The 57,671-nt window shown below is 46.0% G+C and carries 49 protein-coding genes (2 of these 49 cut by a window edge); 19 read left to right on the top strand and 30 right to left on the bottom strand.

Features of this window, described 5'->3' with window-relative positions; genetic code table 11:
- On the top strand, window positions 1-523 hold the end of the coding sequence (locus ACH59B_RS01765) for a S8 family serine peptidase (RefSeq protein WP_257126580.1). It extends 3,764 nt beyond the left edge of the window; 523 of the gene's 4,287 nt are visible here — the last part of the coding sequence; its start codon lies beyond the left edge, outside the window; the stop codon is at window positions 521-523.
- An 84-nt stretch (window positions 524-607) separates the two neighbouring features.
- On the opposite strand, the gene ACH59B_RS01760 is transcribed toward ACH59B_RS01765, so the two are convergent.
- On the bottom strand, window positions 608-2,104 hold the full coding sequence (locus tag ACH59B_RS01760; protein WP_019685883.1) for a cell wall metabolism sensor histidine kinase WalK: 1,497 nt from the start codon (window positions 2,102-2,104) through the stop codon (window positions 608-610).
- A complete protein-coding gene (locus ACH59B_RS01755; RefSeq protein WP_016820237.1) occupies window positions 2,101-2,787 on the bottom strand; it encodes a response regulator transcription factor in 687 nt (228 codons plus the stop codon). Before ACH59B_RS01755 ends, ACH59B_RS01760 begins: the two co-directional genes overlap by 4 nt.
- Window positions 2,788-3,076: 289 nt before the next feature.
- Here ACH59B_RS01755 and ACH59B_RS01750 point away from each other — a divergent pair, with 289 nt between their 5' ends.
- From ACH59B_RS01750 to ACH59B_RS01730, 5 genes are all read left to right on the top strand, one after another.
- Window positions 3,077-5,422 carry a glycosyltransferase family 39 protein gene (locus ACH59B_RS01750; RefSeq protein WP_404303200.1) on the top strand — a complete coding sequence of 782 codons (2,346 nt, stop codon included), beginning with the start codon at window positions 3,077-3,079 and terminating at the stop codon, window positions 5,420-5,422.
- A 17-nt stretch (window positions 5,423-5,439) separates the two neighbouring features.
- On the top strand, window positions 5,440-6,531 hold the full coding sequence (locus ACH59B_RS01745) for a glycosyltransferase family 2 protein (protein WP_016820235.1): 1,092 nt from the start codon (window positions 5,440-5,442) through the stop codon (window positions 6,529-6,531).
- A 3-nt stretch (window positions 6,532-6,534) separates the two neighbouring features.
- Window positions 6,535-6,936, top strand: coding sequence for a GtrA family protein (locus ACH59B_RS01740; RefSeq protein WP_019685881.1), 402 nt, complete (start codon window positions 6,535-6,537; stop codon window positions 6,934-6,936).
- Window positions 6,937-6,953: 17 nt separating this feature from the next.
- Window positions 6,954-7,835, top strand: coding sequence for a UTP--glucose-1-phosphate uridylyltransferase GalU (galU, locus tag ACH59B_RS01735; RefSeq protein ID WP_017425700.1), 882 nt, complete (start codon window positions 6,954-6,956; stop codon window positions 7,833-7,835).
- Window positions 7,836-7,976: 141 nt separating this feature from the next.
- Window positions 7,977-8,804: a class I SAM-dependent methyltransferase gene (locus tag ACH59B_RS01730; protein WP_016820232.1), complete on the top strand. Its 828-nt coding sequence runs from the start codon at window positions 7,977-7,979 to the stop codon at window positions 8,802-8,804.
- Between the two features lie 167 nt (window positions 8,805-8,971).
- On the opposite strand, the gene ACH59B_RS01725 is transcribed toward ACH59B_RS01730, so the two are convergent.
- From ACH59B_RS01725 to ACH59B_RS01675, 11 genes are all read right to left on the bottom strand, one after another.
- Complete coding sequence (locus ACH59B_RS01725) at window positions 8,972-9,718, bottom strand: glycerophosphodiester phosphodiesterase (RefSeq protein WP_045244966.1); 747 nt, start codon at window positions 9,716-9,718, stop codon at window positions 8,972-8,974.
- 90 nt (window positions 9,719-9,808) lie between these two features.
- Window positions 9,809-10,870, bottom strand: coding sequence for a hypothetical protein (locus ACH59B_RS01720; protein WP_045244965.1), 1,062 nt, complete (start codon window positions 10,868-10,870; stop codon window positions 9,809-9,811).
- A gap of 23 nt (window positions 10,871-10,893) precedes the next feature.
- A complete protein-coding gene (locus tag ACH59B_RS01715; protein ID WP_019685878.1) occupies window positions 10,894-12,789 on the bottom strand; it encodes an HSP90 family protein in 1,896 nt (631 codons plus the stop codon).
- A 424-nt stretch (window positions 12,790-13,213) separates the two neighbouring features.
- Window positions 13,214-14,728, bottom strand: a complete 1,515-nt coding sequence (locus tag ACH59B_RS01710; RefSeq protein ID WP_016820228.1) for an alpha-N-arabinofuranosidase — start codon at window positions 14,726-14,728, stop codon at window positions 13,214-13,216.
- Window positions 14,729-14,910: 182 nt separating this feature from the next.
- Entirely contained in the window at window positions 14,911-16,500 is a 1,590-nt protein-coding gene (locus ACH59B_RS01705; RefSeq protein ID WP_019685876.1) for a S8 family serine peptidase, read from the bottom strand.
- 146 nt (window positions 16,501-16,646) lie between these two features.
- Window positions 16,647-17,429, bottom strand: a complete 783-nt coding sequence (locus ACH59B_RS01700; RefSeq protein WP_019685875.1) for a hypothetical protein — start codon at window positions 17,427-17,429, stop codon at window positions 16,647-16,649.
- 97 nt (window positions 17,430-17,526) lie between these two features.
- Window positions 17,527-17,802, bottom strand: coding sequence for a peptide maturation system acyl carrier-related protein (locus ACH59B_RS01695; RefSeq protein WP_019685874.1), 276 nt, complete (start codon window positions 17,800-17,802; stop codon window positions 17,527-17,529).
- Window positions 17,803-17,815: 13 nt separating this feature from the next.
- Window positions 17,816-18,940 (bottom strand): TIGR04066 family peptide maturation system protein, encoded by a 1,125-nt coding sequence (locus ACH59B_RS01690; protein ID WP_019685873.1) that lies wholly within the window; start codon window positions 18,938-18,940, stop codon window positions 17,816-17,818.
- An 11-nt stretch (window positions 18,941-18,951) separates the two neighbouring features.
- A complete protein-coding gene (gene ccpM / locus ACH59B_RS01685) occupies window positions 18,952-20,406 on the bottom strand; it encodes a Cys-rich peptide radical SAM maturase CcpM (RefSeq protein ID WP_029514785.1) in 1,455 nt (484 codons plus the stop codon).
- Between the two features lie 73 nt (window positions 20,407-20,479).
- On the bottom strand, window positions 20,480-20,665 hold the full coding sequence (locus ACH59B_RS01680) for a CLI_3235 family bacteriocin precursor (protein WP_080561119.1): 186 nt from the start codon (window positions 20,663-20,665) through the stop codon (window positions 20,480-20,482).
- 106 nt (window positions 20,666-20,771) lie between these two features.
- Window positions 20,772-22,514 (bottom strand): ABC transporter ATP-binding protein, encoded by a 1,743-nt coding sequence (locus ACH59B_RS01675; protein ID WP_019685871.1) that lies wholly within the window; start codon window positions 22,512-22,514, stop codon window positions 20,772-20,774.
- Between the two features lie 216 nt (window positions 22,515-22,730).
- On the opposite strand from ACH59B_RS01675, the gene ACH59B_RS01670 reads away from it, so the two are divergent.
- Window positions 22,731-23,318 carry an RNA polymerase sigma factor gene (locus ACH59B_RS01670; RefSeq protein ID WP_045244963.1) on the top strand — a complete coding sequence of 196 codons (588 nt, stop codon included), beginning with the start codon at window positions 22,731-22,733 and terminating at the stop codon, window positions 23,316-23,318.
- A 94-nt stretch (window positions 23,319-23,412) separates the two neighbouring features.
- On the opposite strand, the gene ACH59B_RS01665 is transcribed toward ACH59B_RS01670, so the two are convergent.
- Genes ACH59B_RS01665 through ACH59B_RS01655 form a run of 3 tightly spaced genes read right to left on the bottom strand, consistent with a single transcriptional unit; the run spans window position 23,413 to window position 26,460 of the window.
- Entirely contained in the window at window positions 23,413-24,267 is an 855-nt protein-coding gene (locus ACH59B_RS01665) for a carbohydrate ABC transporter permease (protein WP_013368987.1), read from the bottom strand.
- Between the two features lie 18 nt (window positions 24,268-24,285).
- A complete protein-coding gene (locus ACH59B_RS01660; protein WP_025363776.1) occupies window positions 24,286-25,170 on the bottom strand; it encodes a carbohydrate ABC transporter permease in 885 nt (294 codons plus the stop codon).
- A 36-nt stretch (window positions 25,171-25,206) separates the two neighbouring features.
- Complete coding sequence (locus tag ACH59B_RS01655) at window positions 25,207-26,460, bottom strand: sugar ABC transporter substrate-binding protein (RefSeq protein WP_045244962.1); 1,254 nt, start codon at window positions 26,458-26,460, stop codon at window positions 25,207-25,209.
- A gap of 572 nt (window positions 26,461-27,032) precedes the next feature.
- On the opposite strand from ACH59B_RS01655, the gene bglX reads away from it, so the two are divergent.
- The 3 genes from bglX to ACH59B_RS01640 all read left to right on the top strand — a co-directional run bounded on the left by bglX (window position 27,033) and on the right by ACH59B_RS01640 (window position 33,831).
- Window positions 27,033-29,207, top strand: a complete 2,175-nt coding sequence (bglX, locus tag ACH59B_RS01650) for a beta-glucosidase BglX (RefSeq protein WP_016820225.1) — start codon at window positions 27,033-27,035, stop codon at window positions 29,205-29,207.
- Between the two features lie 13 nt (window positions 29,208-29,220).
- Window positions 29,221-32,661, top strand: a complete 3,441-nt coding sequence (locus ACH59B_RS01645) for a GH36-type glycosyl hydrolase domain-containing protein (protein WP_404303192.1) — start codon at window positions 29,221-29,223, stop codon at window positions 32,659-32,661.
- A gap of 165 nt (window positions 32,662-32,826) precedes the next feature.
- On the top strand, window positions 32,827-33,831 hold the full coding sequence (locus ACH59B_RS01640) for a LacI family DNA-binding transcriptional regulator (protein ID WP_019685866.1): 1,005 nt from the start codon (window positions 32,827-32,829) through the stop codon (window positions 33,829-33,831).
- A gap of 94 nt (window positions 33,832-33,925) precedes the next feature.
- Here the strand turns inward: ACH59B_RS01640 and ACH59B_RS01635 are convergent, their stop codons facing one another.
- From ACH59B_RS01635 to ACH59B_RS01610, 6 genes are all read right to left on the bottom strand, one after another.
- Entirely contained in the window at window positions 33,926-34,603 is a 678-nt protein-coding gene (locus ACH59B_RS01635; protein WP_039276632.1) for a hypothetical protein, read from the bottom strand.
- Between the two features lie 90 nt (window positions 34,604-34,693).
- Entirely contained in the window at window positions 34,694-35,911 is a 1,218-nt protein-coding gene (locus ACH59B_RS01630; protein WP_126666570.1) for a stalk domain-containing protein, read from the bottom strand.
- A 362-nt stretch (window positions 35,912-36,273) separates the two neighbouring features.
- A complete protein-coding gene (locus ACH59B_RS01625) occupies window positions 36,274-36,759 on the bottom strand; it encodes a cytochrome c biogenesis protein CcdC (RefSeq protein ID WP_017425683.1) in 486 nt (161 codons plus the stop codon).
- A 39-nt stretch (window positions 36,760-36,798) separates the two neighbouring features.
- Window positions 36,799-37,566, bottom strand: a complete 768-nt coding sequence (locus ACH59B_RS01620) for an ABC-2 transporter permease (protein WP_017425682.1) — start codon at window positions 37,564-37,566, stop codon at window positions 36,799-36,801.
- A complete protein-coding gene (locus ACH59B_RS01615; RefSeq protein WP_016820219.1) occupies window positions 37,563-38,276 on the bottom strand; it encodes an ABC transporter ATP-binding protein in 714 nt (237 codons plus the stop codon). Before ACH59B_RS01615 ends, ACH59B_RS01620 begins: the two co-directional genes overlap by 4 nt.
- Complete coding sequence (locus ACH59B_RS01610; protein ID WP_016820218.1) at window positions 38,273-38,686, bottom strand: GntR family transcriptional regulator; 414 nt, start codon at window positions 38,684-38,686, stop codon at window positions 38,273-38,275. The genes ACH59B_RS01615 and ACH59B_RS01610 overlap by 4 nt, the downstream gene beginning before the upstream one ends.
- A gap of 213 nt (window positions 38,687-38,899) precedes the next feature.
- Between ACH59B_RS01610 and ACH59B_RS01605 the strand changes: the two genes are divergently transcribed.
- On the top strand, window positions 38,900-39,472 hold the full coding sequence (locus tag ACH59B_RS01605) for a hypothetical protein (RefSeq protein WP_016820217.1): 573 nt from the start codon (window positions 38,900-38,902) through the stop codon (window positions 39,470-39,472).
- A gap of 259 nt (window positions 39,473-39,731) precedes the next feature.
- Window positions 39,732-40,277: a GNAT family N-acetyltransferase gene (locus ACH59B_RS01600; RefSeq protein WP_016820216.1), complete on the top strand. Its 546-nt coding sequence runs from the start codon at window positions 39,732-39,734 to the stop codon at window positions 40,275-40,277.
- Between the two features lie 50 nt (window positions 40,278-40,327).
- Here the strand turns inward: ACH59B_RS01600 and ACH59B_RS01595 are convergent, their stop codons facing one another.
- The gene (locus tag ACH59B_RS01595) at window positions 40,328-40,660 is read right to left on the bottom strand and encodes a hypothetical protein (protein WP_016820215.1); all 333 of its coding nucleotides are present in this window, start codon (window positions 40,658-40,660) and stop codon (window positions 40,328-40,330) included.
- 186 nt (window positions 40,661-40,846) lie between these two features.
- On the opposite strand from ACH59B_RS01595, the gene ACH59B_RS01590 reads away from it, so the two are divergent.
- Window positions 40,847-41,671, top strand: coding sequence for an alpha/beta fold hydrolase (locus ACH59B_RS01590; RefSeq protein ID WP_016820214.1), 825 nt, complete (start codon window positions 40,847-40,849; stop codon window positions 41,669-41,671).
- Between the two features lie 82 nt (window positions 41,672-41,753).
- Here ACH59B_RS01590 and ACH59B_RS01585 read toward each other — a convergent pair whose 3' ends face one another.
- The 3 genes from ACH59B_RS01585 to ACH59B_RS01575 all read right to left on the bottom strand — a co-directional run bounded on the left by ACH59B_RS01585 (window position 41,754) and on the right by ACH59B_RS01575 (window position 45,121).
- Window positions 41,754-41,969, bottom strand: coding sequence for a cold-shock protein (locus ACH59B_RS01585; protein ID WP_013308357.1), 216 nt, complete (start codon window positions 41,967-41,969; stop codon window positions 41,754-41,756).
- Window positions 41,970-42,100: 131 nt separating this feature from the next.
- Window positions 42,101-42,301, bottom strand: coding sequence for a cold-shock protein (locus ACH59B_RS01580; protein ID WP_007428290.1), 201 nt, complete (start codon window positions 42,299-42,301; stop codon window positions 42,101-42,103).
- Between the two features lie 384 nt (window positions 42,302-42,685).
- Window positions 42,686-45,121, bottom strand: a complete 2,436-nt coding sequence (locus ACH59B_RS01575; protein ID WP_113050874.1) for a LamG-like jellyroll fold domain-containing protein — start codon at window positions 45,119-45,121, stop codon at window positions 42,686-42,688.
- 430 nt (window positions 45,122-45,551) lie between these two features.
- On the opposite strand from ACH59B_RS01575, the gene ACH59B_RS01570 reads away from it, so the two are divergent.
- The 5 genes from ACH59B_RS01570 to ACH59B_RS01550 all read left to right on the top strand — a co-directional run bounded on the left by ACH59B_RS01570 (window position 45,552) and on the right by ACH59B_RS01550 (window position 50,948).
- Complete coding sequence (locus ACH59B_RS01570; RefSeq protein ID WP_017425676.1) at window positions 45,552-45,893, top strand: DUF805 domain-containing protein; 342 nt, start codon at window positions 45,552-45,554, stop codon at window positions 45,891-45,893.
- Between the two features lie 154 nt (window positions 45,894-46,047).
- Complete coding sequence (locus ACH59B_RS01565) at window positions 46,048-47,643, top strand: spore germination protein (RefSeq protein WP_404303184.1); 1,596 nt, start codon at window positions 46,048-46,050, stop codon at window positions 47,641-47,643.
- Window positions 47,644-47,677: 34 nt separating this feature from the next.
- Window positions 47,678-48,883, top strand: a complete 1,206-nt coding sequence (locus tag ACH59B_RS01560; RefSeq protein WP_025363764.1) for a Ger(x)C family spore germination protein — start codon at window positions 47,678-47,680, stop codon at window positions 48,881-48,883.
- A gap of 302 nt (window positions 48,884-49,185) precedes the next feature.
- The gene (locus ACH59B_RS01555) at window positions 49,186-50,307 is read left to right on the top strand and encodes an endospore germination permease (protein WP_025363763.1); all 1,122 of its coding nucleotides are present in this window, start codon (window positions 49,186-49,188) and stop codon (window positions 50,305-50,307) included.
- Window positions 50,308-50,549: 242 nt separating this feature from the next.
- Window positions 50,550-50,948, top strand: coding sequence for a hypothetical protein (locus tag ACH59B_RS01550; RefSeq protein ID WP_017425671.1), 399 nt, complete (start codon window positions 50,550-50,552; stop codon window positions 50,946-50,948).
- 75 nt (window positions 50,949-51,023) lie between these two features.
- Here the strand turns inward: ACH59B_RS01550 and pyk are convergent, their stop codons facing one another.
- Window positions 51,024-52,439: a pyruvate kinase gene (pyk, locus tag ACH59B_RS01545; RefSeq protein WP_017425670.1), complete on the bottom strand. Its 1,416-nt coding sequence runs from the start codon at window positions 52,437-52,439 to the stop codon at window positions 51,024-51,026.
- 178 nt (window positions 52,440-52,617) lie between these two features.
- Between pyk and ACH59B_RS01540 the strand changes: the two genes are divergently transcribed.
- Window positions 52,618-53,406, top strand: a complete 789-nt coding sequence (locus tag ACH59B_RS01540; protein ID WP_016820209.1) for an AraC family transcriptional regulator — start codon at window positions 52,618-52,620, stop codon at window positions 53,404-53,406.
- Window positions 53,407-53,577: 171 nt separating this feature from the next.
- Here the strand turns inward: ACH59B_RS01540 and ACH59B_RS01535 are convergent, their stop codons facing one another.
- The 3 genes from ACH59B_RS01535 to ACH59B_RS01525 form a co-directional block, all read right to left on the bottom strand.
- On the bottom strand, window positions 53,578-54,996 hold the full coding sequence (locus tag ACH59B_RS01535; RefSeq protein WP_016820208.1) for a sucrose-specific PTS transporter subunit IIBC: 1,419 nt from the start codon (window positions 54,994-54,996) through the stop codon (window positions 53,578-53,580).
- 67 nt (window positions 54,997-55,063) lie between these two features.
- A complete protein-coding gene (locus ACH59B_RS01530) occupies window positions 55,064-56,539 on the bottom strand; it encodes a glycoside hydrolase family 32 protein (RefSeq protein ID WP_404303179.1) in 1,476 nt (491 codons plus the stop codon).
- Window positions 56,540-56,720: 181 nt separating this feature from the next.
- Window positions 56,721-57,671, bottom strand: partial view of a LacI family DNA-binding transcriptional regulator gene (locus tag ACH59B_RS01525; protein ID WP_404303177.1) — the 3' portion only. The gene runs 72 nt beyond the window's last position; only the last 951 of its 1,023 coding nucleotides appear in the window; its start codon lies off the right edge, out of view; its stop codon occupies window positions 56,721-56,723.

Below are 57,671 nucleotides of genomic sequence, written 5' to 3'. Positions count from 1 at the left end.
AATTCGATCGCTAGCGAATAAGTTGCTAATTAACGGCACAACCGATACAACATTCTCACCGAAGCAAAACGTGACGCGTGCAGAATTTGCAGCCTTGATCACCCGGGCACTTGGCCTGACACCAGGTACTGCTGCACCATTCAGTGATATTCCGGCAGGTAGCTGGTATTCCGGGGATGTGGCAGCCGCATATGAGGCCGGATTGATTACAGGTCGCAATAACGACAAGTTTGATCCGCAAGCAAATATCAGTCGTCAAGAAATTGCTGTTGTGCTGGGCAAAGCAGTGGACTTGCTTCAAATCAAAACAGCAACCGATGGTCCTGCACGCACACCGTACCATGATACTTCATCCTTTGCAGGCTATGCCAAGGACAGTATTGAAAAAGTAAGTGCAGCAGGTATTATTAACGGAGCCACGATCAAAGGCTCTTCCTACTTCCAGCCGAATGCGCCTACAACACGTGAGGCATCTGCCAAGGTGCTGCATGTACTTTTAAAAAAAGCTGCGCTGATTAACTAACAATTAAAAAAGCCCCCCAAGCCGTTATTTAACCAAAGTCGCGGTTTGGGGGGCTATTCTTATGTTAGACCATAATCTGCGATACTATACTGTTCCTGCTAAAGGCAACGTTACTTTAAATATACTCCCCGTTCCCAGTGTGCTTTCAGCTGTAATGCTCCCACCGTGAGCTTCCACGATCGATTGTGTAATAGCCAGACCAAGGCCCGCTCCGCCTGAGCTGCGTGTACGCGATTCATCTCCACGATAAAATCGCTCAAATATCCGCTCCAGCTGTTCCTTCTCCATGCCGGGTCCATTATCACGAATTTGAATATCTGCCAGTTTCTTACCAGCCGATAGGTTGACATGGATCACGCCCTTCTCCATATCGGTATGTTGAACAGCATTGTGAAACAGGTTAAGCACGACTTGTTTGATCTTATCGCCTTCTGCCAATACCCGTACACCTGCTGTCATATCAAAAACTACCTTACGTGTGCCTGCCAGCATAAGGAGCTGCGGTTTCATTTCCAGCAGCAATGCATCTAGTGATATGTCTTCCAGCTTCAACTCCGGTGTTCGATCCAGCTTAGCCAACAATAGCAAATCAGAGACAAGCTTATTCATCCGCTTGGATTCACCATACATACTCTCTAGTGCTGATTGGAGCTGCTTTGGATTGGAGGCTGCTCCACGAAGCAGCACTTCCAAGAAACCGTGAATGGATGTGAGCGGGGTACGCAGTTCATGGGAGGCATCCGCAATAAATCGTCGCATTTGCATCTGCAATTCCCGCTCGGCAGCAAAAGAATGCTCCAACCGCTCCAGCATTCCATTAAATGAAACTGCCAAGCGATCTACCTCATACTGACCCTGCTCTGCGTCAAAGCGCTCGTCCAAATTGCCCGCATCAATACGTTTGACTGCCTCGACCATTCTGGAAAGAGGAACCAATGTGCGGCGAAGCACAGGAAGCATAAGTGCTAAACCAATCGCAAGTGCAATCAGGGACAATAAAATAAAGGTGCGGAGTTGATTGATCAACTGCGCCTGCATAGAATTCGTGGATACGCCCATTTGAAGTAACCCTGACGAACGGTCTGGTGGTCCGAGTGGGCGAAACACAACCAGCTGTTCTTTTCCCTGAGCATCCGTAATTAATTGATAGCCGTGACGCATGCGCTTGCTCTGCTGCATTGCTCGATACTGCTGAGTGGTGAGGCGCGGCGGTTTAAGTCCATTTTCATTGGACAAGCTCTGGAAGGTGCCGTCTATACCTATAGAAGCAAGCGACATATCCGGCCAAAACAGAAATGGTCCCGGTCGATTACTTCTCCGATTGGTCTCATCTTGAGGAACAGTGACCCCAGCCCCGCTCTTTTCCTGCGAATCCTTAATCAATAAGTCGGCAGGTATTGAATTCAGCTGTGTATCCATAGCTTCCGCCCGACTGCGATACAAAAAATCTTTCATTAAAAAGTATTGGAGAAAACCGATCAATACGAGCAATAAAGCCAAAATGAGTAAGGTTCTGGCCAAAAGCTGGGACCGGAGAGAACGAAGCGCATATTTTCTCCGACTTTTCCCTCCCGCCTTCATAACAAATCCACTCGGTACCCAACACCACGCAGCGTCCGAATGACCCGATGCTCCTTATCTTTGAGTTTTTCACGCAAGGAGCGAATATACACTTCCACAATATTATCCTCGCCCCCAAAATCATACCCCCAGACTCGGTCCAAAATACGACTTTTACTCAGCACAATTCCGTGGTTCAACACCAGAAACTTCAATAGTTCGTATTCGGTAGGCGATAACTCCAGCACCTGGTTCTGATAGCGAATCTCCTTCCGTCGGTCATCCACTTGAAAGGGTCCGTGAACCACTTCCCCCAACAGGTCTGGGAACTGATTTCGCAAACGCGCTTCGATGCGAGCCAGCAGTTCATTAAAACTGAAGGGCTTTACGATATAATCATCCGCGCCGAGCTTGAGCCCTTTTACCCGATCGTCCACATCATCCTTGGCTGTCAGCATAATAACTGCGATGTTATCCTCTGTCTCCTTAAGACTTTGGCATACCTCAAAACCGTTCATTTCAGGCATCATAACATCCAGCACCGCTACATGCGGACGAAACTCTCTAGCCAGATCGAGCGCTGCACTCCCGTTCTCGGCGGTTCTGACTTCATACCCTTCATTAATCAGTCCAAGCTCTAAAAATTGCAAAATATGAGGCTCATCGTCCGCCAGCATAATCTTAACTCCGTGTATTGGATTCATCATTAATCTTCCCTTTCATATTGGCGCATTTTTCTCACATTAAAAGTCGGTTCATTTCTTACCTGTATCTAATATACCTGAATCCTGCCGTAAAAAAAGCACCTCATCTCAGCTTTCAGCTAACGTTCAGGGAGCGCTCAGAACTCATTAAGGTACGTATGGCATGATAATAGCAAGCCGGTAGTTCACCGGGCCAAGATCGGAAGCGACTGGTCATTCCGCAGTCCTGAAGATAGCGGCTAGAACAACGGAATAAAAACAAAGAATTTTCACAGGGAGTGGAATGAACATGATTAAGAAATGGTTCAAGACCAGGGCGGACATCCCCCTGATCATCATTATGCTGATATCCGCATTTTTGAACGGATACAACATCTGGCAAGACAAATACGTAAACACCTACTACACGACGGCAGTAGCAAGCATGCTGCAGAGCTTTCATAATTTCTTTTTCGCCTCACTTGATTCTGCAGGATCGGTAACGGTAGACAAACCGCCAGTGGTGTTCTGGATTCAGACGTTGAGCGCCTATATATTCGGACTTCACGGATGGAGCGTAATCCTGCCACAGGCGCTGGCTCAGGTCGGATCGGTCTTGCTCATCTACTTACTCGTCAAACCGAGCTTTGGTACACTGGCCGCACGCCTGGCTGCCTTCGCCATGGCAACAACACCGATAGCCGTAGCGGTTAGCCGCACGAATAACATTGACGCTATGTTGGTCTTCACATTATTGCTCGCAACCTGGCTATTGTTCAGAGGCCTTAAAAATAGCAAAACTGGGTTGATCCTGGCTGCTTTTGCAGTCGTCGGCATCGCCTTTAACGAAAAAATGTTGCAAGCCTATATGATCGTTCCGGCGTTGGGCCTGTTCTATCTGCTGGCTTCCAAGTTTAACTGGAAACGTAAAGCAATTACGTTGGCAGGCTCGGCAGTAGTCCTCTTGATTGTATCGCTCTCTTGGGCAGTCATAGTGGACTCCACTCCAGCAGATGAACGTCCTTATATGGGGAGTAGCGGCACCAACTCTGTACTGAATTTGGCCTTCGGTTATAACGGCCTGTCCCGCCTGACAGGAGATCAGGGAACAGGTGGAAATCGTGGCGGTCAACGCTCAGAGCAGAACAACAACGCTGCAACCAATAGCAACAATACGAACACGGATCAGATCCAGACAACTCCATCATCCGACAGCACTACCACTACAGATGATTCTGGTGCCAACAACATGACAGCAGGCGGACCTGGTGCAGGTGGTCAAATGCCACCGGGCGGATTCGGTGGGAACGGACAAGGCGCTCCTGGTGGAGACGGACAGGGTGGTCCTGGTGGTGGCCCGGGTGGAAATTCCGGTGGCGGCATGTTCGGTACTGGTGAAAAGGGGCCATTGCGGTTGTTCCAATCTTCCCTATCAGGCCAAGCCAGCTGGCTACTTCCGTTCGTAATCATTGCTTCTATCGGCTTGCTTGCCGGTATTCGACGCCGTAATATCACACAGAAATATAAAGAGGTTATCTTCTGGCTCGCCTGGTTGATTCCCGTAGCTGCATTTTTCAGCGTAGCAGGTTTCTTCCATCATTATTACCTGATTATGCTTGCACCACCGATTGCAGCGCTCTTTGGAGCAGGGTTCGTAGAATTGTGGCAGCAGTATCGTGAGCGTTCCAACTGGCTCTCCTGGCTGTTACCCGTGGCAGTATTGGCAACATCGGTATTTAGCTGGTTCATTCTACAAAATTACAACGACACCATCGGTAGCGGCTGGTCCATCGCGGTATTGATCCTAGGGATCATCGGCACAGCACTCCTGGTGGTAGCACGAATGAAATCTGAGAAGTTCACAAGATATGCCATTATCGCAAGTGTACTTGCTATGTTTATCGGCCCTGTGTACTGGGCATTGACACCAATCGTCTACGGGGGGAACAGCATGATTCCACAAGCTGGACCGACTCAATTTGGCGGCGGCGGTGGCGGAATGACAGGCCGCAACGACGGCAACAGAGGTTCAGGTTTCAATGGACAACAAGCTGAAGGAATACAAGCGAATAACCAGAACAATAATGCAGACAATTCCAGCTCTGACGGAAATACTTCAAGCACACAAACAAGTACTGACACGGAACAGAGATCTTCTACCCGCTCCAGAGGAATGGGAGGCCCGAACGGCAGTCAAAGTTTAGATCAAAAAACGTTGAGCTACTTGCAAAAAAACAACACAGGTGAAACCTATCTTTTCGCAGCAAGTAATTATTCAACAGCCGCTCCTTACCTGATCGAAGCCGGACAAAAGGTAATTATTATGAACGGTTTTGTGTCTTCCGATCCGGTCTATACCGTCGATAAAATCAAGGCGCTGGTTGAAAGTGGGCAAGTGAAATACTTTATGATTTCTGGTGGCGGCGGTGGACCGGATGGCGGCAACTCCGAAGTCACTGCATGGATCAAGGAACACGGCAAAGTAATCCCTACAGATGAATGGAAAACAACAACAGGGGAAACAAGTACAGCAGCGAAAGCAACCGACAGCGGAAACGACACCACAAACAGCAATGCGAGCGCTCAGAATGGCCAAGGTGGACCTGGCGGAGACGAGCGTGGCGGAAGCGGTACTTTATACGAAATCACATTATAAATGAGGAGGAACTACGAATGAGTGAACCCATCCGTTATTCCATAGTTATTCCAATGTACAACGAGGAAGCCGTTATTACGGAAACCTATCGGAGGCTGAAACAAGTCATGGGCTCAATGGGAGAGCCCTACGAGCTAATCTTCGTCAATGATGGAAGTTCGGACCGCAGCGTCCAGCTTATTAAGGAATTCAGTCTCAGAGATGATACGATTGTATTGATTGATTTCTCTCGCAACTTTGGTCATCAGCTAGCTATTACCGCCGGGATGGATTATGCGGTGGGAGAGGCGGTCGTCGTCATTGACGCCGACCTCCAGGACCCGCCGGAACTGATCGTTGAGATGGCTAACAAGTGGAAGGAAGGCTATGAAGTCGTCTACGCCAAACGGCTCAAACGCAATGGCGAAACTCGCTTCAAGAAATGGTCTGCCAGCCTCTTCTACCGCGTTCTTAAAGCATCAACGGATATTAATATCCCGGTTGACACCGGGGACTTCCGCCTAATGGATCGCAAGGTCATAGATGAATTGAAACGACTGCCGGAAAATAACCGATTCGTACGCGGCCTGGTCAGTTGGATCGGTTTTAAACAAACCGCTGTTGAATATGAGCGCGATGAGCGGCTCGCAGGCGAAACCAAGTATCCGCTAAAACGCATGATCAAGCTCAGTCTCGACGGGATCACATCCTTTTCGATTAAGCCGCTCAAGCTGGCAGGGTATATCGGCGCACTTCTATCCATGTCCGGCTTCCTGTATCTGATGTATGTATTGTTTCTTAACCTTTTCACCGATTCCTATGTGATGAAAGGCTGGTCATCCATGATTAGCATCAGCCTGATCTTCGACGGGGTGATTCTGATTATCCTCGGTATTATGGGTGAATATATTGGACGGATTTATGACGAAACCAAAGCGCGTCCACTCTACATTGTCCGTGAGCGTCTGGGTGGACAATACGATAACGGTCCGACGCATGCTATGAAGGTTCCTGAACAACGCGACTCCCTGTACATGCAAGGAGCCCGTGACAGTCTGATTTCGGGTGCACGTACAGTACGCGGCAACAGCGCGGTATATACTGAACCCAAATCCGGCCATGGAGCCTAACCCATGAAAAGTCACATGGCCCAGCTGCTTCCTATGATCCGATTTGGCATCGTAGGTCTGGTGAATACGGGTGTAGATTATATCATTTTCATGCTGCTGGCTTGGACTGGAGTGCCGGTCGTGGTGGCGCAGATCATTTCGTACAGCTGCGGCACAGCCAACAGTTATATTTTGAACAGCAAATGGACATTCAGCAAACAACAAGCAAACAACACAAGCAAAGGTCAGTTACTCAGATTTATCGTCATCAACCTCATCGTATTGGGGATAACCTCCTTATTACTCCAAGTGCTTCACACTAAAACCGAGCTGCCGCTTGCTTTAGGCAAGCTGATCGCCACTGCAGCCGGAATGATCATCAATTATATCGGGAGCCGATACTGGGTGTTCGGTTCCCCATCCTGAAAGGAAAGTGAGTCCCTATGAGAAAAATTACAAAAGCCGTTATTCCTGCCGCCGGTTTAGGTACCCGTTTCTTGCCAGCTACGAAAGCTTTGCCAAAAGAAATGCTTCCCATCGTAGACAAACCAGCGATTCAATATATCGTAGAAGAAGCCATCAAATCCGGAATTGAGAGCATCATTATCGTTACGGGGCGTAATAAAAAAGCCATCGAAGACCATTTTGACAAGTCCGTAGAGCTGGAGCAAGTACTGGAGAGCAAGGGTAAATATGATCTCCTGCGTGAAGTACAAAGCATCGGGGGCAAAGCAGTCATTCATTATATCCGTCAAAAAGAACCCCTAGGGTTGGGGCACGCGGTACGCTGCGCCCGTCAGTTCATTGGCGATGAGCCCTTCGCCGTGTTACTGGGCGATGATATTATGAATTCCTCCACTCCGGCGATTCGTCAAATGATGGATGTATACGAAGCCACTGGCAAGCAAGTGGTCGGCGTGCGTACAGTGGAAGAACAGGATGTAAGTAAATACGGCATTATTGACTCTATCCGCCAGAATGGTCTTATTCATGAAGTCGGCGGGCTTGTTGAAAAACCCGCTCCAGCAGATGCTCCTTCGCGACAGGCCGTCATTGGTCGCTATGTATTGGAGCCTTCTATTTTCTCCATATTAGAGAACATGTCGACTGGAGCGGGCGGTGAATACCAATTGACAGATGCTCTGCATCAAGTAGCATTGCAGAACCAACTGCTCGCATTGGAGCTGGAGGGCACACGCTATGATATTGGTGATAAAGCCGGCTATCTGGAAGCGGTGCTCCACATGGGCATGCAGCGCGAAGATTTACGTCCAATGCTTGACTCTATGATGCGTGAGTGGGCGCTTGCTTCAATGATAAAATAGGAGACTTTCCTCCACCGAAATCCGATGATGTTGTGAAAACACAAAAGTAGCTGGTTAAGCACATAAACTTGTACAATGTAAGAGTACAGAACATCGGAATTTGTTCGGTCGCCCGGCCGAAGCTAAGGAGGAAAAGACCCTATGATTCCTGAGGGAAATCTGCAAAGTAATGTGGATCGTTTCAATGGCTTTGCCGACAACTACGATCAGCACCGTCCAGAAGCGCCATCACTCGTGGTGGAAATCATCAGCCGCTATCTGGATCGGAACGTAGAGCTAGTTGCCGATATTGGCTGCGGTACCGGACTTTCAACTTTCATATGGAAAGACAGCGCTCAGCGAATCGTCGGCATCGAGCCTAACCCGGACATGAGAGGAATAGCGCAGCGCAAGCTGGAGAGAGCAGGAACGACAATGGCAGGAGCTATTTCCTTCGAGAGCGGGTTCTCCAACAACCTGCCCTTTGAGGACAGCACTGTAGACGTCATTACCTGCTCTCAATCCTTTCACTGGATGGACCCCGAGAGCACGCTTCAGGAAGCAGGCAGGGTCTTGGCTCAAGGCGGTGTGTTTGCGGCCTTTGACTGTGACTGGCCTCCAGTGCTGCAATGGCAGATAGAGCAAGCTTATACAGAGCTTATCACCAAAGCAGATGCCACTTTGGAACAGGAAGCGCCAGTAGAGCAACGAGCTCATAAATGGAGTAAAGATCAGCATCTAGCTAATCTGCACCGCAGCGGACAATTTCGCTATACTCGGGAGATTGTCTTCCACAATCGTGAGCAATGTGACGCTGCTCGTTATACTGGGCTCGCTCTTAGCCAAGGGGGGATTCAGAGTCTTTTCAAACTTGGCAATCGAACACTTGATGACGATATAGCTCGCTTCGTGAAGCTGGTAGAGAATCATTTTGAAGGCAGAACACTGGATATCCTGTTCAGCTATCGTATGAGACTTGGCATCAAATAGAACGGGATCAAAATTGTCGTGATCATATTCTCTTCGGCTCAAGCAAAAAAAGACTCTCCTTGTCTCGTGAAAGCGAGTACGTAGGAGAGTCTTTTTTCATTCAATACATTTCTACTACTATTTCCGTACAATCTCTAGTAGTAGTGTAGTTTTGCTGCGCCTTCCTCTTAAGAAGAGTGGACAGCTAGAATGTGCGCCAATCGATCTGGGTAGTCTGTAATGATGCCGTTCACTCCAGCCTCCAGCAGACGTTCCATTTCTTCCGGCTCATTCACCGTCCATGGGTGGTAGACGACACCTAATGCCAAGGCCTCAGACACAGCTTCTGGTGTAACCACTTGCTTATAGGCATGAAGTGCTGTAACCCCGAATTGGGTTGCATATTCCGATGGGCGAACCATAATTTCAATATATAGCGCTCCCGTCTTGATCTCAGGGGCTATCTGCGCACAGAGCGCGAGCGATTCGTGATTGAAGCTGGATAAGATCACCCGCTCTTCCAATCCGAAACGCTTCACAGCGGCAATAACCTCTTCCTCCATCCCTGGATAGAGATGAACGCTATTTTTCAATTCCAGATTAATAATGGTATCCGAGGACTGGGCCAGTTCCAATAACTCATCCAGCATCGGTACCCGCTCGCCTCGGAATTTCTCATCAAACCAACTGCCTGCGTCCAGTTTATTTAATTCTTCCAGCGTGATATCTCTTACATCTAGTGGACAGCCTGTCGTGCGCTCCAGCGACTCATCGTGAATTAGCACCAAATGCCCATCTTGGGTACGCTGCACATCCGTTTCAATACCCGTTGCTCCCAGTTCTAACGCATGGCGGAAAGCCACCATCGTATTTTCAGGACATACCCCTGAAGCTCCGCGATGTGCAAAATTAATCACCTTCTGGGTCATAGTCACGATCTAATCCCTCCTGTCATTTCAAACAAGAACATTGTACTCGTTCATTGTTTGGGCTGTATAAAATATTCATCCCAGATGCCTGTTCTTCTACGCTGGTTGAACAATCTTCCCGATCCAATCCGAATAAAATGTATTCCCATTCCGTCGATCAAATTCGGCTGCTGCTGACTCTGCCAGAGGTTTAAAATATGCGATGATCTCTTCTAATGTACGTTCCTGTTTGCCCCATTCAAAAGACGCAGGCATCCGAATCAAACGAAGTTTGCTCGAAGTATCCAGCTTTTGCAGCAACCCCACCATCGCTGCGTAAAAATACATTTGCTCCAATCCGCTCTCATAGTCCAGTGCGATGTGCAAATGACGTTCCACCACTCCGATGCCTTCAATCGGATTTGCAACTGTCAAATACTCAATATGCTCTGCGATCGTTTTCAGGAAGTCTCGGTCATCACGAACCAGGCGATAGCCTTTGCGATACTGCTCCTTCGCCTGATCAACCTCGCCTTGACGATACAGCGGCAATAGCACCTGCGAGAGCGTCACATGCGGTACTTCTGCACATCTCATCCGTCCCGATAAAATCGGTTTTGCCACGGCAAGCGCCTGCTCGTCTTCTCCGGTCAAGTAATAGAACCGCACCATCTGGCTCTGCTCACAGGCTTCACAATCGCTCATACTGTCTGGCTCAATCACGCGGAACATATCCAGATACCGCCGTGCTTCATCCAGTTCCCCCATGTCCATCGCGATGCGGAACTTATAATAGTAATATGGACGCTCATTATACCCGTATTCGGCATAACGTCTGCGCATATCCTCCACCAAATCTTCGATTTGAGTCTTCGATATATTGGAAAAGCTGCACACCTTCCCGAGTATCCATTTGTAGTTCCACAACAGCTCAACGGGGTCGTACTCCTCTGGATTTTGGTCAAATTGACCCAGCTGCCATGAAAAAGCAATCAGTGATTTCAATGGATATCCGTTAAAAATAGCACAGTCTACAATCTCTCCCCGAATTTCATAAGCGAGCTCCTTCAAACCTGAAGTATCCGCCAAGCGAACAGCCTCTTCCAGAATCGCCAGCTTCGCCGCCCCTCCGGGCATATCCTGCGCCTGCTCCATCAATTCATATATCGTCTCTTCCATTTGAATCCTCCTTTATTACGCAATTACGTATTCTGTCCGTTCCCTAATCCCCAATTGATAAAATGCAGCACACTCCGGTTCATCAGCTCCAGCTCACTGCGGTTCATCGGATAGTGACCCATCATAAGTGCATTCACATACATCATTTCTGTGGCAGCCGTAATCATCTGTGTATCAGTAGCTTCAAAAATTCGCGCCACTACCGGGTTGTTGAAATTAAAATACAAGGTCGAGTAGCCCGCGTTCTGCTGGACTCCCGCTTTTAGACTATCTAGCACATTGGAAAAAAGTGAAGTTGTCTCTTCAACTGTGTGTTCCATGGAGCGCAAGGTTAGTGCATCCTGTGAAATGGTGTAAAGCACAGGCAAGCTCGCAGGCTCAAAACGCTTCAACTCAGCACGGCAACGCATTGGCTGCAATGCAGCATCCATCACACGCAGCACACCGTAATACTTTGTGTGCTCTTCCTGCGTCAGTCCGGTAAATGATAAAGATACATCCTCAGGGCTGAGTCGCTCTGTTTGCAGGGTAGCGTCGATCCAGTGCAGCTTATCCAAAATTTCTGCATCATAGATATATCCGCCATTGATCACCAGCATCGATTGCGCTGCCGCCACATGCGTAATCTGGCGATACTCATCCACGGTCGCCGTGTAATGGAGCGGACGTCCGCCCGCCTCTCGGATCAGTTCACTCAGCTCGCGCCGCCCAAATGTACTTTCGAAGGAAAACCAGCGATGCATAATCCGCAGAAACTCATCATCCTCAACCGCGAGCGCCTTCATGGACAGCTCATGCAAACGAATCCAGTGCTGCAAGCGGTCTGGCTCATATTCCGCCATGCGTAGCAGTTCTTCGCGAATACAGGTCCCCAATTCAGAACGAACCGCATCAAGCTGCTCATTTTCATAAAAATATTCACGTGATGCCGTTGGTTGCAATTCATCTGTCCAAATCAGGCTTTTAATGAAAAATGCCCATTCTGGCAATACATTTTCCGCTTTGTCAGACACGAGCATATGCTTCAGGTACACCCGATGCTGCCGCTTGCTGTTCAGATTAACACTGCGAGGCAAAATGAATGCAATCCCGCCTGTTCTACCCGATGCTGTCCGTAGCGGTATAAAATCACTGAAGCGCTCACCCATCAGACGATAGCCTAAATCCAGCACCTCACCGCGGCGGCTTCGTAATTGTTCCGGGTCTTGCATCCAGCTTGTCGATGGAAGATTGACCTGCTTGGTCTCCCCGTCTACAGACAGCAGGACAGGATAGGGAAGCAAGGCTCCATAATAAAATAAAGAATCTTTCACCTGAGCTGGCTCATAATAAAACTCGCTCCCTGGCTTGCAGCGCAAATAAATTTGCGTCCCTGTAGGCAGCTCAGTCTCTAATCGACGAATTGTATATGTCCCATCCGGCTTCCCTTTCCATTCCATAGAGACGCCTTCCTTCACCGAACGGGTCAGTACTACAATCTCATCACTCACCATAAAACAAGACAGTAAACCAATCCCAAAACGCCCGATAAATGAAGTCTCCGAGGTCAGCAAGTCAGCTCCCTTCTTGGAAGACTGCCCGATGATCGACAGAAACCGGTGAATGTCTTCTTCCGACAATCCAATCCCATTATCCTGAATCATCAATACCTGCTGGTCCCCGGCACCGGATAGCTCCACGATGACTTTGCCTTCATAGTCGTTACTCTCAAAAGCTGTATCTCCAAGAGTATTGTCTTCTTTCATTGGTTTACTTTCAGCAGCAGCCTTCCCCAGCTCCTTGCGAGCTGTGATCGCATCTGTTGCATTTTGCAGTATTTCACGTATAAACACTCGTGGACTGCTATATAAATGATTGGCCAAAATATCAATCATGCCGCCCAAATTCACTTGAAAACGATATTCGTCCGTTTGACTCATAGAGATCATTCCTTTCTCGAAATGCTACAGCCATCTTTTTTAATAAATAGCCACTTTTTAAAGTATAACGTGGATTCAAGTCGGATTACACACCCTCGTTTCAGATATCAATTCATTGACAACGGTATAACAGGGTCTTTTTTCACCCGGGAATGTCGGACCTGGGTCTAATTAACTTCACAAAAATGAATGAAGCACGAATACTTAGTGAATAAGGATCATCTTTGCCTAGTTAAATTTAGGAATAAACATAATATTTATTAAATTTATCTCTTCCTTTCGAGCACTAGATCAATGGAGGGACAAATGACTCATTTTATACAAAAAGCCCGCATTCCTGCTCTTGTAGTAGCCTTACAAGAGAGAATGCGGACTTATTAGGCATAGCCTAGTGCGTTCCTTTTAGAAAGAGAATTAATGAGAATTAATGAGACTTTGCAAGACGGATCACGTTCCACGAGGCTTTACCCAAATGGGCTTTTACAATTCCGTCTTCAAGCTTGGCATTGCCACCGTTATGAGGTGTAACCTTTTCACCAGCTGGGCTGTTGGTCGCTTTGAGATCATCATGTTCCAGCACAGTATGCTCGACAATGCGGTAACCCTCAAAACTGCGTACATCTACCGTCAGCTCCAGCGATTCAGACAAGTGACGGTTCACTGCAAAGACCGTCAGCGCATCTCCCTCTTCATCATAAACTACTGCGCTATCCAGGTAAGGAATATCTGTAAAGTCTTTGGAGTCGTATTTTTCGGAGTCCACTACAGGCATCAGTGATATCCCACGACCATAACGGGAGGCATGCAGATACGGATAGAAGATCGTTTGCTTCCACGCTTTTCCGTTATTTTCAGTCATGATTGGTGCAATAACGTTGACCAGTTGAGCCATACAAGCCATTTTTACACGGTCTGCGTGACGCAGGAACGTAATCAACATGCTGCCGACCAACAATGCATCTTCAAAATTGTAAATATCCTCAAGCTGCGGTGGTGCCACAGACCATGGATCAATTTTTTTGTCCGCATCATTGGAGTGGTACCACACATTCCATTCGTCAAAGCTGAGCATCATTTTTTTCTTGCTGCGTTTCTTCGCTTTGATATAATCACAAGTCGAAATTACTGTACGAATAAAATGATCCATGTCCATAGAACGTGCCAGATAATTAGCCGTATCATTGTCATGGTTGCCGTAGTATTGGTGCAGGGAAATATAGTCAGCTACCTCATACGTATGATCCAGTGTGGTTGCCTCCCATTCCGGGAACGTCGGCATCGTGGAACTGGAACTCCCACAGGATACAAGTTCAATGTCAGGGTCAATCAGCCTCATAGCTTTTGCAGATTCTACAGCCAGACGACCATATTCCTCTGCTGTCTTGTGACCAATCTGCCATGGACCGTCCATTTCATTGCCAAGACACCAGGTCTTAATCTTATGTGGCTGCTCTACACCGTGACTACGACGTAAATCACTCCAATAGGAGCCCCCTGGATGGTTGCAATATTCCACCAGATTACGCGCCGCATCAATACCACGCGTACCCAGATTTACCGCCATCATTACTTCGGAGCCAACATCCTGGGCCCATTTAAAAAATTCATTCGTCCCTACTTCATTCGGTTCGACCGTTCTCCACGCCAGCTCTAACTGTCTAGGTCTGGATGCGACAGGGCCAACGCCGTCCTCCCAATTGTAACCGGATACAAAATTACCGCCCGGATAGCGTATAATAGGAACATCTAGTTCTTTTACCAGTTCTTTAACATCATTACGGAAACCGCTTTCATCACTAGTTGAATGAGTAGGCTCATAAATACCACCATATACAGCACGCCCGAGGTGCTCTACAAAAGAACCATAAATGCGTTTATCGACTTCAGCAATACGAAAAGACTTGTCTACGATCATCTTTGCTTTTACAGCTGCTGCCACCTAAACCATCCTCTCTGAATGCGAAAATAAAATTTGTTGTACCTAAAGCTAACAAGCCATTTTATTAACGCTTTCAATATAACACACCATAATTAACATAGTCAATATTATTATTAAATACTTAATATATATATTAATAAAATAATATTAAACGATAAGTATTTGGTTACGTATTTTATATATCAGTTTACCAGTAGCTGCTCTAAACTTGTATAAAAACGACCTATATCTCCCTCGTTTAACTCCGGAAAAACCCATTCTTGCGAATATCGCTGCTCTGTCTGTATAGAGATTTGAATGCTGTCAGCCTCTGCTACAGATATCACAGAAAGCTCAATATCAACCACTGATACATCTTGCTCTTTGCTCCAATTTGAAATATGCTGAGCCTCTACGCAGAAAATGGCAATATCCGTATACGCACTATAAGCCATTGCCCCGGCAGCGATTATTAATGCCTGTAATCCATGGATTGCAGCTTTAAGAGGCAAATACTCCATATCATGCAGCATAGCGGTAGGCTGGTCTACCACGATCCAGCTTTGATATCCATCTCGGGCAAAGAAATCTCTCAGCACATGCAAAAAATATAGGATATCAAACTCCTTGCTATAATACATGCAAATAAGCGGAATGTGAGAAGCTTCTATCGCAATCGTCTCCTCCTGCTTTATAAAGAAATGATCCTCTTGCTGCCACCAGCGCAAATGGTCAGATAAAAAGGGCGGGGCAGGAGTGTGGCGTTGACTTGTAGAGATATAAACGACATGTTTTCTATAATGCACAGCCAATTGCTCCACTTCCTGCAACTCTTCTGGTTCCATTGTGCCCAGCAAGACAATCGTATCTGTCAGATCCCCACTCCATTTTCCCGTCCTAAAGGCTGAATCCGGCTGCTGCTCCTGCTCCCGGAGGATCGCTTGTTCGATGAATGCAGCTACTTTTGTGCGAGGAATTTGGGCTTCATATGGGGTCTGAAAATAATAAGGTGCTACCGAGCCAACTACGCCCTCCCCCTTAAACACATGTGCACGTCGTATCCAATCTGGATGTTTGTATTGGATTACAGGTAAATCCGTATCCTGTATCGGACGGTAGCTATTCTCATACAGTATATATTTTAGCTTCTCTATAGAAGGAACATGCTTGGACTGCTGCAAAGCTTTACACACCTGGGCCGTAACGAATGGAGTGGCATAGCTATTGCAATTGGAGCAGCGCACAATCCCTCCCGTTGAATCTACCAGTTCATGTCTGGCAAAAGCGGTAAATTCAATACCACTTGAATAAGCTTTTTCAGCATCATATGTATATTGCCCTACCATAAGTATGCCGCTTCGGTCACAGCGTACTCCAATCACATTAGCAAAAGAAGCCGGATAAGTAAGAAGCCCCCCGTTTTGTGCAGCACATACCATAATCAGTCCTGCTCTAGCTGCATCATTTACAGCTTCTCGCAGCATTTCTCGATCCCGATACTTTATGCTTCCCAGGCTCATATTCGCTACCTGTACCCCATGCTTTACACACCAATCCAGTGCGGCACAAAGCTGCACCGCATTTCCTTTTCTATCGTTCATTATTTTCACACTGCTAATCATCGCATCCGGGAAATACGTTTGTACAATAGCAGCACACAGCGTACCGTGATTTAAGCTACGCCCATCTTCTGCGCCCCCATGCGCTATTTCGACGTCGTATAATAAATGAGAGTTCAGGAAGTCAGCATTCACCCCATCGTCAATGATGGCTACATGGATCTTGGCATTCATTGTTTCTCCCCCTCCTCCTTCGGATCGCGAAATGGTTCTCACTGCTCTGTTCCATTTCATTAAGTAAGAGGAGGGTGCCTCTACGAACGTTAGCGTTCGTCTATAAGCACCCTCCTAGTTCGTGTACTATACGCAAAATAACTGGATCAGACTGCAATATTTACGTTCGTACCTGCAGCCTTCTCCTCTTTTTTAGCCGAATCCTGGTAGGCATTGATTTCTTGTTCAGTCCACACTCTGCCGGCCTCTGGACTTACCTCCTTCTCATCCTTTGGCTCATCCCGTTCAGTCATCGTCGGTGCATTATTCGCGGCTTCACTGATGCGCTCATTAATACTCGCTGCGATTCCCATAATTTCTCCGTCAAGCCCTTCTGCCTTCTCACGCAAAGCCGCTGATTTTGCAGGGTTAGTGCTTTCCCAGCCCTTAGCCTCGCTTCCCAATGTGATTTGTGCCATTTTAGCTATTTTGGCATTCTTCAACTCATTGTTTGCAGATACTATACCATGCATGGTATAGGTGATCAGATTCTGTCTCTGTTCCTCAGCAGTCTTGGGTATATATTGTTCCTTTTTACCTTCCTGAGCCTCTTTTTTACTGTCCTCATCCATGCCTAAGGCCTTTTTTTGTTCTTCCAGTGACTGTTTTTGAATGTTCTCATCAATTTGCTGAATCTGCTTATCGATCTCCTCCATTTCAGCCTTTACAGCTTCTGGACCGAGACCACGCTTGAGGGCATTACTTACATAGTCCGAACGCCTCTCCATTAAATTTTGCTTTTGCTCTGTCAATTGTTGAATAATCTTGTTTTGCGGCTTGCCTATACTCTTTCTTTCAGCCTGCGCGGAAAGTGGATGCCGTAGTTCAAGTCGGTTGTTATCTGCGGTGCGGAACGGCGATTGGTGAGATGATGTAAAAGATACATTCATCCTAAAACCTCCAATTCTCTTCTAATAAGTGATTCTAGAGGTATATCGGATTTTTTTGTATGTTTTTGTATGTTTTATCATCATTTTCACAAATCCTTCATTCCTTTTCCACTGCCAAGCAATCCTTTATCGTCTCATACAAGCTGTTATATGTAAGCAACCCCCCTTCCAATATACGCTCCTCCGGAATTTGGATGGCGAATCTTTTTTCCACCTCAAATAATAGATATACCAGATCTCGGGGAAACAACCTCATTTCTGGCCCTAATAAAGTAGCCTCTTTATTGATCTCGCTCGCTTTGATGTTAAAAAGTTCCCCAAATACATTTTCCAGCTTAGCTCGTGTTTCTGTTACATCCTGAGTAAAGTTCATATTCTTCCCTCCATTAGAACTGAGCTACATGATGATCGACCGAAAAATAGTGTAAAATGTCCTCCGTCAGCTTGCCCATATCCTCATCGCTAGACAGATTGAGTATAGGCACGGGATAACTGGAAAACTCTTGTTTTTTCTCTTCCACAAAACGAGGATTAACAGAAGCATATTGCAAATTCACTGAGGAAGAAGAATAGCTATCGAATACATTGTTACTCAAGGCGTATCCCAGCAATGAAGAGGAAAAGCGATTTTCCATGTATTGTTTGACATGCTCCAGGTATTTTAGATTATATTCATCATAATGAAGACAACAGATCAGCCCATCGGGTCTAACTGCACGGGATGCCAAAAATGAGGTTACTCCAAAATAATTCGTGAATGTGTTATTAAAAGGAACAATCCCGCCTGGGATACCTACGAGTATCAAATCCGGCTTTTCACTCTGCTCTATTTTTTTCAAATATCGATTAAACATAATAATCTTTTGCGTCTCGGTCATCCCGCCCTCAAACATAAACTGCGGGAAAGAATGCGCACCTATCAGCTCTCCGCATCCGTTAGATGTCACTTGCGATACCTGATATCCTTGTGCTTCAAGCTTCTGCCGGATGTTAAGCTGCAAATTAAGCTTATGGGTTCGCTCGTTCAGACCTATTACAAACAAAACCGGTGTAAAAAAATCATGTATGGCGGAAGACGGGTCCGGTGGTGAAATATGTTCCGTGCGCACATCAAATGTATTTTTTAAAATCAGCTTGTAGCCATGCTCCTCACCGGGCTGAATGAGTTCCATACATGAGTCTGGCAAAGTGAAATTAAACATAACTTTTTTTCCAAGTTGTCCAGCCTTCTTGATCACTGGGAGATACACCTCAGCTACATCCAGCTTGAAGTTAGATTGTACCAGTAAAATGTCATCACAGCTCTCTAATTCCTGTTCCAAGCAAGACACCGGCTTCACGATAAGGCCTGTTACTTGTCCCTTGTCCACCACACAGGCATCTTTCCCGATCATACCCGACCCTTGAAAAGAAATAAGTACAACTTCCCCATAACTTCCTAATAAGTTCAAGTTTCTAACCAGAGCTATCGTTTCATAATCAAATGGAAAAATGATTAATTTATTCGTCATGGAGACACCCCTCATGCTTTTTCAAAATCAAGGATCGTATCCTCAGAGAAATCATATCCCAGCTCATTCATCATGCAAAAATCAAGTAAGGTATGCCTGATATCATTCTTAACTACAGAGCAGTGACTCAGCTTCTTTTCTTTAGACAAGGTGTGCAGATCATCTGCTACAGCCACACATAGCGTACAAAAACGGAAGTTCCAGCAGTCTTTACATGCATCCTCCGTAACCGTCCCTACATTTAAAATTTGGCTGATTTTATCTATTTCAAAGCCAGTGTCCACCTTTCCAATCTGCACGACCTCCGACTGCTCACTCACCCGTTCGCATGGAAACAAGTTTCCATGTACATCAGCAAACAGGCGTTGAACACCGGGCACACAGGGTCCGCCATGATGTGCTTCTATAGGCATCCCCGCCGAAGGCTTTCTATAATGAAACATTCGGAAATAAATCTGAATATAATAGTCTTTAATCAGTTTGGAGACATGGCTTTCATCTACTCTTCCAAACTTGGAGAGCATCATTTTAAAAACCTCATAACCCCTCTGCTCAATAAATTCATTCCTGTACAAGATTTCATCCTTCACATAAGCATCATTAATGTAGGAAGACCTCACACTGTACAGACTTTCGAACGTTTCATAGTTCGTATAAAAGTCGTTAATGCAACCAAAATCATTGCGAGTATCCAGCACCACATTAAAATTAATCCATTCAAAGAGAGCAGGGTAATTCCTTTTAATTTTGTCTACATTGGCAATGATCGTATCGAACGAGCCCCGCCCGTTAACAGCAAACCGTCTGTTTCTGTCATGATTCTCCTGATCTCCGTCCAGACTGATCGTCAGCACAAAATGATGCTCATCCAAAAAGTCCAAAATCTCTTCATTAAGCAGCGTACCATTGGTCGTTAAGTGAAAACCCACATCTCTGTATGCTACCTGCTCCTTGATATATTCAACACATTGCTTGATCAAAGGGAAATTAATAAGCGGTTCTCCCCCATAAAAACCAAAGTCCAAGCGGTCACTGTCCACTGACCGATCAATGACAAAATCTATACACTTGCGCGCTGTCTCAAAATCCATCATCAGACTGGTATGACCCCGATTCTCATATCCTCCTGAATACACGCAATAAGAGCATCTAAGATTGCAATTTTGAGTGACCTGCAAAGTTAGGGTCTTCAACTGATGCTGAAGCATATGCTCCAAGTGCTTCGTCTTCGGATGCATCATAATCTGTGGACGCTGCGAAGATAAAAATCCGTTATCCAACAAGTCACGGATATACTGCTGCAACTCCGGTGTAGCATCCATCTCATCCAGGTCGAAACTGGAATGCGAATTCAGAAAATGATAAGCCTCCTCTTTAATCCGTAAGATTAAATTGGTATTTACATCATATACATAATGGTGGAGTCTCGTCTGAAACGTGTATATAAAAGGTTGGCACATGTTCATGATTCACACCTACTCTGTTTTGATGTGGACAGAAGAGCCTGCAATTTCCAGGCTCCTCCATACAAATATAAACTTAATAATTACCAATTCCCGTTCCATTATCTCTGCGATAAGAACCGTCACTTTCTCGCGATGTATTGGAGCTTCGAGTCAAACTGCCAGCACAATAACAGGAGCAAGGACAATAACAGGAACAACCACAGCCAAATGCCTCAATCGTGTCGCCTACATTCGTACTTCTTTTCACAAGCTTGCGCATGTAAAACTACTCCTCTCATTTTTTAATATGATTAAAACGGGTGTTCACCCATACTAATTCCTTACATAGTGTTAAATCACACGATGAAAGCGTTTGTTTTTTTTCATCATTTTATGGGGACCTCTTCTTTCTCTGATATCCATCCTCTGTATTCCGTATGACAGGTCATAAAATGTGAATGTGTTCCGATTTGGAGTGGTTTGCCACGTTCCAACAAAATAACTCTATCGACATGCGCTAATATCTCACTGTGATGGGTAACGATCATTACGGTCTTGTCACGCAATCGGGTCTTCAACAATTGTTGGACATTTAGCCTGCCTGCCACATCCAAATGGGAAGTCGCCTCATCGAGAATATACAATGGCGCTTCTCTGACCAATGCCCGGGCCATGGCTATTTTCTGTCTTTGCCCTCCCGACAGCTTGGAGCCATTCGAGCCTATTGGGAAGTCATCTGCGAAGCTGTGAACCAAATCTTTCAGACCAACCTCCGCGATAATTCCCTCTATCGCTTCATTACTGACTTCTGTGCCTAAGAGGATATTTTCAAAAAGAGTAGTATCAAATAAATATAAATGCTGGCTGACCAAGGCTATCTGACTTCGATACTCATCTATTTCATAGCTTTGAACGTCCATGCCGTCATAAGTGATCATCCCCTGATCAGGCTGGCTGAACCTCATCATCAAATCCAAGAGCGTAGACTTTCCTGCCCCGTTTGCTCCTATGATAGCTATCTTTTCCCCCCGGGCAATCCTAAAGTTCACGTCGGATAGGATCGGCTCATCCTTGGTATATGAAAAAGAAACATGATGAAACGAAATGTGGTCCTCAGGAGGCGGCTCAGGGAGAACAGACGCAACAGGGACTGAATTAGATGTCTCTTCCTCTGCCCAATCCAAAAACTGATAGTATCGCACGGCAGAAGGAACAACTTCGGCCAGCATGTAGCCAATGTTTAAAATAGCGAAAATGGGAGTGGTAACATAAGCACTGTAAGTAACAAAGGCAAAAATACCACCTACAGTGAGCTGTAAACGAAAAATAAGATCAGCTCCAACAACATACACAAGCATCATCAGAAGTTGAATTACAATCGATTCTGAAGCGATATTCCAAGCATCCAGAAGAGACAGTTTCCGTTCCGAATCTACAATTCGCCGCTGTTTGGATGAGAATTGCTGATGCTTACCAGGGATAAGACCAAACATCCGCTGCTCCTTCATACCCCCGACAGATTCCCCAAACCACTGGGCAAAATTACTGCTGCCTTCAATCAAATCCCCCACCAGTCTTTTTCTGCGCTTCACAAAATACTTCACTACAACATATTTGATAGGCAAAAAGCACAGCACAATTACAGTCATTTTCCAACTAATAAGCAGCAGACCACATAAACCACCAATCATACTGAACGCCTGCATAATAGTAAAAAACACTCCACTATCTGTGATCCTTGAAACATTACCTACATCTGTACTAATCTGGTTCAACAGTTCAGCTTCGTTGGTTCGTTTAAAATAGCTCATTCGGACTCTTGTCAGATGCAGATACGCCTTTTCAAATAAGGAAAAAGTAACCTGTGCGCTTAAGCCTGCCCGAAAGAATTCTTTACACACATTCAGCAGCTTGTCCAAGCAAACGATGAAGAACGCAGCAGAAGTGTACAGGACTACAGCCCGCATATCTCCTTTCAAGAGACCTTGATCTACAATAGTCTTGCTTGTCAAAGGCAACAATATATTCAAGCCCGCTGATACGATGAGACATGTCACAATGATCACGACTGTCTTCAAATGAGGTTTAAAGGTTGCTGCCAAGTGTTTGTATACTACAGAATCCTTCATCCTTTTCCCCCTTCAGCTGGTGCGCCCTCTCCCCCTATTAACTAATTCCGTATCGGAATCAAAATCACCTTAAAATATCTCTTAACTGTTCTAGTAATTCCACATTTGCGAGATTAAATATGATTTTTGTCATTCTTCAAAATTGGTATTAATGTATACGATTGGAACATGTAAAAGTCATTTATCTTTTTATCCGTCCAAAGGGGGCTTGAACAAATGCCGACCATGATGGTTACTGACTGTTGCAAAGAGGATCAATGCAGAGGTAGTTCCAGATGCTTTTACAAAAAAATTTGTGAACTGTATCTGAGTGAGGTATATCGGTTCTGTATGCATTTAATCAAGAATCAATCTTGTTTTAAATTTATGGCAGAAGAATGTACACAAGATACTTTTGTAGCGGCAAGACAGCAATTGGTCAAGCTCAAGCATCACCCCAATGTTAAGGGATGGCTGTACCTTACGGCTAGGAATCTCATATATAAATCATTTAGGTGCTACTATACGCAAAGAAAGCATGAAACTACGCTTGAATGTGAGAAAATATGTGGTTTTTCGAATTCGGTAGAGGAGGAGTGGGAGAATCAAAAGCTGGAAGATGTGGATACGGTGATTGTTAGCATACTGACGCAGCTTTCCAACATTGAATATACGCTCTATCAGGATTACTTTTGTCAACAACTGCCTGTTTCCTTCCTCGCTGAAAAATATAATATTTCAGTTACGGCGACAACGACCCGGATTTACAGACTAAAACGAAAAATTCGTACATTATCCCATCAATATTGTCTAACTCATATATAAATATATCCATGTAAAGCAAAAAAACGGAGCTTCTCTCCTAAAGAGAAGCTCCGCTACTCGTTCTGGTGACTAAACTTGCTTTCACCCTATACCCCTACTTAATTCCCGAAATTGTATAATTCTCGATAATATACTTTTGGAAAATAATGAAGATAATCATAATCGGAACGACCATAAAGGTCGAACCCGCCATTTGCAGGGCAAATTGACTTTCGTTCTGTCCCTTGAGCAGTGATAAACCTACGGACAAGGTGTACAGCTTCTCATCGTTCGCAATAATGAGCGGCCATAAGAAGCTGTTCCATCCACCGATGAAGGTCAGGATCGCCTGTACCGCAATAATCGGCGTCGAAATGGGCAGCACGATTTGTAAAAAAGTGCGGAACTCCCCTGCTCCATCAAGTCGTGTCGCCTCCAGCAGTTCTTCCGGGATATCGGACATGAACTGCCGGAAGAGGAAGATTGCGAACGCGCCCACCAATCCAGGAAGCACAATCCCCAGCATGGAATTGGTCAACCCCATCTGGTTTAGAATCAAATAGACGGGAATCATCGTCACTTGACCTGGAATCATCATGGTTGCCAGCACCAGATAGAACAGGAAACCTTTGCCCTTAAACTGAAATTTGGCAAAACCATAACCCGCCATAGCGTTAAGGAATAATCCGAAGAAGGAAGCTAGGACAATGATCAGCGTATTCGTCAGGTAGGTTCCAAACGCCATGCTATCGAATAGGATTTTAAAATTATCCAGTGTAAAATGCTCCGGCCAGATGGTTGGAGGAATTTTGGTTACCTCGCCCTCTGTCTTAAAGGAGGATAAAATCATCCACGCAAAAGGCAGCACCATCAACAGACCTCCCACAGTCAGGAGAATCGCCACGAACCATTGAAATGTTTTTTCACCACTGCGCGTATTGGCGCGGGCTTGCTGAACAGCTGTTTTCACGCTCATCACCTCTCTCTATCAGGACTCCGCTTTATTTTGCAAACGGAACTGAATCAGCGTTACCGCGATGATCGCGAAGAACAGAATGAACGATCCCGCCGCGGCATACCCGAATTTACTAAATTGGAAGCCGTTATTGTAAATGAACAAGGATGCCGTCAGCGTACCGTCCAGCGGTTTCCCTTTGGTCATGACAAAAGGTTCCTCGAAAAATTGCAGCCAGCCAATCATCGTCGTAATGGATACGAAGAAAATAGCGTAACGAAGCTGCGGCAGCGTAATATAACGAATTTGCTGCCATGTATTGGCCCCGTCAAGCTGGGCCGCTTCATAATAAGAGCCTGGAATGCCTTTAATAGCCGCAATAAAAATAATCATGTTTAAACCGATGCCCCGCCAAACCGCTAACACAATCAGCGAAATTTTCGCTACTGTTGGATCGGTCAGCCATGGGACGGGACCCAAATTCGCCAGACCAAGTACGTAGTTGAATAATCCAAGCGTCGGATTATACAGATAGCTCCAAACCACTGCCACCGCAACCACATTCGTTACGGACGGCAGATAGAACACGACGCGGAATACTTTGAAAGCACGTGATTTACCCATGTTAATCAGAATCGCGATGCTGAGTGAAAATATCAGCACCAGCGGAACGCCAATGATAACAAAGAACAACGTATTCCCAATGGACTTCAAAAAGGAAGGGTCCAAAAGCACGTTCGTGTAATTTTCCAATCCTATAAAGCGAATACTTTCATAATTAACGAGTCCGGACAGATCCATATCCGTGAAGCTGATCACGAGCGCCAGTAGTATCGGCAATAACGAAAACAGCGTTAACAGGATGATGGAGGGACCGATAAACAAGTATGGCGCAAGCTTCTGCGAGCTTCCTTTCATGCCTTCACTCCCTTTGACAATGACGGATATGGATCATTATTTTTTCATTATACTTGCAGCCTGCTGATTAAAGTCATCCATTTCCTTCTGTACATCGGCATGACCGCGGTAAATACGCTCAAAGCTCTTGATGAATTGTTGAGAAACCTCTTCCCATGCAGCCAGTTGCGGCAATGCTGCGGAATGATCCAGCTGTTTGCGAATCGTCAGAAGCATCGGATCACTCTTCAGTTTGGCATCTTCCCACGATTTAGTAGTCGCAGGCAAGTTACTGGACAGCTCCATCCATTTCAGTTGTGTTTCTGGTTTGCTCATGTAAGCCAGGAATTTGGCCGACTCCTCTGGGTGCTTGCTGAATTTCATAATTGAAAGGTTGGCTCCACCCAAGACGGATAGGTTGTTTACTTTGCCAGGAAGCTCCGCAATATTCCACTTGCCTTCCAGTTCTGGTGCCTTGCTCTTGATTTCTTTAATCATGAAAGGACCGCTGATAAACATTGGAACGATCCCCTCGCCTTGCAAACCTTGAACGGAATCAATTCCAATATCCACTGCGTTAGAGCCATTTTGGAAAAAGGTATTTACATACTTCACAGCATCTACAAACGGTGCTTGGTTGAATAGCGGATTGCCCTGCTCGTCAACCAGCTTGGAACCGTTCTGGAGAGCAAACATAAAGCCCATGGACTGCTCCTTTGCACTAAAGGAGATACCATATTTGCCTTTACCCCGAGCCGCTAGCTTTTGAGCAGCATCGGACAGTTCCTCCCACGTTTTAGGTGCTTCATTGTATCCAACCTGTTTTAGTAGGTCCGAACGATAGAATAAAACTCGCGTTTCAGTGTACCAAGGTACGGCGACCGGTTTAGCTTCAAATTGAGCCGTACTCACAGCGCCCTTGAAGAAATTTTTCGCTTCAAGCTCAGGGTATTTGCTGATGTAAGGCGTGATGTCTGTTAGTGCACCCGCAGATGCTAATTCCGGCACCCATGATGTACCGAGCTGGACAACATCTGGACCTGATTTTGAGGCAACCGCCGTGAGCAATTTGTCGTGAGCGTTATCCCAAGGCAACGCCTGTACATCAACGTGAATATTTGGATTTTCTTTTTCAAAATCTTTTACAATTTCAGGCAGCAACTTCCCTTCCGCTCCCATTCCCCACATGGTGATGGTCGTCTTGCCATTTGCATCTTTGCCCGACGAATCATCCTTGGATGAACAACCTACCAGCGCACCCCCCAGTAATAAGGTGCTTGCCAAAATGATCCCCAATGTTCTTTTCATCATACGAATTCCTCCCGAGATGATCAGTTTACCGATCATGCAATATGATAACGGATTCAAGCACATGAATTTTGCAAAAATTCAATAAGCGACTTCCAATGACCAAATATTGCAATTTGGAGCGACTAAAATCGAATTTTGCAAAATCCTGATACATGCAAATACATAGCAGTTAAAGCATACCGTTATAACAATTATGTTTAAAGCCTAAGGACCATACTCATCAATAGAAACGTTTCGATAGTCATTATAGAACAAATTGAAACCGTATTCAATAGGGATATTATTTTTTATTTACTTAGAATCACATCTCTTTTTCATTTATTTCAATCTTTATTACGCTATTTGTCCTATAAAAAACCCCCGTTTTGCATTTGACTCTCCATTTGGAAGCGTATATAATCCAACTGAGTCCAACAATAGAAACGTTTCGATTAATAATACAACAGAAGATTATGCTTCTATACTAGCTATTAGCCTGTTCAGCACTTTTTTGAATCAACTTTATCCAAAAAATCTCATGAATCTGAAAAAGAGAGCTGTTTTACCAACCATACAGCTTACGGAGGATTATGATGGAACAACACCTGAATTCCTATTTACAAAACATGACTCTTGAAGAAAAAGTTGACCAACTGCTTCAGCTTGTGGGTGGCTTTTTTGAAGAAGCGGGTACAGAGGGCCAAATTACTGGGCCTATGGCTTCTCTCGGCATCACAGAGCAGACGGTTCACAACGTTGGTTCCGTGCTCGGCCTTGCAGGAGCCCAGGAAGCAATTCGTGTTCAGCAGGCTCATTTGAGTAAAAACCGTCTGGGTATCCCGCTTTTAATTATGGCAGATATTGTACACGGCTTCAAAACGATTTTCCCTATACCGCTGGCTATGGGTTGCTCATGGGATATGGAACTTGCAGAAGAGAGCGCTACTATCGCTGCTCGGGAAGCAGCCGTATCCGGTGTTCACGTCACATTCGCTCCTATGGTCGATCTGGTACGTGACCCACGCTGGGGTCGTGTAATGGAATCTACTGGGGAAGACCCTTATCTCAACAGTCAATTTGCCCGTGCGTTTGTGCGCGGATTTCAGGGTAATGATCTGACGAATGATACCGAGCGGGTAGCCGCATGCGTGAAGCACTTTGCTGCTTATGGAGCCGGTGAAGGTGGACGTGATTACAATACCGTAGATGTATCTGCATGGCAGCTGCGAGAGTATTATCTCCCTTCCTACAAAGCTGCTTTAGATGAAGGCTGCGAAATGGTGATGACGTCCTTCAATACCGTAGAAGGCGTAGCGGCAACGGGCAACAAGCGCCTGATGCGTGATCTGCTTCGTGATGAATGGGGTTTTGACGGTGTGCTCATTTCGGATTGGGCCGCGATCAAAGAGCTTATTCCTCACGGCATCGCCGAGGATGAACGGGAGGCAGCAAAAAAAGCATTGCTGGCAGGCGTAGATATTGAAATGATGACCTCCTGCTACAATGGGCACCTGCCTGAGTTGATTCGCAGCGGACAGCTGGATGAAGCGCTCGTTGATGAAGCCGTGATGCGTATATTGAAGCTCAAACAAAAGCTGGGCTTGTTCGAGAATCCGCTACGCGGCGCAGACCCTGAGCGTGAACGTGAAGTCGTATTCTGCGAAGCCCACCGTGCGGTTGCTAAAGAACTAGCCATTAAATCATGCGTGCTGCTCAAAAATGATTCTGTGCTTCCATTGAATCGCAATCAACATATTGCATTGATCGGGCCTTTTGCAGAGAGCGGCGATATTCTGGGCTCTTGGTCATGGAGCGGTTCACAAGAGGAAGCCATTCGTGTTGTTGATGGATTCCAATCGAAAATATCCTCCTCGCTGCTCACGGTGGCGGCAGGATGCTCTGTAGACAACATAACAGAGGAGCAATATGCAGAAGCTCTGCATGCTGCCAGTCAAGCAGAGATCATCGTACTAGCGCTTGGCGAGCGCTCAGATATGAGTGGTGAAGCAGGCAGCCGTTCAAATATTCGCCTGCCGCAGGCTCAATTGGAATTGGTGAAACGCCTGAAGACACTGAACAAGCCCATGGTAGCCGTATTGTTTAATGGTCGTCCATTGGATCTGCACGGCGTCATTGAAGAAGCAGACGCTGTACTGGAAGCCTGGTTCCCTGGTGGCGAAGGCGGCGCGGCAATTGCCGATTTGTTATACGGTGATGCTGAACCTACGGGTCGTCTGACGATGTCCTTCCCGCAATCGGTCGGACAGGTGCCAGTGTATTACAATCATTTTAATACTGGACGTCCGCAGTTAGATCCGAACACAACAGAACGCTACGTGTCTCAATATCTAGACGTACCGAACGAACCTTTATTCCCGTTCGGCTATGGCCTGAGCTACACCGATGTAGCCTATGACAGCTTACAACTTTCAGGCGATACTCTTATTCCCGGTCAAGAACTGACCGTTAGAGTGCAGGTAACGAACACAGGAACACGTCCAGTCGAGGAGACCGTTCAGTTCTATGTCCGTGATATCAGCGGTGATACGGTTCGCCCCATGAAGGAACTGAAAGATTTCTGCAAAATCCTGCTTGCCCCAGGCGAAAGCCGGGAAGTGGAGTTTACATTGACCGAGCCTCAGCTGCGCTATCATCATGCAGATTTGAGCTTTGACAGTGACAGCGGTGAATTCGCCGTCTTTACAGGACCTAACAGCCGAGATACTACTGAAGGCCGTTTTCGGTTAGTAAAAGAAACAGGAAAGTGAGGCGTTCCCTTTGATGAATACAAGTCTAGACCAAAATATTTTGCTGCGGGCCGGAGACCTGTCTTTTACCTTCCTAAGCAGCGGTGATGTGTACAAGATCGCTCACGGCTCAACGATGATCAACCAGCTGTTGACCAATTCAGTCGATGGTTCCCTGAACAATCTGTACTTGAGACTGTATCGTCCTTCCGGCGTAAGCATCACTCCTCTGCTGGGAGTTCGTTCGCCCGGCGTAATCCGACAAACGGATCAGCAGATTATATGGGAAGGGTTCACTGCCGGTGTAGGCTATCAGGTGACCTTCACACTCAGCCGCCTGGGAGTATGGTTCTGGGATGTAACCCTACAGGGCGATGATGTTGAAGCAGATATTGTGTACGGTCAGGATATCGGCATTGCCGATACCGCTGCTGTGCGCAGTAATGAAGCTTATTTGTCTCAATATATTGACCATACTGTCTATCATGATGAACAAAGAGGCTATACCGTTTGCTCACGTCAAAACCAGCCTCAAAGTCAGGCATTCCCATACATTCAACAAGGCTCGTTAACCCGCACTGTTGGTTACTCGACAGACGGATTTCAGTTCTTTGGACTTTCTTACAAGGAAACGAATGAGCCGGAAGCACTGCGCCGCGACACGCTCGCCAATGAAGTGTATCAATACGAATTCGCTTATACGGCGCTGCAATCTGAGCGGGTAAAACTCGCTGGGGAAGCTCGCTTTACGTTTTACGGTCTGTTCCAGCCGAGCCATCCGGCTGCAGTGACGAAGCTGGAGTATCAGGACCTGGTAACCAAAGCACGCGATGAAGTAGCTGCCGTTCTAGCGGACGCTTCTGAGACCAGCATACCAGCACACGCGGCAAGTGATCTTCAGGCAGGGCGTGTGGCCCCAGCTCAAACCATCGGTGAACCGCTGCGCACACTGGACTTGACCGATGCCGAAGTGAATCAGCTTTTCCCGAAACGCCAGGAAGAAGAACGGGATGGCGATACACTACTTTCCTTTTTCACGGATAGCTATGAGCATGTCGTACTCAAATCCAAAGAGCTTCGTGTAGAGCGTCCTCACGGACACATTTTAATGGGTGGGCATTACTCTGGAGGTAAGGAAGAAACCATTACAACCACTTCCTATATGTACGGGGTATTCAATTCCCAACTCGTGATCGGCAATACGAATTTCAACAAAATGATCACCAACGTTCGTAATGCGCTCAACATTCCCAAGACATCCGCTCAACGTATCTACGTCGGAATTCAAGGAAAATATCGCCTGCTCACCATGCCTTCCCTGTTTGAGATTGGCTTTAATTATGTGCGCTGGTATTACAAAACGGCTGACGATACATTCATTATTACAAACCATACGAATGCTGATAGCCCAGAAGTGCGGCTTCACATGCGCTCGGCAAGTGGTAAAGCCTATCCATTCCTGATCACTCAGCAAATGTGTATGCATGTGAACGAATATGAGCTTCCGTTTCATATGGAACACGAAGGTGATGACCTGCTCTTTAGAGCTGATTCCGCTTCCCTGAGCGCCGAGGCCTATCCCGACCTGCTTTACCGAATGCACGTAGAGGGCGCTCCATTACAGCATGTGAGCGACGCTCAAGCACTGCTACAGGGTGGAGCCTCTCCTGATGCATCCCTGGTCGTTTTGGAACTGGGCGACAGCAGCGAATGGACCTGCATTGTACAGGGCTGGCTGCATGGCCGCTCGACCGGAAAGGACCGAGCACACAAGGAGCTACACGCCTCCTTTGAAGATGAGCGCGAGCGCTACCGGGAGTATTTTGCCGAGCTTATGAATGGCTTCCATCTGACGCTTGGCCAACAGGAAACCAGCGAGCTATTCCGTGTGAACGCAGTGGCCTGGTGGTACACCCACAACATGCTCGTCCACTACTCTGTGCCTCACGGTCTGGAGCAATACGGCGGAGCAGCCTGGGGAACACGTGATGTATGTCAGGGGCCTGTCGAATATTTTTCGGCAGTGCAAAATTTTGATGAGGTTCGTTCCATTTTGCTAACTGTATTCAGCCATCAGTATGAAGACAGCGGAAACTGGCCGCAATGGTTTATGTTTGACAACTATACTCACGTGCAGCAAGAAGAAAGCCATGGGGATATTATCGTTTGGCCGCTCAAGGTACTGGGCGATTATTTGACCGCTACCCGTGATTACAGTATTCTGGGAGAAAATGTGCCTTACACCCATCGGCATACTTTCGATTATACCAAGCAGACTGCGCCCCTTATGGAACATGCCCTGAAGGAAATCGAATATATTCGAGAGAATTTTCTGCATGATACGTACTTATCGGCTTATGGCGATGGCGATTGGGATGACACCCTCCAGCCAGCCAATGCGCAGCTGAAGCAATACATGGCGAGCAGCTGGACGGTTGCACTCACCTACCAAGTGATTCGTAACTTTGCTGCTGCGTTGGAGCAAGCTCCAGTAAATGTAGTAAGCGAAGCTGATAAGATCGCACAAGATCTACATCAGATGGCGAACGGCATCCGTAAAGACTTCAATCGCTACATGCTGGAGAGCGGAATTATTCCAGGCTTTGTATATATGGAAGAGCCTGGTCAACCCAAGCTCATGCTCCATCCGTCCGACACCGAGACGGGAATCCACTACCGTTTGCTGCCGATGACACGCAGCATGATCAGCCAGTTGCTCACGCCTGAGCAAGCATTGGCTCATGAGCAGCTCATCCGCGAGCAGTTCCTCTGCCCGGATGGTGTGCGTCTGATGAACCGCCCTGCTCAATATGATGGCGGTGTGAGTTCGCACTTCAAGCGCGCAGAGCAAGCGGCCAACTTTGGACGTGAGGTGGGGCTGCAATATGTGCACGCTCATATCCGCTTTGTGGAAGCCATGGCCAAGTTAGGACGCAAGGATGACGCTTGGCACAGCCTGAAGCTCATCAATCCGGTCGGCATCCGCGCGACCGTACCGAATGCCGAATGGCGCCAAAGCAACGCGTATTTCAGCAGCTCGGACGGTAAATTTAACACCCGCTATGAAGCACAGGAACGGTTTGGTGAACTGCGGGAAGGAGCCGTACCCGTCAAGGGTGGCTGGAGAATCTATTCCAGCGGTCCGGGAATCTACATGAATCAGCTCATATCGAATGTCCTTGGTATTCGTCAGTCAGGCGAGGACCTGATCCTGGACCCTGTGCTGCCGGACGATCTCAACGGATTGGAATTTAAATTTTCCTTTGCAGGAAAGCCAATCACCTTCGTCTACCGCATGCTGCAAGAGCATACGAGCGGTGAGCAAGGCCGTGCAGTATTGAACGGTGCCCCTCTGGAAAGTGAGCCAGCCGATGATAATCGCTATCGTTCCGGTGCCTTGCGCATCAAACGTGAGACTTTCGAGCAGGCGTTAGCAGAACATGATGGTGTACACCGTCTGGAGATTATTTTATAAATCGAATGATGCATAAGCAAAATCAGGTATAGGCAACAAAGGAATGGCGATCTTGCGGGATCGCCCTTTGCTGCTTGCATGTAGAACTACGACATTTTGAATAGATATGTGGTTAATAATCCATATACAATAGCACATATAAGACGAACACAAGGAGGTGACGTTGTGGTCAGCATTAAAGATATCGCCAAACAGGCGGGCGTTTCCATATCTACCGTTTCATATGCTTTGAACGGTAGCGATAAGGTAACAGAAGAGACTTGCGCACGTATTTTGGCCATTGCCAAAGAGCTTAACTATGTGCCCAATGCCGCCGCACGGAATCTCAAGAAAAGGCAGACCAAAATTATTGGCGTATTCCTGACTGATTTTCGCGGAGACGTTTATGGAGATTTGCTGTACGGCATCAAGGAAATTTTGAACCGCAAGGGCTATGACCTCATTGTCTGCAGCGGCAAGCAATCACATCGAATGCTGCCAGAACGCATGATTGACGGTGCCATCGTACTGGATCAGACGTTTGATAGTCAGGAGCTGCTGAACTACGCCGAGCGCGGACATAAAATTGTCGTATTGGACCGCGAACTGAATCATCCTAACATTAACCAGGTGCTGCTGGATAACAAAGCAGGTGCCGCGCTCGCCATAGAGCATCTATTGGAATTGGGACACCGCAAGCTATATGTTGTGACCGGACCAGAAGGTTCTTATGATTCCTGGCAGCGGATGCAGGCGGTCAAGCAGACCATTGAGCGTAGCGGCGTCGCCGAGATGATTGAAATTGACGGCAATTTCGAGAAATCGGGCGGTGAGCAGGCGGCTGAGATCATTTTACAGCAGCAGGCTCGCCCAGATTCGGAACCTGTAGCTGTATTTTGTCTCAATGATGAAATGGCCGTAGGCTTTTACAATCGAATGGCTCAGTCAGAGCTTACCATTGGCAAGGATGTTCATATCGTCGGCTTTGATAATATCGAGCTGGCGCAATATATTCAGCCCCGGCTGACAACGATAGACTACTCCAAGCGCAAATGGGGCGCTGTAGCCGCTGAACAGGTTCTCAAAATCATTGCCGGGGAAGACGTGGAGCATGAACGGTTGTACGTTACGCTTGTCCAAAGAGAATCGGCAGGCGCGGCGCTCATCACCCAAGACCAGCAGGAGCACTAATGAATCGTACAGAAGTGCCCCCACCTACCCACTTCCAAAAAAAAGAACTTCCACTGTCCCAAAATGGGTAGGAAGTTCTTTTAGCTATACTTATTTAACCTAACAAAACCTCAAGTAAATTCGCCAACGACCGTAAGGGATTGGCAATCGTCAGCCCTGTCTCCAACTCCACCTGCAACGCAGCATCAACCATCGATAACTGTGCTACAGCCAGCCCTCTGCTGGGATCAGCCTTCCTCAATTCATGCAATGAACGAACCAGCAATTCCTCATACTCATCTTTACGTCCCTGCATAATCAGTTCAAAAGCGCCCTCCACCACCTTGACCTCTATTAAAGAAGAGAGGTCCGGCTTGCCTAATAGATTGGCCGTATGATAAAGACGCTTCATCGTGCCCTCTACGGTAGCCGGATTCGTGAATACCAAGGTTCGTGGCAGCAAATCATCACACATCTCATGAAATAGAGGCTCATCCAGTGCGACAATTGGCGTAGGCATTGACCCTTGAGCCTTCTCCGCCAAAGCAATATAATTCGTACACGTTATCAAAATAACGTCTAGATCGCTTTGAGACATCCAGCTCAGCTGCTCTTCTACCTTGCGACTGGCATCATCTGAAGAAAAATGCGGATCCGACGATACCCGGCGCATAAGTCCCGGTTCCACAAAATGTACCAGCTCCACCTCATAAGAAGCAAAAGCTCGTTCCACATAGGCAATGTTCGAATGATGCGCATGCAGGCAACCCACACGTTGCTTCAAGTCTTCCACCGTCCAACCCCCTGATATGTTTGCCCCATTTTAACAGGAACCTGACGGTCTGGACAGTGCCAATCAGATCACACGACGAGAGCGTATTCTTTAAAATTTACCGTTCGTATTTTTCCACTCTGTTTTAGCTGGAATCTCCTGAACTACATCCCAATGCTCGGCTATTTTGCCGTTCTCCACACGGAACAGATCATAGACAGCGGCTGAGATTCCCTTAGGAGATTTCAGTTCACTTACAACCAGCACGAAGTTGCCTGCTCCAAGAACCATATGCACCTGATCATATCCAATAGAAGCTCCTTGACCCGTAGCGGATAATGCTTGCTTCAGACTGGATACACCGTCACCAAAAAGAGGATTATGCTGAATGTACTGATCCCCATTATAATAGCTTTCCAATGCTGCACGATTTTTGCCAACCAGCACATCATCTACAAACTTGCGGATCAGCGTCTTGTTTGTCTCGGTTTGGTTGAGATCCGTGACTTGTGTTGTTCCGTCAATCATGGTATGTCCACTTGGATTGGTTGGAGCCGAGTCCTGCATGTTATCCCAATGCTCAACAATTTTACCATTGCTATCGAAGCGGAAAATATCAAAAGCAATGCTCGTTTTCCCTGCAATAGACTTTTTATAATGTACTGCTACATCATTGCCATCCTGAATAACCCGCTGGACTTCAACCAGCACATTGGCTCCCTTGGATTGGCTAATCCCTTGCAAAAAGGCATCTCTCCCGCTAGCAAAGCTCGGATTATGCTGAATGTACTGATCTTTGCTGATCCAAGCCTCAGCTGCTTTCGTATCGCCCGTTTCAAAGCTCTTCAGAATCTCTACAACCTTATCCTTATTACTCACCCCGATTTGCAAGGTCTGGCTGGCCGGGTCCCAAATCACTTGCTTGCCCCACGCTTCTTTGACGACATCAACTGGTACATAGGTTACCCCTTGCTTGGTCAAAATGGTCGAGGTGGACAGTGGTACCTTAATCCCGTTGATTTGCGCTTCCGGACTGCCTGATACCAGTACAACCGTCGCTTGATCATAACGAATCGTCGTACTTTGACGCGCCGTATTGAATGTAATATGCTTGGCGTCCAGCGGAATTCCTAAACTAGTAGCCAATTGTCTCAGGGGGATCAACACCTGCTTATTTCTCACGATAGGCGCAATTTTGTAAGCCTCCTTCTTGCCATCTACCCAAACCTGGATACCCGTAGTAGGTTTTACGTCGGCTGCTAAAGCCGGTACAGCAGAAGACAGAACGAGCAAGCCAGCAAGTGCAGCAGTAACCGTATGTTTTTTCATGAATGTAAGCCCCTCTCAACCTGTAAAATAGAGTATGGAACGCAATTTCTCTTTATGTAACTAATGTGGTTGCAGTTAACTACGAAGGTATGAACTCTTCCCCACCTATCTAACTTTAAACCCCATTTAAATCATTTGAAACCTTATTAACCCTCCTTTGAATTTTTATACTTATGACCGTTGTCATGCAAGTCACAAACCTTCGAATAAAGGATATGGAAAGCAATAACAATGTATGATCATCCTCATCATTTTATTATAAATAACATGTACTAATGAAGTTAGCTCAAAAAAAGCGGCTCCTATCACCAAGCGAATGGACGTTTTTTGAATAGAAAGCCGCTGTTACCTCATTCATATTGTTATACAGATAACGTCCTCCGAAACTTGATAAAGCTCCCAATTCGCCAGATTGAGATATATACCAGCGCCATCGTAATGGCCAGCATGCTAATTTCGGTCGTACCCAAACTACTGAGGTATTGAGTCAGAACAACCCGAATCAAAATAATAGCGATAATAATATACTTAAAATATTGGTTCGGCTTGGGATAGATGAGACCGTCATCTCGTCTTTCATACGCCGTATGCAGCAAAATAACGTAGCCAAACAGAGCCCCTAATAACCCAGCAACCAGCAGCTCCCAAAAGGCGGGAGGCGCGTACGTTTGACCAGGAATATGCATCAATTGATATACCGATATCATCATAGCTGGGAAAGCGATAAACATAGGAAGCAAAATCCGAAATCCTTTTCCCTTTACCGGGCCCCTTCGTCTTTTGGTTCTCAACCAAATCATCAGACCCACCAGAACAGCCATCAATGCATAGATAAAGATTGTCGCCATGGTGAAATTCCTTTCTAATATAGAGTCATTTATCCTAAGTTAAATCGACAGTTTTTTCTCCAGCAAATAAGCGTTCAAGCGGATCAATGCATATGCAGCAACCCAACTAATCAACACCGCAACCGGAAAATGCCAGGTAAAAGGAAACCACTGTCCGTTGTGAACATGATGAAACTGCTCATAAATCCGCTGATCGCCTGACCAATAAAAGACGCTTCCTCCACCCATCAAAAGAATCCACAGGATTGGGCTAAGCGGCCGCAAGGTGCTGTATTTGGTACTGGCCGTCAGCAGACCCAGCGCAATAACCAACGGCGTAAAGGCGATAATCATTACAAACCAGTTTAAGCCGGCTATCATAAAAGACGCTGCATCCGCAAACGTATAAGCCTGTATGGTCGATGAGATAAACAGCGCGTATAGAGAACCTACTACAAACAAGAGCAATATCACGACAATGGTTTGTAAAATAGCAGCAATCCATTTGGCGCTAATTAGCCACATACGCGGATAGGGAAGGGTCAGCCACCATCCGTAGGTGTCATTTTCCCATTCTCTTCTCAGCATTCCCACACCCATGAAAACAATCATGTACGGCAAGCCCAGGGTGACGTACCACAGCCTTGTCAATTCGAGTTGGTTGTGAAGAGCGAAGTACAAGGAAATCGCGAACGCTGCAATTAGAAATAGTGAGAAATATACAAGTCTCCACGATCTGGGCAGTCGATTGCGGCTTTGCTTTCTCCAGCTTCCTTTATTTCGAAATTCATGGCGTATTAAATCTTTGAACAGCCCGGATGAATTCACGCCTTCCACTCCCTTTTGTACAAATTGCGGAACACCTGGTTCAGCGAGCCATGCTCTGCACGCAGATCATCCGATTCACCAGACCATATCACTCGCCCGCGGTCCATCATGACCGTGTAATCAAACAAGCCTTCCACTTCCTGAATATCATGTGTGCTAATGAGTATAGATTGTTGCCGATCCTCCAAATAATCAATAATCCCAGCTACGATCGCTTCTCTAGAGAGGACATCAATGCCTACAAAAGGTTCATCCAGGATCATAAGCGGTACTTCTCGTGCCAGGCACAGAATCAGCAGCACACGTGCCTCCTGTCCGCGACTCAACCCGGCCATCTTTAGCTCCAATTCCACATCCATATGGTCAGCAAGTTTATAGGCATCCTCTATATTGAAGCCAGGCAAAAAGGACTTCCCCCATTCCAGCGTCTGCTGAACTGTATGATTGGGATACCAGCGTGCCCGGTCAGGAAGATAAGATATATTCCGGTTGGTTTCCCAGCCAGGCTGTTGGCCCAGCACCTGAAGCTCGCCCCCGTCCGGCTGAATTAACCCCGTGATGGCTCGAAAGAGGCTGGACTTCCCGCAGCCATTGGGCCCAAGCACACCTACAATACGTCCTGCCGGAATGACGACATCCAGTTGGTCCAATGCTTTTTTATTTCCATATTGCTTCATCAGTTGCTTTGCGGTTACCACAGACTCCGTCATGCCTTTTCGCCTCCTTCCTTGTGATCTCCGTCCTGTCGGCTTCTTATATATTGCTGTACATCTTCCCAGGATAATCCCAGGCTGCTCATCTGTCCGAGAAACTGATCGATATACGACATAGCCAATTGTTCCCGAAAGCTGGCAATCCGCTCACTGGACGAAGTTACATACGTACCCAGACCGCGTCGCTTCTCAGTCAATCCGTCCCGTTCCAGCTCCTGATACGCCCGCATCACGGTATTCGGATTCATACGCAATTCCTGCGCCAGATCACGCACAGATGGCATTTTGCTTCCCATTTCAATCTCTCCTTTAGCAATGGAGCTTCGTACTTGATTTAATATTTGTTCATATAATGGCTGGCTAAAGTCTATTAAAAATCGGAACGAGCCAACCCGTTGTTCTTCCATGGGTGTTTCCCCCTAATTCGGCTGTATCTATCGTGCCTGTAGTGTATTATATCACTTAATACACGTAATACAATAGCAATTCGTTAAAATGCTAGTCCTGCCATCCAAATTCCATTCAGTAAATGCTCAGCTTGCGCTCAGATAGCATTCAAGTTAATCCCTTATGATGTATCACGTACCAAACAAACCATAAACGAAAGGTGGAAAATGAAGATGAAGAGCACCAAGAAAACAATTTTGGCCGGAACGTTGGCGTTGGCATTTTTAGGAGGCGGAGCGCTGTACTCCACAGGCGCAGCCCATGCTGCTTCAACTACACCTGAGAAGGCTCCTACTGCAAGCAAAGCACAGGCACCTAAGGGAAACCCTGGCGATGCTAACGGTCCACAAATCGCAGGAGGAAACTATGCTGAGAACAAGGCTCTCCTGAAACTATTGAAATTGTCCTCCAGTCAGTTGGATACACAGTTGAAGGCTGGTAAATCCCTTGCTACGATCGCCAAAGCACAAGGCGTGAGCGTAAACTCCGTAATTGATGTGATGGTTTCGGATATGAAGTCAAAACTCGCTACGGAAAAACAAAATGGCAAGATTACCGCAAGCGAATATAATCAGCGTGTTTCCAATCTGAAGCAAATGATTACCGATATGGTGAATGGCGTTAAGCCCTCTAAGCCACCAGTAGACGGGGCTAAAGGAGAAGCAGGTAAAGCTCCAGCTAAAACAGATGCGGCTAAGGCTCCTGCTAAGCCAAATGCAGCTAAAGCCTCTGATAAGCAAAAATAGCTACAGCTTCTGTTTTCCAAAAGCTGTAGCTCGATAAGTCACATTCATAAGAACGATTTGTTAATCTGACACAGCCACTCCACAATAATAAATCTCCATCCGGCCTCCCTGTACGGATCGAGAATGAATAAGCCTGCCCTCTGCTACGATACAACAGAAGAGGACAGGCTTATTTTTCATGCACTTCATACAATATGTGGTAAACTAACTTAAGCCAGAGATCACATTTTTTATCCTGATTCAGCAAAAGGAGTATGTAATGAAAATAAATAAACAGGAATTTCATGCACAAGGAGTAAGCTATATCATTAGATCGGCTATGATTCAAGATGCGATGAATTTGTCTGAAATCCGCTTACGGTTGGATGGAGAGACTGAAAATTTAGACAGAGAAAAGGGAGAAGCATTCATAAGTACATCCGGTTTTGAACAGCTTATTAAAGCCGATACAGAGCACGCCAAAAATCTATTTTTAGTTGCGGTCGTTCATGATAAAGTCGTTGGATTTTCAAGATGTGAAGGTCATGTTCTGCGTCGATTCGCTCATAAAGTTGAATTCGGTGTGTGTGTACTAAAGGATTTCTGGGGGTATGGAATCGGGACGAATCTTTTGAAAGAGTCTATTTCCTGGGCAGACTCTAACGGCATCCAGAAAATGAACCTACAAGTTCTAGAAACCAATAATAAAGCCATTGAACTTTATAAAAAGCATGGATTTGAAATCGAAGGGTTATTAAAAAACGACAAGATTCTCTCAGATGGTCAATACTACAACACCATAATCATGGGAAGATTCCATAACTAAAAAAGATCCTGTTCCACAGGATCTTTCATCATTTCGAGGCGATATTGGCCCTAGTAGCGATAATCATCGTAGGGATTGCGATTACGATAATGGTCTCGCGGCTGTTGGGCTGCGGTAATCATCAAAAATATGCCTGAGAGCAGGTGCATTAACCAGCCTACAAATGGAATCCACCCAACAACCGAGGTCACAATCCCTAAAATAGATCCATAATAAGTCTCTTTATTAGTCACCGATAGTACCAACGTAACAATGTGGAAAATCAACATAAAGAACAATACAGTATACGCAGAATTTATGACGAGCAACCCGCCCAAAACAGGAATAGCAAAAAATAGCTCCAATCCGCCCGTAATCCATTTTAATGTTTTTGATGGTGTCATTGTTCCACTCTCCCAATGCTGTTTCATTCCATAAGTATATCCTATCCCCATGCAGGATGACATACATATTTTACTAATTTTATACTTGTATAGCGACGACCTCACCCCTTTTTCGAATGAGCTAAGCCCTGACTACATATATGTGAGAGAGAACGAAATTTCGTGATTTTTAAAGGGGGGAGCATCATGGGATATTATATTGAAGTGGAACGTGGCGTTAAGCTGTATGTAGAAGATATAGGAGAAGGCATCCCTGTTATGATGGTGCACGGCTGGCCACTGGACCATCGAATGTACGAATACCAGGTTGCCCTGTTGCCTGCTTACGGATACCGCTGTATTCAAGTAGATCTTAGGGGGTTCGGGAAGTCTGATCGACCATGGCATGGCTACAATTATGATCGACTGGCAGACGATCTCCTGGCTGTTATACAGGCCCTTCAATTAAGCCATATACGGCTAATCGGTTTTTCTATGGGGGGAGCAATTGTCACGCGCTACTTGAGCAGACATAGGGGATGGGGTGTTGATCAGCTAATTTTGATCGGAGCTGCCACGCCTCGGTTTACCCCAACCAGCGACTTTCCTTACGGCACTCCTGTCGCAGAGGTAGATAAACTCATCACACAAGCCTATACAGATCGTCCGCAACTGGTAACATCATTTGGCGAAATGTTGTTCGCCAAACCCGTCAGCCAGAGTTTACGTGACTGGTTACGTGATCAGGGCTTTGCGGCTTCGGTTCATAGCATGGCTTGTACTTTGTATTCACTGCGTGACTCTGATTTACGGCCCGATTTGCCATGTATACACGTGCCTACGTGGATTCTACACGGCAAGCTGGATCGGGTCTGCCCTTTCCCTCTAGCGCTCCAAACTCAAAAAGGAATTGCCGGCTCCAGGCTTATTCCTTTCGAACGAAGTGGTCACGGTGTATTTTATGAGGCACTACCTGAATTTAATTCCACCTTACTGAGCATACTATCCCCATCCTCTATACACCCTAATTGAAAGCCTGTTCTCAGAAAAACAAAAAAGACGCCTCAGCGCCGTTATGGCTATGGGGCATCTTTTACTACAAACATGTATCCGCTTAGGATTGTTTGGTATGATTAAAGCTCGTATTGTTTAAAACAGCCAGCTTTTTCTCGCCCTTCACCATGGCAGAACCGCAAATGGGGCATGTCGGCTCGACAGAAAAAGCGAAGTTATCCCGCATCCAGCCGTTGCATGTATCACTGGCGCAATTCCAAACAGTTGTAATTTCCTCAGGAATTTCATCCATTGGCTTTTTCCGTGAATTGTACATAAACATCCCTCTTTCTTCATGATTTATAAAGCGATAAGATGTAATCAGTTCAAAAACGGTCTTGTGAACAGATAAAAACAAATGCCCCAAACGCTATGTTCGGGGCATCTGAAGTAGGCTGTAATTTAAAATTACAGTTTTACAACGTTCTCAGCTTGTGGTCCACGGTTTCCTTCAACTACGTTGAATTCTACGCGTTGGCCTTCGTCCAAAGATTTGAAACCTTCGCCTTGGATTGCGGAGAAGTGTACGAATACATCGCTTCCACCTTCAACTTCGATGAAACCGAAACCTTTTTCTGCGTTAAACCATTTAACTGTACCTGTTTGCATGGAATTACCTCCAAAATATATTTATATGACCTTTATTTTTTACAAATAAAAATTCACATATTGCACAAGGTTATTTCAACCTAAAACAATAACCCTCTACAATATGTGAATCTCAGGTCACAATTTCAATATACTCATATTACCATAAGTGTATTGAAAACGCAAGCACTGGAGAATTTAATTTATGCAGAGTGCTTATGTCATCTATTGCTGCCTCAAGCTGTCTTCATTAGACAAGAGTGAGTCATTAACGCCTACTTAAAACATTATATCCGCAATTGCTTCCTATTATACCAGTAATCAAGAAATAAATATACACAACGTTGCGCAGGAGATGAACTTCTTGAGAAAAAGTCCATCCCCTGCTTTGTTTGCTCATTTTAATTACAAATCCGCTAGTGCTTTAATTTTCTCTGCTGTCAGCGCTTTGTTATATAACTGTACCTCGTCCATGCTGCCGTTAAAGTAGGCATCAGCGACAAAGCGGCTTTTACCGAGATACGCCTCGTTTGTCAGCAACTCATTAGGGTTAAAGGTAATACCGTCATTTACAGCTACTTCTTCACCATTTACATACAGCCTCCCTGTATTCCCCTCCAGTGTAACCGCCACATGGGTCCACTGGTTTAGAGGTAATGATGATTTGGAGAGCAGGCTCTGATCCGTACCTTCATGGATTGTAAACTGGAGTACACCGCTTCCTTGGGAAGGGGTGAGGAACATATGACGAGCCTGGCCGTTGCCGAAATCAAAAATCCGTTGCCAAGCGGCTCCGCCCTTCCAGTTCACCCACGCGGAAAAGGTAAAGTCCTTCGCATCCGTTACCGTGTTGGGCAGCTGCACGTAACCATCCTTGCCGTTCAGGGCAAGAGCACCGCCAAGCTTCCCATCTTTATCCCATGTGGCACCACCATAGGCCTTACCGTCGAGTTGATTATATGTGCTGTCGACAACCGAAGTTCCTTGATCCTCACTCCACGAGTAACGTGCGAGCTGAGGGCCTTGAGCCTGCTCGGGAACAATGGCACTAAAACTTTTCTTTGCTGTAGCTTTGTCCTTTTTAATAGTCGCCGTCAATGTAACTGCTGCAGGCTGGGAACCGGCTTCTGGACGGTACACTTCACCAGTGACAGAAATAATCTCAGGGCGGGAAGATTCCCACGAAATCGTGGTATCTTGTGCAGCTTGAGTAGGTAGCGTGAGATCATAAAAAACGTTGCTTGTGTCGCCTAGACTCAGATCCTTCTGCACCGCAGCTACAATCTTGCTGGCCTTCAGGTCAGGCTTTAGCGAACCCCATACTGCAACACCCTTGGAGGACAGTGCGGTAAAAGCAAGGGTTTTGGCTCCCGTGTCTGGATCACGGTGCCGCAGGAATACCCCTTTGTACTTCGCACCATCTGCTGTAATTTCCAGCTGATTGTCTGCCCCCAGCTTCCATGTACCGTTCACTCCGCCAGACAGTTTGCCACCGTGATCCAGATTGACGGTAACAGCTTGCTTAATATTGGCCGAAATTTCCTTCCCGTGATTTACATACGAGTATTGGCCGATGACATCCTTCTCTGACAGCTTTTTCAGTGAATCCTCATCTCCTGAATAACGATAAGGAGCAACTACAGGCCAACCGTCAGCGTTCATGAACATTTCATGTACCCGCACTTCAAACTGCTCACCTCTCCCCGGAAAACGGGAATGAAAAATGACAAAATGCTTTTTCGTCTTGGGATCATAATAAGCCGAGTTGTGTCCGGGCGACACATAGCCTGTACCCAGCCCTGTTCCCGGATCACCAATTTCTCTTGGAATTAGGTAATTACCTATTAACTTGACGCCGTATGGCTCAATGGAAGCGTCATCAAAAAGAGGTTTGTCAGGATTCGCTTTAACCTTGATCATGTCGTTGCCTTCAGCATCGTAGAAAGGACCATCCGGTGTTTTGGACCGAGCCACACGCAAGTTATATCCGCCATCCGCTGACAATCCGCCATAGGACAGGAACAAGTAATAGTAGTCCGTTTGTGGACTGTATTGTATGTACGGCCCCTCCATACGAGCATGGTTACCGCCCGTCAGTTTTTTCCCGTAGCCTTGGCCTGGTAAAGGCTTCCCTGTTTTTTCATCCATCTGCATAATGAAAATGCCTCCGGAGTAGGAGCCATATACCATCCACAGCTTGCCGTTCTTATCATAGAAAGTGTCAGGGTCTACGGCATTGGGATGCTTGGTTGCGTCATAGATCGTCCCATCTTCACTCGGTTGATCCCACATACCGGACTTCAGGAAAATTCCTTTATTCTTATAAGGTCCTTCAATTTTATCAGCAACCGCTAGGCCCATAGCTGAACGCGGGGAGTCTCCTTTACAAGCGTTATAGTACATATAAAACTTACCATCCGCCAGTTGAATGACATCCGCTGCCCACAGCGTGTCTGTCTGCGCCCAATCCAGCGCTTCCTTTAATTCCTCTTTGACGTTGGGAATCAATGCATTACCATTTGCCACACCTGTCGCAATTGTATCCCAATTCATGAGGTCTTTGGATTTGGCAGCCGCCAGATGTGAACCAAAAATGTAAAATGTATCTTTCACTTTCAGGATGGATGGATCATGTACGGAAGTCTCCTTGAAGGAAACAGCCTTTTTACTTTGGCTTAAAATGTTATCCAGACCTTGAGCTTGAAGGGTGGTTTGCTCTAGACTTTGAATCCCAGCTGTATCTGAATTGAGTGTGGACTCGGCGCCCACCAAAGAAGCAGGCAACAACAGTGCACCTGCCAGAGAAGCAGCCGTTACTTTACGAACAAATAATTGCTTCATAAATCAATCTCCTCTCGTTTTGAACATTCCTGCTAACATAAAACAATAATGAATAAGACGGTCAGGATTATGTTTGTATTAACTTCTCCACTCTTAAATTAAATGTTGATCATCCCCCTCTTTTAATTAAAGCGCTTTCAACTAATGTGAAAAATAAAACCTCCTTCTGTTAAGAAGGACGATTCAAACCTGACGGTTAATCGTATCTCTATATTATTCAATGAATATGGAAAATTCAATATGTAATTTTATATTTTTATGAATTATTCATTTAATTATTAACCTTAATAAATGTGTTGCTTTAATTCCTAGTTTAAAGTTATAATTTGACAAGTAAAATTCTATATGTTACCTGCCGATATATCTAAAAAGAATTGTTTTACGATGAACATAATACAAATATTTACATTTTATGAGGAGGTGAAAATATATGCAATGGTATTTAAATGGATTAAAAAACTATGTAGGATTCCAAGGTAGAGCAAGACGTACAGAATACTGGATGTTTGTTCTATTTAGTGTAATTGCCAGTTTTATAGTCGGTCTGATCGATGGTCTTTTGGGCTTAACTCCAATATTGACTCTCATCTACTCTCTGGCTGTCCTGTTGCCATCCTTGGCAGTTCTTGCTCGCAGACTGCACGACACGGGTAAAAGCGGTTGGTGGATTCTGATTGCTCTTGTGCCATTCGGTGGCATTGTACTGCTTGTATTCGCATGCCTAGACAGTCAGCCTGGCGACAATAAGTATGGGAAAAATCCTAAATTGTAATTTGATGTAGTTGGTCTAAAACCTCTTTCACTTTTGTGAAGGAGGTTTTTTTATACCCGCTTTTCCCCTATCGAAATTCCAGCTATAAGTTTACCAAGAGACTCCAGCGTCCATACTGGATTAAAAAGTATCCTCAAAGAGAGGAAGAACGTGCATGCGTTTTCGGAAAAGAACCCCCCTTAACAAATTTAGAAAGGCACCCGTTCAGCAAAGCGAGAGTAAGTCTGAACATCGCGCAGAACAGCTCAGTGCAAATATCGGAACCAATCTTCAGCAGATCAGACAAGCGCTTGGCAACAGCACCGACATCGTCATAAGAGAAATTCGAATCGGCAAGGACGGTGACCAGACCATTGCGATCCTCTATACCGACGGTTTGGTGGACCAAAATATAGTCTCCGACTTCATTATGGAATCAATGATGCTGGACAGCAGCTTGTCCAAGGACGTGGAATGCCGGATTCAAACTTCCTCTAACGTCATGCAAATGTTGAAAGATTACGCCCTCACTATTGGCAGCATCCAGGATATTAATGACTTTGAAGCCTTATATAACGCGCTGTTGTCGGGGGATGCAATCATTTTGATTGAGGGTGAGACGCAGGCAATATCGGCCAGCGCACGTGGATGGAAGGATCGGGGGGTCACCGAGCCTGCCTCAGAAAATGTCGTCCGTGGGCCTCGGGAAGGATTTTCTGAGACATTGCGTACGAACACAGCCTTGATTCGACGTAAAATTAAAGATCCGAATCTATGGCTGGAGACCAAACAAATCGGTCGTGTAACCCAGACCGATGTCGCTGTCATGTATATAAAGGGGATTGTGAACCCTAAATTGGTTGAGGAAGTACATGAACGATTGAATCGCATTGATGTAGACGGCATTCTCGAAAGCGGATATATCGAGGAATTAATCCAAGACAAAACCTTCACCCCCTTTCCGACAGTATACAATTCGGAACGCCCAGACGTGATCGCCGCCGAGCTGCTGGAAGGAAAAATTGCGATCCTGGTGGATGGTACCCCTTTTGTGCTTGTCGTGCCTGCATTATTTGTCTCCTTCCTGCATGCGGCGGAGGACTATTATCAGCGTGCAGACATTAGCAGCTTCATCCGTGTCCTTCGTTATACCGGAGTTTTTATTTCCTTGCTCGGTCCGTCCTTATATGTTGCCATCACTACGTTTCATCAGGAAATGCTGCCGACCTCACTGCTAATCGGTCTAGCAGCACAGCGCGAAGCGGTCCCCTTCCCTGCCTTTATTGAAGCACTCATGATGGAACTGACATTTGAAATATTGCGGGAAGCTGGCGTTCGCATGCCCAAGTACATTGGGGCAGCCGTCTCTATCGTCGGCACACTCGTCATTGGACAAGCTGCTGTCGAGGCGGGCATCATATCTGCGGCAATGGTTATTGTTGTATCGATTACTGCTATTTCCAGCTTTGTTCTTCCTGCCTACAATATGTCCATCGCTTTTCGTATGCTGCGATTCCCCCTGATGGGGCTTGCCGCTTCCTTTGGGCTGTTCGGAATTATCGTCGGAGGCATTGCCCTGATCCTGCATATGTGCAGCCTTCGTTCATTCGGCGTTCCCTATATGACTCCTTTTGCACCTCTCATACCGTCAGACACCAAAGATACCATCTTTCGATTCCCTCACTGGATGATGATGTCACGTCCCCGGTTAGTCGATCAAAAAAATGTCAAGCGTCGAAACAGCACTCCGCCCCGCAAATCACGGGAATAGAAAAAAGAGAAACCGTCAGAAAGGAGTGATCATCATGAAGCGGAAGAAGGCGTTTCTCTTCCTGATTCTTGCACTCGTCTTACTTCTGACAGGCTGTTGGAATCGTAGAGAGTTGAATGAGCTTGCCATCGCCGTCGGTATGGGAATCGATAAGCAAGGGGATCAATTCCGGGTCTCTATCCAAGTGGTGGACCCTGGCAAGGCATCGGCTAAAAAAGGAGCAGGAGGCGGGGCTCCAGCCACCTTGTATACAGAGGAGGCGGACACCATATTTGAAGCGATCCGGAAAATAACAACAATTAGTCCCCGGAGAATGTATTTTTCTCACCTGCGCATATGTGTTATCGGTGAGTCGTTAGCTGCCGAAGGGATGGCAAAATCTTTAGATTTACTCTCCAGATATCATCAGTTCCGCACTGATTTTTATATTGTAGTGTCCAAGGACGTTAGTGCGGAGGATACGTTGAAAATTATGACGCCTTTAAATCCGATTCCCGCCAATGACCTTTTTTCTTCCCTGGAAACATCACAGAAAAACTGGTCGCCTAGTACGACGGTAACCTTGGATGAATTGATTGCAGCTATGACTAGTGAAGGAAAGCAGCCTGTGTTGACAGGACTTCGGATCATTGGCAATAAAGAAATGGGAGAAACCAGCGACAATGTGCAAAAGATCGCTCCATTCAGTCGTTTACAGTATTCAGGACTTGCTGTATTCAGAAAAGATCGACTAATCGGATGGTTAGATGAAACTGAAAGTAGGGGCTATAATTTTATCCTTGGCAAAGTGCAAAGCTCTGTCGGTTACGTTGCTTGCCCTAGAGGCGGCAAAGTCGTCTCCGAAATCATTCGCACCCAAACCACTGTAAAAGGAAGCACCTATAGGGGAGAGCCCCAAATTCATATTAAAATGCAGGTTGAGGCCAACGTGGGAGAAGTCGAGTGTACTGACCTCGATTTGACCAAGGTAGGAACGATTTATGACATTGAAAAGCAAGAAGAAGAAAAAATAGAAGATATTATGAAGTCGGCCGTTAGAAAGGCCCAGCAATCCTACAAAACGGACATATTCGGATTCGGTGAAGCCATTCATCGCGCTGCCCCGAAGACTTGGAACAGACTGAAACAAAACTGGGATGAGGAACACTTTACAGAATTACCCGTAACGATCAAAGTCGATTTCAAGATTCGGCGCTTGGGCACCATCGGTAGCTCCTTTATGAATGATATGAAAGAGTAATTCCTCACTCCACAAAAGAAGGTGTTTTGCAAAGTGCTATCTCAAATCGTAAAAATCATCGGCATATTCCTCGTCGCTGCTGTAATTAGCTTAATTGAAGTCCCCGACATGTGGAAAAAAGGATTTAAAAAAGAGCTTTGGTTATTTTTCATCCTACTCTTTTTTGCGGTCGGAATTAGTTGTGCCAAGGTATTACACTGGCTCATTCCCACCCCCCTGGATTGGATAACAGCCATTTATAGACCATTCAGCAATTTCCTGATCCATATGGGCCTAATAAAATAAGAGGAGGTGAAAAACAAGTGCCCGCACAAATCAAAATCTCAGCACGACAAATCATGATCATATCTGCTTTATTTACGGTCGGAAGTGCAATCCTCATCGTCCCTTCAGGGATGGCACTTGTAGCCAAACAAGATGCGTGGATTGCCGCGCTCGTGGGGGTCGGGGCTGGGCTTCTTATCTTGTATATGTACAGCAAGCTTGCGGCGCTTTATCCAGAGATGACCCTGGTTGAGATGATGGAAACCCTACTCGGAAAATGGTTAGGCAAAACCGTAGGTTTTCTATTTTTCACCCTACTATTCATTAATGCTCCTGTACCGGTGTTATTTTATTTAGGGAATTTTATGACTACTCAAATGATACCGGAAACGCCGATTCTAGCGGTAAATATTCTTTTTGCACTTATCATAGTATTCGCTGCTCGGCTGGGTCTCGAAGTCCTGGCTCGTTCGGCCGAACTGTTGTTTCCTTTATTTACTCTGCTGTATATTTCTTTTGTAGGTTTAGTGGTATCCAACATTAAGCTGGAAAATGTCCAACCTGTATTGGAGGCAGGAGTAGGGCCGATTTGGCCTGCTGCCCTGTCCTTTTTTAGCACAGTATTTATACCTCATATTATTTTGCTCATGATTTTCCCTTCTTCTATAAATCGTTCCGATCAAACCCGTAAAGCTTTTTTCATAGGAAGCCTGATTGGCGGATTGATGCTGGTCGTGGTGGTTGCATTGACAATTTTGGTATTTGGTCCTGACTTAACGGCAAGGAATATATATCCTAGCTATGCGTTAGCCAAAAAAATTAGCATTGGCAACTTTCTACAGCGCATCGAAGCCATTATGGCTACAATGTGGTTTATTTCACTTTTTTTTAGAATCACACTGTATATGCACACCACAGTGACAGCAATAGCCCAAATCTTTTGTCTGAAAAGCGATCGGCAACTGGTGCTTCCTCTCGGGATGTTATTAGTCATCCTGTCCATCATCGTGTATCCTAATGTCCCTTACCAACAAACCTATGATACAAAGACGTGGATTCCCTATTCTCTATCCATTGGGTTGTTTTTCCCCTTACTGCTGCTCTGTATTCATGGGATACGAACAATCTGGTCAAAGAAAAAAACAGCATCCAAAGGGTAAATCACACTCTTTTTTCGTTATCTGCGAATTTTTTTAACGCTACCTGTTTACAATCTCCTCTTTTAGTTTATTTTAAACGAGTATTAAGCTGGCGCTAAGATTGGGCGTGTATGATGTATTTAAGAATCTGGTAACTACATAAGCCGGATGGGCTAAAGGCATAAACATCACTCCCGTTGGATATCCATATACCGTTCCACCCCCTCAGAAATTTAATGAACTACAAAAGGAGATTTACACTTATGAATCGAAAACGAATGTTGGTCATCTGCACACTGTTGCTGGCGTTATCTATTGGGCAGTCATCTACTTGGGGAAGTCGGGCTAATGCTGCTGCACTGGCTCCAGAGAGAGCCCTGCATGTACAGGACAATGAAGCTTCCAAGGATGATGATCTGTTGAAAGCACTGGGTATATCCTCGGATGAGCAATTATATGATGCGTTATATAATGGTCAAACCTTGGCTGATATTGCACAAACCCATAATCAGGATGCTCAGGCTATCGTTGATCTACAGGTAGCTCAGTTGACGGAGCAGTTGGATCAACGACTGGCCAATAAGAACATTACCCCAGAGCAATACCAAGCCCATAAGGCAGAACTGACACAAGTCGTTGCCAAAAGTGTGTTCGGGCTATAAGCCTAGGACACGACCGAACATCAAAAAGGCGCTGAACCCATAGAGGATCAGCGCCTTTTCTGTATTTGATATAACTTACGCTTGATATACCCGAATCAGATTGGTCGTGCCTGCCTCAGCGACAGGGACACCTGCTGACAGGACTACAGTATCTCCTTTATGGATATATCCTGCATTCAGCGCGTTACGGATGGAAGATTCGAACATTTCATCCGTTGTGGCTACCTTATCCCCTTTAATCGGGAATACACCGGACAACAGGCAAATTTTAGCGAATACCGTGTTATTCGGAGTAACCGCAATGATCGGTGCCTTCGGACGATATTTGGACACCATACGAGCCGTGAATCCACTGGCAGTCGAGGTAATAATCGCTTTGGCATCCAGCTCCAGAGACGAACTCACCGCACCCTGACTAATGACTTCAGTAATGTTGGTGCTTTGGCGTGCTCTGCGCTTATCGAACTGCTCCTGGTAATCCAATTGTGATTCTGCACTGGCAGCTACCGCAGCCATGGTCCGTACGGATTCAACAGGGTATTTACCTGCAGCAGATTCGCCCGACAGCATCACTACGTCAGCTCCCTGCATAACGGCATTGAACACGTCACTAACTTCAGCTCTCGTCGGACGCGGGTTCACCTGCATGGACTCCAGCATGTGAGTAGCAACGATAACGGGCTTGCCGACCAGATTACACTTGTCGATCATTTCTTTTTGCATCACAGGCACGTCTTGAATCGGCACTTCCACGCCCAAGTCGCCACGAGCTACCATAATACCGTCCGAAGCTTCGATGATATCATTCAGGTTTTCCATACCTTCGGCATTTTCAATTTTGGAATAAATCTGTACATGCTCGGCATGATGTCCCTTCAAAATCTCACGGATTTCACGGATATCGTCGCCTTTACGCACAAAAGAAGCCGCAATAAGCTCGATACGCTGCTCCACCCCAAATTGAATGTGCTTTACGTCGCGCTCTGTTACGCCTGGAAGAGTTGTATGAATCCCTGGCAGATTCACACCTTTTCTCGGCTTCAAAATACCGCCGCTTACGATGTTACAAATCATCTCGGTTCCTTCGATGGAGGTTACAGTCAGATCAACCAAACCGTCGTCGATGAGAATGCGGTCACCTGCTTTGATATCCTTCGGCATATCTGGGTAATTCACCGAAATACGATGCTCGTCCCCCAAAATCTCTTCCGTGGTCAGAATAAGCTGGCTGCCTGGCTTCAGTAGAACAGATGCCTCCTTCAGCTTGCCAATCCGTATTTCCGGTCCTTTAATATCCATCATGACAGGGATACAGGTATTCATTTCCTTCGCTGCCTGTCTCACATTTTCAATACGTTTAACATGATCCTCCAGCTCCCCATGAGCCATGTTCAAGCGAGCTACAGTCATACCAGCCTGGATCATTTCTTTTAACAAATCAATGGAGTCGCAGGCAGGTCCCATAGTACAAATAATTTTCGTTTTAAGCATAGTAATGTCATCCTCCTGAATGTCTTTACTGTATAACTTCTTCTCCACTTTGCTTCTCTATCTACATTAAACTTATATAGTCCTATTCTACCTGTACCCGTTCACCAAGACTATGAACTATAGTATGATGGATGTATTACAGTATGATGAATGTTGAAGACATTGGAGAGTGAGTTTTGTGATTACATTGACGGGTATACGGCAGGACAATGGCGTAGACTGGTATGAAAAGGCTGGTGCAAATACCGACAACGATGACTTGCTATTTATTTTGGTCACCTTTGGCAAATGTGTATATTGGGTGAACGATAGCAAGATCATTCTGGGCAAGGGTGAAGCACTGCTTTTACCCGCTCATCTGAATTACTATGGCAAGAGCATTCCTACGCTTTTCCATACCAAGTATGTGATACATTGCCGCAAAACATGTACGAACAGCACACTTCCCATACTGAATACAGACCAGCCGTTATGGATCAAGCCCGGATGCTACGATTTGCTGCATGAACGGATCAAATCGATGTATTATCAATGGACTGAACACCCAAGCTACTACGCCCTGATGGCTGACTGTCTGCTGACCGAAGCCATGATTTATATGAACCAGGAATGGGACAAAGGTACCGTTCCTCGCGATAAAGAACGGCATGTAGAACATATGAAACAGTACATTCAGAATCACTACAGGGAAAAGGTAACCAAAGAAGAGCTTGGTGATGCCATTCGCAAAACCCCCAATTATGCCGCGACACTGCTGCGTGAGGTTACAGGCCAAACGATCAGCGAGCATGTACATACGCAACGTATTAAAACCGCCATCTACATGTTGACGGAGTCGCGGCTAACGATTCGTGAAATTTCGGAGTATGTGGGCTATAGTGATGTGTCCTATTTTCATCGGATCTTCAAACGCTTAACAGGCTGTTCCCCGTCCGAGTTTCTGGATGAACGTTCCTCCATCGTCTAATCTGATAGCCTGAAGCAGAATTTCACAGATAAAAAAATGGCCGCTTCACATCGAATGCTGCTCTAGTTATCCTTTTTTTCATTAAGGGACAAGAGCGCTCCGTGTAAAAGCGACCATTATATTTATAGTTACACGCATGAATCTGCGTATATTGATGCTGACTGAATGATATTATTTGGAGGAACCCGCTGTTTTGACTTTGTCCAGCATTTTATCGTTAAAGCCAAACATCCAAGTCAGGACAAAGGATACTGCCATAGCAGCCAAGTTCGCCAAAATATAAAACGGAAGCTGATGGTTCATGTAGAGCAACGTACCTGGAATAACCGTAACCGCCATCCCTGTAGCCGCTAAATGCAAGACCGAAGCAATAAAACCACCAACCGCTCCGCCGATGAGACCCATGACAAAAGGCTTCATATATCTCAAGTTGACCCCGAAGATAGCCGGCTCTGTAATTCCTAGGAAAGCAGAGAACGAAGAAGGAAGCGCCAACGCTTTCAGCTTGCTGTCCTTCGTTTTCAGACCAACTGCCAGACAGGCAGCTCCCTGTGCAGCCATTGCGCAGGTAATAATAGCATTGAAGGCATTTACGCCGTTCTTTTCAAGCAGTTGAATCTCCAGAAAATTAAATATATGATGCACACCTGTAACGACGATAATCTGATGCAAAAAGCCGATGACGATCCCTGCAATACCGAAAGGCAAATCAAGTACAAATATGGTTCCGTGCAGCACCCATTCTTCAAGTGAATGGAAAACTGGACCGATAGCAAACAGTCCCAAAGTGATCATAATCAACAATGTTAAAAATGGTGTGAGAATCAGATCCAGTGCTTCAGGCACCCGTTTGCGCAGCGCCCGCTCCAGCTTGGCTCCGATCAAGCCCACGAAGAAGGCTGGTAATACCGAGCCTTGATAGCCCACCACAGGAATAAAACCGAACATCGTCAACGGATGGGCTGAGCCGTCCGCAACACTATACGCGTTAGGCAAAGCTGGGTTTACCAGCATCAGACCGAGAACGATACCCAGCACCGGACTGCCGCCGAATACTCTAAAGGCTGACCATGCGACTAAAGCAGGCAGAAAGGCAAAAGCCGTATCCGTTAATACCTGTGTATATAATAAAAAGTTAGGTGAAATATCCTGCGGCGTCATGCCGAGCAATGCGAGAATTTGCGGCTGAGTGAGCAAACCGCGCAGTCCCATGAACAACCCCGTAGCGACCAGCACTGGAATAATCGGTACAAACACGTCGCCAAAGGTGCGGATAGACCGCTGGAAGACGTTGCCCTCCTTTTTCGCCTGACTCTTCACCTCTTCTTTAGATGAACCCGTCACGCCAAGCTTTTCAACCTCATCAAAAATCCGATTTACCGTTCCTGTACCAAAAATAATTTGATATTGACCTGAATTGAAGAAAGCCCCCTTAACCTTGTCGATCTCCTCAACCTTTTTCTGATCAATTTTCTCTTTATCATGCACCATAATGCGCAGGCGCGTTGCACAGTGAGCAAACGAAGCGATATTTTCCTTTCCACCGATCGCCTCGATCACTTCTTTAGCTATCTCTCTGTTTTCCGCCATGATGTTCATCCCCTCGTTCATTCCGTTATGTTTGATGATTAACGATCCACTTGATGAATTAGCCTACTCATGTAAAATTCCATTTTACCGCTTGGAAGAGAGCCTCTCCCTTGTCGGCAAAAAAGCGTATTTCGTCACTCTCTGGGTGCGGAAAAATACGACTGGTGAACACTTCTTCCCCATCATTGACGAAAATCTCAACTGAAGATGTATCTACAAACAGATGAAGTTTAATATGATCCTTGTCCCATGCACACTGCCGTACTTCACCGTACGAAGTGGCTACAGGCTCACCCGATTGCGTACGATCCAATACAAGTTTACGGCTAACGGCATTATATTTAATCACCGTTTTCTCCGTCTCACTCGCACGGAATTCAATACCGAATGCCTTGGCATCCAAAAGATCTACTTCGCAGATCATCTCATAGGCAGTACCCTTAAATCCTTCGTAGGTTTTGCTCTCTGAGGACAACGTGTCAGCTACCCGATCCTCACTATTTCTACGCAGTGTGGTTAATTCGGGGATAGGTCGCTGCAAGAGTTTTCCCTCATGAAGCGTAAGTTCCCTCGGTAACGTCAGACAATGGGCCCATCCGTTCGGATCTGTCGGATATTCGATATCCGGCAGCCCCATCCAGGCCACCATAATACGACGCCCCTGCGGGTCAATCATCGTCTGTGGTGCATAGAAGTCGAAGCCCCGATCAAGCTCGTGGAATGCGCCGTGCTCCAGTGTTCTTGTCTCTGTATCCAGCAGTTTGCCGATGACGTAGCCCGATTGATAAATATTGTGGTTTTCATCCCCTGAAGGCTCCAAGCCCTGTGGAGAAAAGACCAACACACCCGCTCCATTCAGTTCAAAATAATCCGGGCATTCCCACATGTATCCAAACGATTCCAGCCCCGTGCTCAGTTCTCCCTCGAACTGCCAAGTGTGAAGATCCGTTGAACGATAAAGGACAACGCAGCCTGTTGAATCTGTTCTTTGTGCACCAATCACACAGTAGAAACTATCGCCGTCCTTCCATAGCTTGGGATCACGAAAATGGTCTGTATAACCTTCTGGCACATGGCCAATAACAGGATGCTCCCACTTGGTAATGTGACCGCTCTCATCCATAACAGCCATGCATTGATAAGGATGTCTGATCCAGTTTTCGTCACGTGTATTTCCTGTATACATCATGTATAATTTGCCCTCATGCTCCAGCGCGCTGCCGGAATAAGCCCCATGCGAGTCGAAGTAGTCTCCAGGTGTGATGCCAATGCCTGCACTATGCCATGTGACCAAATCTTTGGATTTCAAATGATACCAATATTTCATTCCGTGATCGGTTCCTAGTGGGAACCACTGATAAAATAAGTGGTATTCGCCTTGATAATATGAAAATCCATTCGGATCATTGAGCAAGCCTGTCGGTGGTTGGATATGAAACGACTGCCGCCACGGACATTGCCCCACCTTTTTCTGCAAGCTTGCTATTTCACCGGGCTCAGCCTGCTCGATCAATCTATACTTTTGTTCTTTTGTCATTTTCATAGGTGTACCTCATTTTTTTAAAACTTAGATTTTTGGGAACCGGTTCCAATGCAATGAAAAAAATTAAACGGAACCGGTTCCTATACAATGAAAAAAATATACTCATCCATGGATTTGCAACCGATTCCAATTGTGCAATAGTGCAATGGAACCGGTTTCGAAGAAATTATAATCCACCTGCTCAGCGTTTGTCAACGCTTTCTCTTTCAATAAGGGTATAATCCATGACCGTCACTTGCTCTACCGTTTTATGTTCTACCAGCCGTACAATGTTTTGGGCTGCTACACGTCCAGCCTCCATATACGGGTATTGAACAGTTGTTAGCGCAGGGTGAATGACCTCCGTAATATCGTACCCCCCAAAGCCAGTGACCGACAAATCCGACGGAATGGTAATTCCTCTGGAATAAGCCGCGTTGATTACCCCAAGCGCGATATTATCCGTAGCACACACCATCAACGATGGCTTGAATTGGTCTAAGATGGCGGATGCGGCAATCCGTGCATCGGACATTTTAAATCCGGTTTCATAGTACCTGATATCATATCCTGCGGCTCGCATCGCCTCGTCCGTATAACACGTAGCAGATAACGCATTGCGAACAGCCTGCCTAAAGCCCTCTTTGCGTTGCACACCGACAGCAACGTCCCTTTCAGTAACACCGACATAGGCAATTTCACGGTGGCCCTGTGACAGGACATATGCACCGATATCATATCCGGCACGATAATCATCATGGATAAGGCTATGGATCTGCTCATGTTGTTGGCCTACCAGCAATACCGGAATACTGATATCTCGAATCGCGGTCAGGTGGTCGTCTGTAATTTGAGCAGCCAGCAGAATGATGCCTGAAATTTTTTGTCGTGCAAACTCATAGATCGCTTCGATTTCACGCTTTACATCCTGACTCGTATTAGAGATCAGCATCTGGTAATGTTGGGAACGCAGCTCCTCATCAATCCCCATTAACGTATGGGATGTCGCAAAGGAATCCAGCCGTGGCACGACGGTTCCGATAATGTTGGTTCGTTTTGCCTTCAAACTTTGGGCAAAGGTATTGGGCACATACCCCGTGGCTTTAACCACCTTTTCAATTTTACGCTTAGTGTCCAGGCTGACAGATCCGCC

The sequence above is a fragment of the Paenibacillus sp. DP01 genome, from assembly GCF_044784315.1.
In the GTDB taxonomy this organism is placed as follows: Bacteria; Bacillota; Bacilli; order Paenibacillales; family Paenibacillaceae; genus Paenibacillus; species Paenibacillus polymyxa.
Note: the sequence above shows the minus strand (reverse complement) of the source record. Positions and strands in the feature narration are given on the sequence as shown.

Excerpts from the sequence above, each read along its gene's own strand:
- ACH59B_RS01675 (WP_019685871.1), bottom strand. The coding sequence starts at position 22,514 with ATGAAGGATTCTGTAGTATACAAACACTTGGCAGCAACCTTTAAACCT.
- ACH59B_RS01570 (WP_017425676.1), top strand. The coding sequence starts at position 45,552 with ATGCAATGGTATTTAAATGGATTAAAAAACTATGTAGGATTCCAAGGT.
- ACH59B_RS01690 (WP_019685873.1), bottom strand. The coding sequence starts at position 18,940 with ATGACGAATAAATTAATCATTTTTCCATTTGATTATGAAACGATAGCT.
- ACH59B_RS01560 (WP_025363764.1), top strand. The coding sequence starts at position 47,678 with ATGAAGCGGAAGAAGGCGTTTCTCTTCCTGATTCTTGCACTCGTCTTA.
- ACH59B_RS01720 (WP_045244965.1), bottom strand. The coding sequence starts at position 10,870 with ATGGAAGAGACGATATATGAATTGATGGAGCAGGCGCAGGATATGCCC.
- ACH59B_RS01630 (WP_126666570.1), bottom strand. The coding sequence starts at position 35,911 with ATGAAAAAACATACGGTTACTGCTGCACTTGCTGGCTTGCTCGTTCTG.
- ACH59B_RS01585 (WP_013308357.1), bottom strand. The coding sequence starts at position 41,969 with ATGTACAATTCACGGAAAAAGCCAATGGATGAAATTCCTGAGGAAATT.
- ACH59B_RS01670 (WP_045244963.1), top strand. The coding sequence starts at position 22,731 with ATGCCGACCATGATGGTTACTGACTGTTGCAAAGAGGATCAATGCAGA.
- ACH59B_RS01695 (WP_019685874.1), bottom strand. The coding sequence starts at position 17,802 with ATGAACTTTACTCAGGATGTAACAGAAACACGAGCTAAGCTGGAAAAT.
- galU (WP_017425700.1), top strand. The coding sequence starts at position 6,954 with ATGAGAAAAATTACAAAAGCCGTTATTCCTGCCGCCGGTTTAGGTACC.
- ACH59B_RS01645 (WP_404303192.1), top strand. The coding sequence starts at position 29,221 with ATGAATACAAGTCTAGACCAAAATATTTTGCTGCGGGCCGGAGACCTG.
- ACH59B_RS01580 (WP_007428290.1), bottom strand. The coding sequence starts at position 42,301 with ATGCAAACAGGTACAGTTAAATGGTTTAACGCAGAAAAAGGTTTCGGT.
- ACH59B_RS01605 (WP_016820217.1), top strand. The coding sequence starts at position 38,900 with ATGAAGAGCACCAAGAAAACAATTTTGGCCGGAACGTTGGCGTTGGCA.
- ACH59B_RS01755 (WP_016820237.1), bottom strand. The coding sequence starts at position 2,787 with ATGAATCCAATACACGGAGTTAAGATTATGCTGGCGGACGATGAGCCT.
- ACH59B_RS01750 (WP_404303200.1), top strand. The coding sequence starts at position 3,077 with ATGATTAAGAAATGGTTCAAGACCAGGGCGGACATCCCCCTGATCATC.
- ccpM (WP_029514785.1), bottom strand. The coding sequence starts at position 20,406 with ATGAACATGTGCCAACCTTTTATATACACGTTTCAGACGAGACTCCAC.
- ACH59B_RS01575 (WP_113050874.1), bottom strand. The coding sequence starts at position 45,121 with ATGAAGCAATTATTTGTTCGTAAAGTAACGGCTGCTTCTCTGGCAGGT.
- ACH59B_RS01740 (WP_019685881.1), top strand. The coding sequence starts at position 6,535 with ATGAAAAGTCACATGGCCCAGCTGCTTCCTATGATCCGATTTGGCATC.
- ACH59B_RS01705 (WP_019685876.1), bottom strand. The coding sequence starts at position 16,500 with ATGAATGCCAAGATCCATGTAGCCATCATTGACGATGGGGTGAATGCT.
- ACH59B_RS01550 (WP_017425671.1), top strand. The coding sequence starts at position 50,550 with ATGAATCGAAAACGAATGTTGGTCATCTGCACACTGTTGCTGGCGTTA.
- ACH59B_RS01625 (WP_017425683.1), bottom strand. The coding sequence starts at position 36,759 with ATGGCGACAATCTTTATCTATGCATTGATGGCTGTTCTGGTGGGTCTG.
- ACH59B_RS01530 (WP_404303179.1), bottom strand. The coding sequence starts at position 56,539 with ATGAAAATGACAAAAGAACAAAAGTATAGATTGATCGAGCAGGCTGAG.
- ACH59B_RS01680 (WP_080561119.1), bottom strand. The coding sequence starts at position 20,665 with ATGCGCAAGCTTGTGAAAAGAAGTACGAATGTAGGCGACACGATTGAG.
- bglX (WP_016820225.1), top strand. The coding sequence starts at position 27,033 with ATGGAACAACACCTGAATTCCTATTTACAAAACATGACTCTTGAAGAA.
- ACH59B_RS01715 (WP_019685878.1), bottom strand. The coding sequence starts at position 12,789 with ATGAGTCAAACGGACGAATATCGTTTTCAAGTGAATTTGGGCGGCATG.
- pyk (WP_017425670.1), bottom strand. The coding sequence starts at position 52,439 with ATGCTTAAAACGAAAATTATTTGTACTATGGGACCTGCCTGCGACTCC.
- ACH59B_RS01660 (WP_025363776.1), bottom strand. The coding sequence starts at position 25,170 with ATGAAAGGAAGCTCGCAGAAGCTTGCGCCATACTTGTTTATCGGTCCC.
- ACH59B_RS01655 (WP_045244962.1), bottom strand. The coding sequence starts at position 26,460 with ATGATGAAAAGAACATTGGGGATCATTTTGGCAAGCACCTTATTACTG.
- ACH59B_RS01595 (WP_016820215.1), bottom strand. The coding sequence starts at position 40,660 with ATGACACCATCAAAAACATTAAAATGGATTACGGGCGGATTGGAGCTA.
- ACH59B_RS01615 (WP_016820219.1), bottom strand. The coding sequence starts at position 38,276 with ATGACGGAGTCTGTGGTAACCGCAAAGCAACTGATGAAGCAATATGGA.
- ACH59B_RS01590 (WP_016820214.1), top strand. The coding sequence starts at position 40,847 with ATGGGATATTATATTGAAGTGGAACGTGGCGTTAAGCTGTATGTAGAA.
- ACH59B_RS01760 (WP_019685883.1), bottom strand. The coding sequence starts at position 2,104 with ATGAAGGCGGGAGGGAAAAGTCGGAGAAAATATGCGCTTCGTTCTCTC.
- ACH59B_RS01745 (WP_016820235.1), top strand. The coding sequence starts at position 5,440 with ATGAGTGAACCCATCCGTTATTCCATAGTTATTCCAATGTACAACGAG.
- ACH59B_RS01610 (WP_016820218.1), bottom strand. The coding sequence starts at position 38,686 with ATGGAAGAACAACGGGTTGGCTCGTTCCGATTTTTAATAGACTTTAGC.
- ACH59B_RS01730 (WP_016820232.1), top strand. The coding sequence starts at position 7,977 with ATGATTCCTGAGGGAAATCTGCAAAGTAATGTGGATCGTTTCAATGGC.
- ACH59B_RS01700 (WP_019685875.1), bottom strand. The coding sequence starts at position 17,429 with ATGAATGTATCTTTTACATCATCTCACCAATCGCCGTTCCGCACCGCA.
- ACH59B_RS01565 (WP_404303184.1), top strand. The coding sequence starts at position 46,048 with ATGCGTTTTCGGAAAAGAACCCCCCTTAACAAATTTAGAAAGGCACCC.
- ACH59B_RS01535 (WP_016820208.1), bottom strand. The coding sequence starts at position 54,996 with ATGGCGGAAAACAGAGAGATAGCTAAAGAAGTGATCGAGGCGATCGGT.
- ACH59B_RS01600 (WP_016820216.1), top strand. The coding sequence starts at position 39,732 with ATGAAAATAAATAAACAGGAATTTCATGCACAAGGAGTAAGCTATATC.